Raw genomic sequence first — 57671 nt, 5'->3', positions numbered from 1 at the left:
AGGAGCGCTACAAGCGCCGCAATGAAATTGAGCGATATTTCCTGCGGCTAAAGCGTTTTCGCAGAATATTTACCCGATACGATAAGTTGGACATCCTTTTCTGCGGCTTTATTTATGTCGTCATGATTTGTGATGCTGTTTTGTGAGAACAGACTCTAGTAATCGTCCTTTTCTTAGGATTGGGCTATGGACTATTGGTAACAAAAGCAATCAGCAGATTATCCGCTTCCATTCGGGATATTTCGGGACGCTGCTATCTGCCCGCCAAAGAAAAAGGCGCATTTCGAGATTTGATAAAAAGTCTGAACGAATTGGACGGGGAAGTAAGGGCGAGTGATCGTCTGCGTGAAAAAACAGAAAACCTACGCCGGGAATGGATTTCTAATATTACCCATGACTTAAAAACTCCTTTGTCCCCGATAAAAGGATATGCGGAGATTTTATGTGATGATACAGAAAAGACAATCCCCCAATGTAAGCGGTATGCAGAAATAATGCTAAAAAACGCGGCATATATGGAAAATCTGATTGACGACTTAAAATTAACATGGCAATTAGAAAATGATATGCTTCCAATCAACAGGCAGGAACAGAACATTGTCCGCTTTTTACGAGAATTATCCATTGACATTCTGAACCGCCCCAAATACGAGGAACGCACGATTGCATTTCAGTGTAGCGAAAATATAACAGACGAAACGGCTATATTTTCGTTTGATAAAAAGCTTTTCACACGGACATTTCAAAATCTGATTATCAATGCTTTTGTGCATGGCGGCAAAGATACGGAAGTAACCGTGCAAATTTCCGTTTCTGATTGTTGGCTGAATATAAACCTATCAGACAACGGAATAGGTATGAGTGCGGAAGAAACAGACCAATTATTTGATCGCTATTATAGAGGAACAAATACAGAGAGCAAGTCCGAAGGAACAGGCTTGGGGCTGGCGATTGCAAAAAGCATTATAGAACTTCATGGAGGTACAATTTCTGTTACCAGCAGTCCCGGAGCCGGAACCGCTTTTCTTATCCGCTTTCCCGGCATTTAAGGTTAATTAAGATAGAATGAAAATGAGATTAAGGTTGACCATCTACTATGTGAAATGTAGTGACGGTCAACCTTTTTTGATTACAGGTAAGGAGGTGGAACATGAACATAAAAAAGGTATTTCCATTTTTGGCAGCTATATTGGTTACAGCTTTTTTGTGCTTTGCCGTTTTCGCCCTGCTGCTGCGCCCGCAGGCTTTGGAGATTGGCACGGTGGACTTAAACACAGTGGCAGATGGTGAGTATATAGGCGTATGTCAAAACAAAATTTTAATAGCCGTTGTTAAAGTCCGTGTACAAAACCATGAAATAATGGATATTGAAGTATTAGAACATAAGGCTTCTTACATGGGACAAGCTGAAAGGATTGCCGGAGAAGTATGTGCCGGACAGACATTGGAAGTTGACGCAATATCCGGCGCAACATTTACCAGCGATACCGTTTTGAAAGCAATCGAAAATGCGTTGAAATAGCGCATAGAAAGCAGGTGTAAATTTGAAAATCATTCTAAAGTATATCTTAACAAACATACAGGAACGCAAGGTAAGAACCGCCGTTATGCTCCTGTCAATACTTCTGTCCGCTATGCTGTTGTTTGTATCCTTTTCTATTGGGGTGTCTTATGAAAGCGCACAGCGTAAAATGGCGCGTGGTATGGCGGGGAGTGCCACTGTTTCCGTGCAGAATGTGACGGGCGGCATTTATGCAGGGGATATTCCCACCCTGCCTGTCATACAGACAAAAGCCGGGATATTAGAGGGAACTTCCCTTTACCATGAAAACGGATATTACGAAACCGTTGATCTGCTTGCCGCTGATATAGACGCATTAAATCAGATCAACAAGCCGCGTCTGCGAAATGGCGGTGAAATAACGAACTTTGTGGGCTATCAGATTATTCTGCCAGACAGGTTTACATCAAAGTATGGAATAGAAAAAGGCGATACTATCACCTTACAGATAGGCGGTTCGCCCATAGATTTTGAAGTGCTGGAAATCGCCGCTTATGATACGGTTTTCCTGCGCCATACAAGGGGAGCGACCGCCCTTTTACCTTTGGAAACCTTAAAAGAGATTTTGGGGCAAGACAACGGTTACAGTGAAATTCTGATCGAAGCCGCCGGGCATACCACTACAAACGATTTAATCTCTGAATTGCGAAATGCCCTTGATACAGAAAAATACCGGGTATCAGAGATTGTCAATGAAATGCAGATCGCTGCCGACGCAAGACAGAAATCTATGCCGTTTTTCCTTATCAGCTTTTTTTCACTGACTATGAGCATTTTCATCATTTATAGCAGCTATAAAGTCATTACCTTAGACCGTTTGCCGGTCATAGGCACATTCCGCAGTATCGGCGCAACGAAAAAAGCCGTAACCCGTATTCTGCTTTTGGAAAGCCTATTTTACGGTTGTATAGGTGGGCTAATCGGTATTCCTGTTGGTATCTTCGTATTAAAAGCTATTTTACAGGGAATGGGAAAGACACTTTCACAGGGAATAGAAATTCCTGTTATTATTTCTCTCCCCGGCGCTTTCCTTTCTTTTACCGTTGCAGTCACCGTATCGTTACTTTCTGCATGGCTGCCAGTCCGCAGGGCAAGCCGTCTGCCGATAAAAGATGTTGTTTTAGGCACAGTGGAGGAACGTCATATCCCGCACCCGCTGATGGTTGGAATTGGAACCATTCTATTTGCCATATCAGTATTTTTGCCGCACCTTGCATCGGGAAATATGCTCTATCTTGCAGGCGGCTTTTCTCTGCTGGGACTTATTGCGGCGACAATCCTTGTAATACCGATTTTTACCAATATTTTAAGCGGAGTTTTTGAACGCTTTTATGGAGCGATAGCCGGAAACGAGGGCAGGATAGCCGCCCGTAACATGAAAGATAATAAAAACACTACACAAAACGTAACTCCCGCTTTTGTTGGACGGAAAGAAAATGCGTGACTATAAAAATGAGCTTGCTGAAATTTTAGAGGTTGTCGGCTTATCTGACAGGAGAAAACACACGCCCCGCGAGTTGTCCGGCGGGCAGCAACAGCGTGTTGCAATCGCCCGCGCATTGATCGGCAAGCCCCAAATTTTGTTTGCTGACGAGCCAACGGGAAACCTTGACAGCCGTACCGGGGCAGACATTATGAATTTGTTGCAGGAGATCAACCAGGAAAGCAGACAGACAATTATCATGGTTACTCATTCGCCGGAAGCTGCAAAAAGCAGCAGCCGGATTATTACAGTGAGTGACGGAAAAATATCATAAGTTCTTGCTGAATATTCGCAGAAATTTACTTTATACTTATCAGCAACCATTTGACAAAGTAAAGTTATCTCTCAAGCGTCTTTCTCTTATTTGATATTTTTATTTGCGTTTTTATGTTGATCTTGCATCTGCTCTACCATACAATCGAGAGTTTTTAACAGAAACGCACGTTCCTCTTCAGTACAGGCCGCAAATTTGCAAAGTAATTGCTTTGTCTGCTGTTCTATCTTCGGCATTTCGGGGTAAAACAAGACATCTGCCGAAAGGCCAAGTCGGTAGATTACATCGGCAAGGACTTCGATAGACGCATTGACCCGTCCCTTTTCTATGTTTTGGATATGCCGGAGTCCTCTGCCGGTCTGCTGGGCAAGCTGCTGCTGCGTCAGGTGTTCTTCATTCCGTCTGCCGCTGACTATGGCCCCTATGTGCTGTAAAATATTTTTACGCATTTTTAATCACCTCTACTACATTCTATCGTGCGTAAGCGTTTCTATAAATTCCCTAATAGAACGTGCTAATAGGTGCTTATCATGCGCTTTGCAAATCAGATAGATTTGTCCTCATGTGAAGCCAAAAAAACGGCTTTTCACATTAGGGCTTTCTTCTCTTGCCATCTGTGTCTGTCCGTAGAAAGGGACAGGTCATGGATGGCTTTATTTTTAGATATACGGCAGGAATACCGTCAAAAAAAGCTCAGCACAGTCTGCGCCCCCTCAGCACTTTTCAGACGTATTATTAAACGTATCTAATTGTGCTAATCAGACATTGAATATAAGTGTGTAAAAAAACGTCACTGTGTATGTGATGCCATGCCGTACTCCGGCAACGTCCGTATATTTCTCCGATTTCCTGTTGTGTGTAATGCCCGAAAAAGTAAAGGTAAATGATTTCTCTTTTTTCTCCGGCAGAGAGGACAGGGCTTCGGCAAGCTCCCCATTAGTAAGGATAACCCTCTGACCGCATATCATAACAGGGTATTGCTTGTAGGGGTCTATGAAATAGTTATCTGACGTATAAAACGGATAAAACTTTTCTTCTGTGAGGTATTCAAAGGATATTTCCCTTTGCCGCCGCTTATCCCTGCCACGCCATGCGTTGATAGCGGCATAGTGTATGACAACTCTGGAAAAGGCATTAAATGTGCATTCGATATGCTCCTTGTATTCTTCTGTACAAATCATAGGCAATTTCCCCTTTCTCCCACATAGGGTATTGCATGGTTTATAGTTATGTCTGTCGCACCTTGTTGTCTAAACTATTCAAACTTGCAGTCATACAATAATGCTGCAATCAGCACAACAAAACATGAACCAGCATTGTGGACTAATGCCCCGGTAGTAGGGGTTAGCATACCCAAAACAGAAAGCGTAATAGCCAAAAAGTTAATGCACATAGACAGCGTAATGCTGACCTTAATGGTTTTTACTGTGGCATTGGATAAGCGTTTCTATTGTGAAAACAATAATCAAATCAATCACAATGTAAGATACGGAACATTTTTAAAAATTTGTACGGGGGACATTATGGATAGACGACAGCAAAAAACAAGAACAGCTATTTTTAAGGCTTTTGGCACTTTGTTAGGACATAAAAATTATAACAACATTACAGTTCAGGAAATTATTGACGAAGCAAATATAGGGCGCAGCACCTTTTACGCCCATTTTGAAACCAAAGATGATTTGTTAAAAGAACTTTGCAAGGAATTATTCGGTCATATTATCGACAGTGCTATTGATTGCAGTCATACACATGGTTTATACTCTGATAACAGTGTGCCAAACTCTGTATTCTGTCATCTTTTACAGCATTTAGAGGAAAATAACAATAATGTTCTTGGTTTGCTTTCCTGTGAAAGCAGCGAAATCTTTTTGCGCTATTTTAAGGACAGCTTAAATGAATTAGTGCAGACACAATTTGTTAATCAACGCCGGGAAAAGAACATATTGCTACCCAACGATTTTTTAATCAATCATATTTCCAGCAGTTTTGTTGAAATGATTCTGTGGTGGATAAAAGGTCATAGAAAACAGTCACCAACTGAATTAGATCAATATTTCCGTGCGGTTATTGAACCTATTTTGTAAGTAATAAAGATAAAAGGAATGAGAGGGATTCCGTCGTCGTCGGCATTGTGGGAATTTGTATAACTGGCTATCTTATGGAATTGTGGGTAACTCTGTTTGCAGGACGTGGGAAAGCTGCACTTTAGCTTTTCCATGTGCTGTGAATAGAGTTATCCATGATTCCATAGCCTGTTATGCACATTTCCATAATGCTTGTTCTTTGGTTTCTTTGGTTCGGAATAGTGTGGTGCTGGCGGTCTATCTCTTGTTTTCGGTTGCTTGCTTCTTTACCATACATGAGCATTTATTCCAGGAATATATAATGAATTTTATAGATAATCTGCAAAAATAGCGTTTTGAATGCGAATAACAACTGGACATATTCTTTTAGATATGCTATACTTAAATAAAGACTTGCGTACTAGTTCTATCGGAGGACATGGCAGAAGGAATGGATAAACTTGATTTATTGTATGATCATTATAAAGAGTCTAATACATTGAGGTTGGAAGCCCAAGGCAGACGAAATAAGAACTTTATAATTCTCTGTTGTTTAGAGGCAGTATTGTTTTGGATACTTATCAGGCCGGAAATAGCTTTTTCCTCACTACTTACTGGTATTTCTGCAGCTTTGGGAACGCTATTCGAGTTAGGAAATGAAACCATCCAGACGCTTGTTTGGACTTTGGTTGTTTATATGCTTATAAGATACTGCCAGGACACACTATATGTCGAACGACAGTATAAGTATCTTGGCAAAATCGAAAAAAGTATTTCTAACGAATTGGATGTAAGTGTATTTGATAGAGAAAGCGATAACTATCTTTACGAATTTCCTATGGTCCTTAATTTTATCGAATTATTTTATAAAATGCTTATGCCTGCCATTTTCTTTGTGATTAATATAGTTCGAATAGTGCAAGAGTGGTATGCGTTTGACCATATCACTCTGGTTCTACTTTGTGATACAGTAATGTTTTTTACCGCGAGTATTATCATTTGGTTTTACTTCTTTGAAATTCATAGCAAGATTACCACTTGGTGTAAAAAGCATATCCCTTTGGTGGATAAGATTGCTATTGGGTTACGAAAAGTACTTAAGGAGGTTTGAACTATGGCAAAGAAGAAAGTGTGTGTGTCATTTGATTATGAGCATGATAAGGAATATTATCGTTTACTTAAGGCATGGGACGCTAATCCAAATTTTGACTTCATATTTTCAGATTGTACTCCGAAGGAGATACAGTCTGATGCCATTTCCGTTGTAAAGCAAGTATTGAGTACCAAATTTGGAGAAGCCAATTACATGATTGCTATTATTGGCGCACACTCAAATGACAGGCATCCTGATTCTGCCCAAATTGGCTACAAAAATTGGCAAGCCTATGAGATTGCAAAGAATAACGAGAAAGGGAATGGTTTAGTCGTTGTAAAGATTGACAAATCGTATGATGCACCTGATGAAGCATATGGAATTGGTGCAGAGTGGGTCAATTCCTTTAATCAGAACGATATTGTTACTGCATTGAGGAAAGTTACAAAATAGCAAAAAGTCTCCCGGATTTCGCAAGAGAAATACGGGAGACTTTTCACATCATAGCATGATTTTAAAATCACCTCAAAAATGCCGGAATGATATATTTTCTTGAATCAGGAGGGAAATTTGGCGAAGATTCGTCAGCGCTAGACAACCACTTCTTATTCCATTTTTTAAGGTGTTCATCAATAGCAGCCTGGGAAAGCCGGGCATAAATTTCGGTAGTATCAAGATGTTCATGACCCAAAATGTTTTTTATAACATTCAGTGAAACCCCAGATTCCAGCATATGACATGCTGTTGTATGCCTCATGACATCGAAACAAAGTTGGGTTTTCTTTTCTGGCAAGGGCTATATATTTTTTGAATACTTCTTCTATGCCGGAAACCGACATATTTGGATGGCACTGACTTGAAAACACACAGCAAGCTGAACGTGTTTCAATACCGCGTTTTTTAATGTAAGCATCCAGCATTCTGGATGGGGCACTGGACAGTTTGACCCTTCTGCGTTTTCGCCCCTTACCTAACAGGTTTAATATCACGTCGCCAGCATCATTGTGCAGTACGTCCTCTACAGTCAGATCACACATTTCCTGAGCCCTTGCGCCGCTGGCATACATAACAGAAAAAAGCACTCTATCTCTATACCCCAAAGGAGTCTCAGGATTCGGTAAGTTCATTAGAATTTTGACTTCTTCGCGACTCATAACGGTTTGCTCTTTTGTATTTCCCTTTTTCAGTGGCAACGTATATAATGCCTCTCTAAAGGTTACCGCAGCAGAAAAATCGCGGTTTTGGGCATATCTTGCAAAGGACAATAAGGCAGCCTTCCTCTGATTCCTAGTAGAAACCGAGCATTTGCGTTCTGATTCCAACCATTGTAGAAAGCTGGAAACCGTGTCTGCATCTAGTTTTTTCAAAGGTTATTTTATCAGCAGGCATCCCTTTCTTCTCATATAGGAAAATGATAAAAAGAGTAAAGGTGGTCTTATATGAATTAACTGTATTGTTTGACAATCCTCTCGATATTGGAATATATACTGAAATAAAGGAATCCAGCAACTCAATAAATTTGGACTTCGCCATCTACAAATACCTCCGGGAAAAGACTGCCGGAATACTCCGAAAATTTTGCGACCTCATCTGGAAATAGCTCGTTGGAAAGTTTCAGATATTTTTCTGTAGCATTCAAATCTTCGTGCCATAGATATACTGAAAGGTATGGAATCGAGTTATCCGTTGATTCTCCTGACTTTATCGTCTGCTTGAAAGAATATACGGTAAATGTGTGGCGAAAGCAATGTATGCATGGACCCCTTTGAAATTTCTTAGTTGACATTGGTACCCCTATTCGCAACAAAATATCTTTCAATAACTTATTAGGTATGTTGATATTATTCTGTCATTTTCATCTCTCCCAGGAAACACAAGGGCCTCACTTTTATTGTTTACGCCTATTGCAATACAGTACCGAATGAACACCGGCGCTAGATTAAAATGTAAAGGGACTAGACGATCCTTTTCATTTTTGGCATTTCGAATGGTTATGATTCCATTCTCCAAATCAACATCCTTCATTTGCAAACTTAGTACTTCACCTATCCGCATTCCACATCCAAATAAGAGGCGCAAAATCATCGGAAACTCATATTGCATATAGGGATAGTTGGATTTGGGTACAAGTGAGTCTGCACAGAGAAAAATTGACTCCAATTCTGCTTCAGAAAATATGTAGGGTATGTAGTCGTCTTCTGATTTCATTGTTTTAGGCACATAAGCAGGAATGCCAATCAAATTTAGATAAGCGAAAAAGCCCTTTCATTTGAACACAATCTGCATTTTGCTACCTGTTTTCATCTGCATTGATTTCAGCCAAGAATTTATTGCTTTTCCATCCAAAGAATTCCTTGAAATTTGGTTCTTTGCCAGAAAGCGATCCAAATGCAGAAACGCATTCCGACAATTCTTCACATACTCGGGTGTTCTGGTTTCTTCTATATAGTTAAGGTACTGGGACATTTCCACTTTTAGTCTGCTTTGAAACTCAAGCTTGCGTCTATTATAACTTATCGATACTGAGTGATATTGTATTGGTAATCGGGCTAAATAAATATGTTGTTCCGAAAAATTGCAAATACCTTTATGAAAAAGAAAATCCAAAAATCTTCTCACCAGGCTTAATTTTGTTATTATGGTACGACGCTTACATCTCTTGACAAGGGCACACAGCCCATAGTCAAGTGCGATGGATCGTTGAAAGTCAGATTTTCCACTCAATAGCGACACATTCACCTGTGGCGCGGATTTGAGAGATAAGGCCGTCAGCCACCTGCCGCCTGTCGTCAAAGTCAATCTCTTCCCAGCGGTTCAGGTACACCGACAACCGCTCAATCTGTTCCGGCGACATGGTTTCCGCAGACAGGGCCGCGATTTCCTTTGACAGCGTTTGCCGCTGTGCGTCCAATTCCTCAATCTTGGTGTTGGCGTAGGAGATTAAAACTGCGCTGGCCCCGGTCAGGGTGTTCAGCAGCTTTTCAATTTCATCCTCCACACGGGCCAGCTCCACATTTAAGGCGGTGAGCTTGGGATTTACCTTTTCCCGCTTGCCCGTTAGGGTTTGGAATTGCGCCAGCTTCTTCACCATTTCGCCGTAAATAAACCGCTCAAATTCCCTCGTGCGGAGCGTTCCACAGCCCGGACAGCTCTTGTTGTCCGCCCGCTTGGAGCATCGCAGGTATTGAACGCCTGACGGGTTCCCCACGCTCATTAGGGCGTACCCACAGCGGCCACACTTCACTTTCCCGGCCAGCCAGGTATTTTTCGCCTTACGCCCATTTTGGAACGTGGTATTCGCCATCAGCTTTTTCCGGCAATGGAGCCACACATCCGCCGATACCAGCCCCTCGCTGGGGGCCACCACAAGGATCTGGTCTTTCAGGTGCTTGTTTTTTCGTTCCTGCACGTCCCGGCCCTGGTAGAGATAACAGCCGTTTGTCCCCGCGAAGTCCGCCGCCTCGTTGATCACCACCGTCCCCTGGCTTTTGAAAAACTCGTACATATCCAGGTCGGCCTGGGCGTAAATGGGGTTGCGGAGCATTTGGGAGATAAAGCCACGGGTCAACTCCTTGTCATAAATCAGGATGCCCTCGTCCGCGAAGTGCCGGGCGATGTCCCCGAAAGAGGTGGAGGGCTGGGCGTACATTTCAAACATCAGCCGGGCGATGTCCGCCGTTTCCGGGTCGGGCTTCATCATTTTCGTGCGGATGCCCTGAATGGTGGTGGGTTCAAGCTGAAAGCCGGACGGGGCCGCGCCGCTCATGTGAAAACCGCGCTGGCACCGGGAATAGTAAGCGTCCGTCACCCGCTTCTGAATGGTTTCCCGTTCCAGCTGTGCGAACACGATACAGATGTTCAGCATGGCCCGGCCCATTGGCGTGGAGGTATCAAACTTTTCTGTGGAGGACACAAACTCCACGTTGTACGCCTGAAAGGTTTCCATCATGGTGGCGAAGTCCAGAATGGAGCGGCTGATCCTGTCCAGCTTGTAGACCACCACCCGCTTAATCAGGCCCCGCTTGATGTCGGCTATCAGCTCCTGGAATTTGGGGCGGTCGGTGTTCTTGCCGGAATAGCCTTTATCGGTGTACTGGCGGAAGTTACCCCCTCTCAACTCATATTTGCAAAACTCAATTTGACTTTCAATGCTGATACTGTCCTTGCGGTCTACCGACTGCCGTCCGTAAATTGCATCTTCCCGAATGTTCATTTGGTACTCCTTTCCGTTTCAGGAGCTACCAAACCTTACACCTATATTATACCTCTGGTAGCCCTATTCCACAAGGATGCCTCGCATTACACCACCTGCGCCCGGCCCGGCGCGTACTTGATAAAGACCTCGAAAAGACAGCTCTCAATTTCCCGCTTGCGCTTGTCCTGCGCTTTGGGGGACAGGATGGGGGTCAGGTTTTCCAGCGTGATCGTCCTGCCCTGAAAAGAAGCCGTCTTGACCTCTTTGTGATAAGAAATTCTCGTTTCTGCCATCGGTGCCTCCTTTACAAATCAGTGAACAAGTGCATACAGTTTCCCGCTGTCCTGTGGGGAAACGTCAAAAGACGGTAGAAAAACCGCCGCCCTTTGACCTCCCCCCACCTCTGGCCAGGATGACCAGAAGCAGAGGGGGACTGTATTCCATTTCAATCTGCAAAGGCCAGGGGCCGCCCTGCCGGGCTAATTTGGGCTGTCGCAAGACAGAACGCCCCGGCTGGGGCGGCCCCCTTGATTGCATTGATACTGCGCCGTATTTGCCACGCATCCCCGGCGCGGGGAGTATTCCAGACCGCCGATGGCTCCGGCTGCATAGCCCCGCAATACCGATTGCCGCATACCGCAGGGACTCCCCCTCAAGTCTGTGGGAGGGCGTGAACAAGTTTCATTATCCCCCGCGCTGTCCTCGCGCCCGGCTTGCCACAGCCGGATCAAAGGCTTACGTTGATCGCTCGGCCAGCTTATCCACTCACCTCCTATAAGCTGTCCATCCTGGCGGCGCGCCTTTTGCCGCTATCACGCGGGTTTTGTATCTGGAATACTGTATATTCAGTTGTCAGCGGGGAGGAAAACCCTCCTCTCAACTATCAGGCGGAAAAGAGGGGGAAAGTCCTCTCCTCTAAATGGGATTTTCTAAAATATTTTTCAGGTTCAGCAAACCACGGTCAATGGAGCCGCTGATCCGGCTGATCCCCACGCCCTCGGCCCGCGCAAGGTCGGCCCTGCTGATACCGAGTATGTAGTGGGCGTAGACCCGCCGGGCCTGGACGGGCGGGAGCTGGCCGATGGCCGCATAGAGGGCGGCCCGGTTTTCCCTGTCCTCCAGCACCTGCTCCGGGGTCAGCGGCGAAAAGGTCACGTCCGCTTCAAAGCCGGGGGTGCTGTCCAGGGAACACTCATCATGTTCCCGCTTGCGACGCTTGTAGCTGTCGCACAGGCGGCCTCCGATGGAGAGGGTCACGGCGATCTCGTCAGAAACCTCCAGCATGACGCGCTCGGTCAGGTGGGGGTAGTAGTTATTCAGAATGATGGTTTTCATATTGCCTCCATTTCGATGTTGGGCGGTTGACGGGTCGGCAGATCGAAATGGAGGGGACGGCGGGGAGCGGCAACCGGGGGAGCCGCTCCGCAAAGCCTCTGGCCACGATGACCAGAAGCGACAGGAAACGACAACGCCCGCACAGCGTTGTACTGTGCGGGCGCGTGAAGTGACATAGTTTCTTGGCCTTTTTCGCCTTGCAGTAAATCAGAAGCCGGATGCCAGCCGCCCCCGCGATGCCTACCAGCCAGTCAAAGGAGTTCAGCCCTGGCGCGAAGTCGGCAAAGGCTGGGCCGAGGGCCGCCGTCATCCCCACCAGCTTGTGCGCCAAATCCGTCCCAGCCGCCAGACGGTAGGCCGTCCCCGCTTTCAGACAGGCCCACAGAACGAATAGATAGGGGATATTGGGTAAAATGTACTTGCGGATATTATCTTTCCTCACGCTCCGCCTCCTTTGTCCGCTCCTTTTGCCGGGGCTGATCGCGTACCAGCTCCTGGGCGCGTTTGAGCTGTTCCCGGAGGGGGATGTGCCGATCCCGGCCCCGGTTCATCATCCGGCGGGAGTATTCCGAAAAACAGCCCGTGATGGCGTCCGCCTGTTTCGCCTTGAACAACAGCAGGTATTTTCCCTTTTCCACCCGCTTGATGGCGTAGTCCACACCCCAGCGCCGGGCCACCCGGTCAAAGTCTTTCATCCGCCCCGGCAGGTCGATGGAGCTGGCCTCCCCGCCGTGGCGCAGTAACTGCTTTACCGTCTGCTTGCCCTGGGGCGCTTGGGCCTTGCGGATTTTCCTGGCCGCCTCCCCCAGCGCGTAGGCCAGACCCCGCGCCGTCAGCTTGCTGGCCCGGACGGAGATTGCGATGGTGCTACGGGAAATTTCTTCATCTATCATTCAAACGCCCCCTTTCCTGCGCCTCTGGCCAGGATGACCAGAAGCTACCTGTCCTCCCGGCTGACGGATAGCCGCTGTTTCCCCTCGTTCAGCGCGGAGCGGTCAATCACCTCCTGATAGGCCGCCATCTGCTCCCGGATATTGAGCTGGGGATAGGCAAACACCCGATGCTCCGGGGGTATGTCCTCTATGCCGTGGTAATGCTCCACAAAGGAGCCGTGGTTGCTCATGACATAGCCGCCGGGGGCAAAGTGGCCGCCCTCGTTGATCCGCACGTCCCGCCCGTATGCCTCGTAGTCGATGTAGTCAATCAAATGCTCCGGCACTTGGATAGCTTCAAATTCCTGAATATACAGACGGCCCAGGGCTTCCTCGCTGTCAACATCGGGGTAAAAATCGTAGTTGTCCAGATTTTGCGTCAGGTTGATTAAATCCTTGACGCTCCCCGTGTACTCCCCGCTGTCCATCACGGCCTCCAGCTTTGCCAGCGCGTCACCGTCCTTGCCGGACAGCAGGTGAGCCAGATGGTTCAGCTCGTCAATGCTCTCGTACTCGCCCAGGTGGTCATACAGGCCCAGGATGTCGCTTTCAAAGTCGGTAATGAAGATTTCCTCATACCGAACGCCATCCACCCCGATGCGCTTCAACAGGGCTTGCACGTCCTCGGTGGTGGTGGGGAAGTTCAGGGGCGCACCTACCAGACGGCCCTCGTTGTATTTCCCCAGGTTGGTTACATGGGCTTCAAGGATTTTGCCCTCCATATCAGCGCCGCCTGTGGCCCTGACCCTTGACGGTGAGGATGCCCTCTAACGTAGTGGCGGTGATCCCCAGCCGCTGGGCGGTGGCGATGTCGTTTTTCATTTCCTCGGTGACGGGGCCGCCGCACACCACCAGGACGCGGGAGCGCCGGAGCAGGTCGCGGCCCATGTCGATGCCGCTCTTATGCTCCTCCGGCACAGCGTCATTGAGGAACAGGGGCAGATACAGCGTGGGGCAGATGGGGGAAAAGCCAGCGTCATACACGGCCCGGCAATACTTGGCCGCCTGTTCCGTGATTTCGCAGGGATCGCCGCGCCATGCGGCGGTTACATAGGCGAGGGGTCGCTTCATATCAAAAATGCCTCCTTTTTATGTTCAGTCGGTGGGGGACGGTCAACCCTATCCCCCCGCCCTTTCCCATTCATGGGAAAGGGGGCGGCTCTGGAGGATATACCCCCGCCGCGCCGCAGGGGATAGCACAGCCGGGGCCGCCCGTCAAGGGCAAGCCGCCGCAAGCGGCGGGGCGTTCCGCCCCCTTGACAGCCGTCCCCGCCTGTGCTTTTACGACGGCGGCGACGGGGGATATACCCACCAGAGCCTGGTTTTCCCCTGCGGGGGGACGAGGGACGCGGGGACGAAAAAGCCTCTGGTCAGGATGGCCAGAGGTTACTTTTCCATATCCACTTTTTTCTCGCCCTTGCCCAACTCCGGGGGCTGTTTCTCTTTCCACCCGTCCAGCAGGGCCATGATCTGGTCTTTCATCTGACGGGGCGTGGCCTCCTTGCCGAAATACTTCTCCAGTTCAGCGCCGGAAATAATCACAGAAATATCCTCCTTTTTCTTTTCTTCGCTCAAAATCGCGTCTATGGCGTCCGGGTTCAGCTTGTTGTCCTTGTCCAGCTCCCGGAGCCGCTTGGCCTGCCCCTGGGACGGGGAGGACTGCTGGCCCTCAATGGAAACGGCAATATACTTCTGGTGCTTGGGCCGGATGCGGGAGATTTCCACGGCGGGGGTGAACGACAGCTTGCCAGCGTCCATGACCTCTTGCAGTTCGGGAACAAGGTCGTTCAGCCAGAGATACCGCTGGACGATTTTCACGCTCATGCCGTTGCGCTGGCCCACGCTTTGCAGGGAGAGCTTGCCCGCCTCGTCATCGTCACCCTGCGCCCCCTGGTACTTGATGGCCTCATACTGCTGTTGCAGGGCCGCCGCCTTTTCGCTGGGCAGGAGCTTTTCACGGTGGCGCAGGTTGTCATCCGTCATAGCGAGGACGGCCTGATCGTCCGTCAGTTCACGGATAATACAGGGCATATTCCCAAACCCGGCCAGCTCACTGGCCCGCTGGCGGCGGTGGCCCGCGATGATTTCATAGCCCCCGCCCTCCCGGGGACGCACCAGCGCGGGCTGGTTCACACCGCCGGAGCGGACGGACTCCACCAGCCCCTGCATTTCCGCATCGTCCCGCACACCAAAGGGATGATCCTTGAACGGGTGAAGGTCGGAGAGGTTCAGATAGACAACTTCCTCTTTCACGGCGCGGGTCGCGTCACGGGGCTGAGCGGGTTCAGGCGGAGGGGCCGGGGCCTCTTCCTTGGCGGGGGTCGGGGGAGCGCCCTTGCTGGGGGCGGCCCGCTTGCCCTTGCCGGGGGCTTTGGCGGTCTTGCCGGGCGCGGCCTTGGTAGCGCGGCCCTTGCCCGTTTTCTTTTCCCCAGCCTCCGGCGCGGCCCGGTCTGCCTTGGGAGGGCGGCCACGGCGGGCCTTCTTCTGCTCCGCTTCAATTTCCTCCAGGGGCCGCTCCCATTCCTGTTTGGTGTACTCGGTAACGGAGCCAGCAGCGCCCTGCTCCGGGGGAACCTCCCCAGGGATGGGGGACTCCGGCCCGGTCTTGCCAGACTCCGCCCGCACGTCCGACAGGTCGATCACCTTGCCGGAGGGGGCAGGGCCGCCGTCCATGCCGGGGATCACCGCCTGTTCCGTCTGCTCCGGCGCGGGAGGGCCGCCCGGCGCTTCCGGCGTGGCGTTGGTCTTGGTTTCGTCTGCCATGCTTGCAAATACCTCCTTGTCTCGATTTTGGCCGCATACCCTGGCGGCCAGTGTTCAGGGATTTTCCGCCGCATACAAAAACACCGCCTATTGTCCCGTTAGGCGGTGTTTTGTGTAAGGTTGGTAGCACTTTTTTGCTTCTTTTCCCTGTATGCCCTTGTCAAGTGACGTTTTCCTTTTTGCTGAGAAATCCATCTCCATATGTGCTCCTCTGCGAATTCTCCGTTTTTTACATCACGTTCTGCAAGAAATGTATCAAACGACCGTAAATGAGAACGACGGCTCTGTTCAGCCTTATTATGAGGATAGGTATCTAGAAATTCCTCCATCTCCTTGTTGAATACGCTTTGAAAAGATTTCATTTTCTAAATCCTTTCTCAACAAATTCCGCAAAATCCCCTTTAGGAGGTGCAGGGTTTAACGCATATCTGCGAAGGGTTTCAACATCTAATCGGGCATAGTGCTTTATGACATTAGGATCCATATGCCCAAGAATTTTCCGTACGGCCTCATAGGGATGTCCATCGTTTACCATTGAACTGGCCAAGGAAGCACGCAATGCACAAGGCCCATTTAATTTCGACTCCAGATTTTCTGATTGCAAATTTAATAATCGTGCTTATTTCTGCTCGGCTCAAGGGACGGTAGGGCGCAAATGCCGTTAGAAAAATGCAGTCAGAATTGTTCTCGGCTTTTCGCACTTGCGCAATGTAGTCTTCCAGTGCCAACTCCACAATCTCAAGCAATGGTAAGGAAAGAAACTCTGTAGTTTTCACTTGATTTATCATGATTCGCTTAGCTTGAAAGTCAATATTTTGAAAACGCAAATTTACTACATCTGAGGGCCTCAAGCCATAACGGCTTATGAGAACAAATGTTGCATAGTCTCGCTTTCCGTTTGAACGAGAACGGTCAATTGATTTTCGACGATTTCAATTTCTTCTGGACTATATACTGATGGGATTGGCCTTGGAAGAGTAATATGTGGAACCAGGATTGAGTAATCATGGGGCAACTTACCATGAGAATAGAGGTAAAATGGAAAAAGCTTTATTTACTTCTGTATTGAGACCACACCTATTGACATAACAGCTTTTTGAATAATATCTACAGTAAGATTGCTAAAAGAATTACAGCCAAAACTCACTAACCGTTTTATAAACACATCACAAGTCCGTCGTTTTTTTGTTATGGTTGTCTCCGCGTTACCTTTTGACTGGCATAAAATCAAGTAATCGTTCATTGCTATCTGAAATTCCTCTGGTAATGTGGAGATTGTTGTTTGTGGGGTTTGGTGATATACTTCGCTGCAATAACGATACAAATAGTGGATTGCTTTTGCCTTATCTTGAACCGTTCGCTTTGAGAGGTGTGGTTTTAGGCTATTTATGAAGTTGTAGCAACATTAGAGGTATACTCTAGAAGCCCTTGCTCATCCATATAGCGGTGAAGATGTCTTAGTGTCCATGTGTACTACTGTAGGGAGAATTTGGAATAATTCTCGCACTGTAGTCGCTCCAGACAGCCTTCAATTAATGCATCAAAATTTGGCATCTCCTTATCGGTAATAACTTCATCCATTATCTGCCTCCTTTTCTCTACTCAACGTAATCTAGGAATTGAAAAGATTATACTTCACTTTCTGCAAAAGAAACAGACTTTTTCTTGGGAGAAATTCCACGTATAATAAAGAATTGAATATTTCGTACATACTTAGTTATTCCAGTGTATTTATTGACCCATCCCCTCTTAATATGGAACGCTCCAGCATAATCTCAAATAACAGACTGGCTAGAATAAGCATAATACGATTTTAAGTCTATGGCAAGGTACTGACGCACCATCATCCCCCCTCTTGATCGAACGTATTTTCTGACACGATTCATTCTAGCAGAACGCACGTTCTTTTTCAAGGGGTAATTTCTGGAAATTTGCAGACCGATGCGAAGCGTACTCCTTCCCAAGTGGGACCAGTTGATTGCGGCAGAACTGTACCGGCTTTGAATAGTGGCGGTGCATCGTATAAATCTGTACTTGATATTTCTCGTATTCGTGGTAGAACAATAACACATTTTTAGTCTGTATGGTATTCAAATTTGCCCAAACACATGAAGGGTAGTTTCAATAGCGATTAACTTCGACGCCCTGATGACTTGGCGGGAATTCAAGGTTTTGGGAAGGGAAGAACAGCACGATTATCTGCAGTACCTGGTTGATGCCTACGGAGCCAACGCGGTGTCTTTTGCGAAAATGTTCCAGAATAACGCAAACACTGTGCGCCGGTATATTGCGGACAATGATATCGGCATCACGCTGAACCGCGGGAACCGGGTGGATCATGCCCGCTGGAACCAGTTCCTAGGCATACAAGAAACCGGGGAAGGCTCTGCCGCGGAGTCCGTATCCCCGGAAGTTTCCTCCGGAATGCGGGTTTCATCTGCCACCATACGGTTTTGCGGGACGATCGATGTGGACACGATTGCCGCAGAACTCAGGCGGCTCTTTGATGGAACTGCCCAGGGAGAAGTTGAAATTTTCTGCACAATAAGCGGCGAATAGACGAAATCCGTCCCCGGAACAAAAGAAGTGAGCGGTGCGGTGCGCTCACTTCTTTCGCTTTTAATCTCGCTCAAAATATTCCAGCAACCTCCACCCGGTCCGGCAGATAATCCTCGCCGCTGACCTTGCAGTAGTGTCCATGGGGACGGCTCTTGTGCTTCTTCCGCATTGTTATGCCTCTTTCGTATTGCCTTTTCTTCTACACCAGTTCTTCACAGCTTTCAACAGTTTTTTCAACAGTCAGGTTTTAGTCATGCAGAAAAAAGAAAAAGGCTGGCCCACGAACTTACATTGCCGATCCTTCCTTGTTAAAAACTTACCTCTAAGATATCCCAGGCTTTCTCTTTTTTTCTTTCTGTCTTACAGTAACCTGGTAGGTTAACATTCCCCTGTCACCATGACGCCCTCCCGGTGTCACCAAAGGCCGAGACTGCTCCCTTGTGAGTATCTTTTCTTTCAAAATCACCATCCCGGCTCGGCGTTCGTCAGGGTGTAGAGGTTGGACGAATCCGTGCCATTGGGCCGCTGGCGGCCTGTGACATAGAGGAAACCTCCTTGGATAGCGGGTAGTGCCGAAGCACTGGCAGACAGTGATACGGTCGCCCTCTTGCAGGGCGGTGTTGGATATGGTCACGCTGGCGTTTGTATATTCATTGTCTACGCTGAACAGCACCCGGGTCACCTCCACCTCCACCGGCGCGCCGTCCTCCCCCACGGGCTCAAGGGGGGTGAACTCAACCACATGAAATGTGCTGTCATAACCATAACTCGAAAACTTAGGCTCGTTGAAAACGTAGTAAGGGCGAAACTCCGGCTTCACCACATATTCTGCCCCGGGAAAATCCAGATTCTCCGGGAAGATATACTCTCCATAGTCGGTGGTGGTCACAAAGTCGGTGCCCATGCAGGGGTTCGGAATGGGCTCGCTTTCGGTATTTACCGGCAGCTGCTCAATATAGCCAAAAGTGGAGTAGGTTGCCGCCAGAATCTCTATCTGCTCCTTATTCTCCGCAGTAAGCATGGCCCCGGTTACCACCATGGCGGTACTGGCCGCCATCAGCAGGAAGAATAACAGGGCCTTCCCCGGCTGTCTTATAAGCTGTTTCATACTATAGCCAAACATTTTAGCCCCCCTATTCTACCGCCGTCAGCAGTGTAAAAGCGTCAAAGCGCAGTATCAGCATAAGGGCCGCCGCATTCCCCACACAGGCGCAGAGCATGAACTCCAGGCATATCATAACGGCCCCCTCAAGGGACATCCCCGGCAGGAGCGTCATGGCCGGGAACACCAGCGCACAGCCTATAATTTCCGCTATAAATGCCGCCAAAAAGCACCCCATAGCACAGAGGAACCTTGGCCTCCCCAGAGAGACGGATATTGCCATAACCCGGCGGGAGCCCCGCATGATAAGGAAGATAGCAAGGACTATCATACCTATCACCAAGGCAAAAAAGGGTATCTGAAAGCGTCTGAAAAGCACCACGGTCTGGCCCAGGGGCTCGGCGGCGGTGATGTATTGCTCGTCCTGCACCGTTATCGCCGCGCCGGTAAAGTCCATATAGGCCTCGGGGTTGGGCTCCAGAAAGCCCAGGTCCTTTATGCTCTCCTTAAAAACGCTTAGCTGCCTGGGGTCCTTGAGGAAACCCGACATATCGTTATAGTTCACGTCAATGCCCCGGGACTCCATCACCCCTGTCACCCACCGGGCCGGGAAGAAGAACTCGGTTGGGTTCTCTCGAGAGTCATAGGTCCCCACCACCTTAACGGTCTGTTCCCCCAAGGGGCTGTATATGATGTTCTGATGCACATCATAGGTCAGTGAGTATAGGGGCAGGGATATCTCGTCCCCCACCTCTATGCCGTTGCGCCGTGCCACCTCCAACATTATCACGCAGACCGCCTCATCGGTCTCAAATACAGTCTTGTCATAGCCGCCAATAAATGCAACTTCACTTTCGGTCGCAGTGACATAACTAAAGCTGCTTACGGCAAAAAAACCGCAGTCGCCCCCGCCGTATGGGACCAGGCCCTCCTTGCCCCTGTTCTCCTCTTTGGCGAAGGGGCTGTTGGCCGGAGCCTCCTCGCTGAGTTCACCCACAACACGGATACCGGTTCCGGCATCTCTTAAGTATGGGCTTGAAAAGAATTTTTCTTTGCGGTTCTCGTTGATGTTCAGCCCCCAATTTCTATCTCCGCCTGGGTTCGTCACCCAAACCGCCACGGGTATATCCGTCGCCAGCCGCTCAATGGCCTCTTCGTTGGCAGTGATATTGGCCATATAAAAAGGCCATGCACCCGACAATCATAGCTGAGGCAAGCACAAGTATCAGGCAGCGGCCCTTATTTCGCAAAAGCTGCCATAAGGTCTCCTGTATTGTCAGCATATTTAGACCTCCCTCTCTATTCTGCCGTCCCGCATACGGTAGATAACGTCGGCTTCCCGGGCTATTTCCCTGTCGTGGGTGATGACGATAATGCAGCGGTTGGCCTCCCCTGCAAGGTATTTTAGCAGGGCGATGATGTTCCTGCCGTTTTCACTGTCCAGGTTGCCGGTGGGCTCGTCTGCCAAGAGCACCTTTGCTTCGCTGGCAAGGGCCCGGGCTATAGCTACACGCTGTTGCTGGCCGCCGGAGAGCATGGCCGGGCTCTTCCTGGGGTCCACATCCTCTAGGCCCACGGCAGCCAAGAGCTCCTGGGCTCGGGGTATGGCTTCCCGCATGGGCACTCGAACCTCCCGCATGGGGTAGGCTACATTCTCAAGGACTGTAAGGTGGGGGAACAGATTAAAGGCCTGCTGGATGACGGAGACGTTCTCCCGCCTATGGCGCTCGCTGCCAATCTCCCGGACAGCTTTGCCCTCGGAGACCACCCGGCCCTCGTCGGGATCCCCTAGCCACGCCAGCATGGACAGCAGCGTTGTCTTGCCGCTGCCGAACTGGCCCACAATGGCATAGAACTTACCAAGCTCGAACTCACAGCTTACATCATCAGGGCACGGACCTTCTGGTACTTGCTCTAATAAGTAAAGGACAGATTTTCGGCACTTAAAATGCTCATTGTAGACCCTCCTGCTCAAAATGGAATGATACTTTTTAATTGCACTGTTTTTCAGGCGGCAAAATCGAGTTTTTTCTTTACCTCCCGCTTTTCCAGTATACCACACCTTTGTCAGATCGTCAATAAATAGAATAAATTTTTTCCACTATTTCTCCCTTGACTTTTTCGCAAATATAGAATATAGTATTACTATATCTTCCCAAAGGAGGGTTTCTCATGTCAAAGCAGCCGAATTCGCCGGTAACTGCGTCAGAGATGGCGTTTCTGCAAATTTTATGGAGTGCCTCCAGGCCGCTGAACAAGCAGGAGATACTTGAAAAAGCCAACGCCGAAGAGCCACTGTTCGCAAAAAACTCCTTCCACTTGCTGGCAAACGAGCTGATCGCCAAAGGCTACCTGATCCCCATAGACAACGGCGGCATAGGGCGAAAAAACGCCCGGCGGTATGCCCCGACGGTTTCCTGTAATGAATTTCTGGCCATGCAAATTTTCTCCGCTAAAACCTATAAGCCCTCAGACATACCGGAAATACTTACCGCACTTTTGAATCTATCTTCTTCCGTTGATTTAGAACCTATTTTGGCAAAAATGGAAGTGATGATATCAAAGCAAAGACTAGGTTTTGAAAAGGAAGACTCAGCTCTATAGAGAGATAAAGGACATATATTATTCAGCAGAATAATAGCAGGACAAAAGTTTGTTTTGTTTATATGCTACGTATATAAAGTGCAACAATATTTTTTATTCAATCTGTATTTAGCAAAAAGGCAATTAAAAATGTCTGGCATACATATTCGATTTTAAAAGAATTAGTTATAATTCTTATTTTTCAGCACCCAGCTTTCAATATCATGCTTTGATTTCTGGTCATGTTGTATCATTCTTCCATTCTCCAGCTTGTATATCCGATCCATCCCATTCAGATTTTCATAACGATGAGTAATCATGATAACTGACTTTCCTACCATCTGGTTTACAATCATATCGTGTAAATAGGCCTCCGATTCCACATCAAATCCCGAAGCTGCTTCATCTAAAATAACTATTGGAGCATCCTTTAGTAGAGCCCTAGCTACGGCTAACTTTTGTTTCTCCCCTCCTGAGAGGCGTGCGCCGTTGTGCCCTATTTGAGCGTTTAATCCCTCCGGTATACGCTGTATATATCCGGCTACGCCACTGGCCTGCATAGCGTCCCTTACCTTTTCGGGTGGTGCCTGCCCGGTCAGGTCAATATTCCCCGCTATATTATCTAGAAATAAATAAGGCTCCTGGCTCACCACTGAGAAAAGCAGCCTGTACTCTGTCAATGGAAACTGAGAAACCGATAATCCGTCTGCGGTAAGTTCACCTTTATCCGGTATATAAAACCGTAACAATAGGTTCAAGATGGTGGACTTCCCACTGCCGTTTGCCCCAATAATTGCGACTTTTTCTCCTGGCTCCACATGGAAATTAACACCTTGCAGAATAGGCTTATTTTTTTGGTAAGCAAATGTAACGTTCTTAAATTCCAGACGAGGTGGGCATCCTGTTATGTGAGCTGTCCCTTCGTCTGTTTCTAAATCCATATCCAGGAACTTGAACAGCCGCTTAGCCGACGGCATAATACGGGCAAAAAGCATTTTTAGATTCAACAATGCAGAAACCGGCCCTGTCACATACCATGAATAGGACACGAACGCGAACACAGCTCCGATGGTCAACTCGCTGCGGCATATAAGTATACCACCTATAAGATAAAGCATGATTGTAACGCTCCATTCTAGTAACGCTTCCCATAGGCTGTTCCATGCATCAATCATCGAATTGTCTTTTTGCAATTTTAACAGAACTCTTTGTTTCAGCCTAAAATCTTCTTCCCGCTTTGCAAATAAATTCCACAGCTTAACTTCTTCAATGCCCTCTAGATTGTCTCCGAACCAGCGGGAAAAGTCCCGATTGCTTTCAATCACCTCATTCATCATTTTTTCCTGTCTGGATGAAAATCCCCGAACCAGAAACGCCTTTAACGGTACCATAGCCAGCACAATAAAGGTCAATTTCCAGCTGATAATAAGAAGCCCTGCAAGCCCACTTATTATACGGAATATATAGAAGAAACTCATCACCGTATAGCGGTCTGTAACGGAAGCTACCTGGGAAACATCCATCTGTATGCTGTTAAGGACCTCAGCGTTGTTCTTATCTTCAAAATAAGACTTTTTCAGTCTTAATAGTTTCTTAAATGCTTGTTGAAAAATTGTATAGTAAGATTTGATATGAATTGTTACAAAAAGTCGAGTTTGAGCCATTTCTACAATTTGTCCTAGTATCACCAATATTGCCAATATCAGCACTGACCCAACTAATACCGAAAAATTATTGCCCAGCATTCCCTCATCAGTAATTTTCTGAATCACAAGAGGCTGTAAGAAACCAATAATTGTTGAAAAAGTAAGATAGAGCCCCGCAATAGCGAGCTTCCATTTGAATGGGGCTAAATAGGACAGGGTACGGTTTAGTATAGAGCGGTTTTTCATTTTCAATAGGCCTCCTCGGGAAACTTCTGCAAAATCATATCACAAAGTTCGGACTGATGCTTATTCCACCATTTAGGAATACACCAATCAACCATTTCTTCGCTAAATAGCTTTTCTTTTGCAAAAAGTAAAAAGAGGTTTTCGGATGTGGTACTTTGATAGTAATCAATACTCTCGGCAATATGAGAGGAATTCAGACGATACCTCCCCTGCAGAAAATCACTGACTGCAAAAAAATCGCTTATAACACCACATGTATACCCTCTAGCCTCAAAGTGTTTTTGCAGTGCAATGATTTTATTTATCTGCTCATTGTCAGTATTGTCTACCGGCAAAAAGACAGTTGGACATTTATCATCTTCCGCTTTTCTCATTGCATACGGCACTTGAAAACCTCCCTTGTCGATAGTTCCTCTCTTAGCTAGCCATTCAAGTGCTATTTCTTTTGTTAAGGGTTTTCCGATTTTTAATTCTGCGGCAACAAGTTCTGCACATACTCTTGGTGCAACCGCGCTATTTGACTCTTGAGTCCTTATTCCGTATTTTTCTTCTATAAGTTTCATTACCGAAGTTTCTGGGAGTCTTGCATCTATGTCAACGCCATCTGAAGGTGCAGATGATATCTTATATACACTCTTTATCTTATCTCTGGCATACCTTACCCCCAAAACTTCCGGCATAGAAGCCGGATAGGTTATAGTGAAATCATTTGCTGTAGCTGCAACATATAGTGATTGGTTGTTAATATTATTTGCCAATTCGATGCCCAAACTCCTTTGGAATACGCCGATACTTATAGATACAATATCTACATGATGTTCCATGCAATACTTTATTGCCTGTAGCATCTTAGAGTATGATCGAAGTTCTCTGTCCGTCGAGACCGATAAATGGATTAGGTGCACACAGTCCAGCAATTTGTATTCTTGTAATGCTTCAACCAATAGCGACATACAAATTGTACCGTGGCTAATCTTTGGGAAAGCCGGGTCTGTTTTTTCGCCGCCAATATATTCAATACTTACTGTCTCATTTACAATTTTGCTCAACAAATTCCCATCCAACCACTCATCAATTACACATACTTTCATTGCTCACTCCCTTCCGCCCAGCAGAATTATAGGCTCTATCTTCAGGTTTCTGTTTACTATAAAAACTGTCAGCAACAAGACAGTCAAAACGATGCACAATGGAACAAGAAAATAAGACAACATCTGAAAATATATGTCCACTTCCTCAAACCCTATATCCGTCACAGAGCTCTCACTTTCTGCCCATAGGCTATATTCACGGCTGAAGGATACCGTTTCGATATTGTCCTCTGAGTGTCCGCCCTCCTGTACGGGTACGGCCTCAATATTCATCATGCCCCAGCTTATCCAGCCCCCTAAGAGCACCGCCGGAACGGCCAATGCCATAAGCCCGGATAGTATCGAGGCTCTGCACTGATTTTTTGTCATTCCTAAACTGCGTTCGATGGCAGTCCGCTTCTTTTCCTTTACCACAAAGAAGTACAATAGGAGGAGTATCACCACCAGCCCTGCCAGGATACTTGCCCCCAGAAGAAGGGCTGTACTTAGCCGCGCATTGTATAGGCTTGCCATGACCTCCTCATAGCCATTGTCGTTATACACGATTTTTAGTTTCGAGGCCTCCGGGACGGCCTTATGCAGGGCTGTGTTGAACTCGCTGATCTTGCCGTTAGGTATCTGAAAAGATGTACTCCAACTATTCATGGGGGCATAATATACGATATTGTTTTCATCTGAAACGGTGACCGACTTACTTGGGATTATGACAGCTTCCCCATATAATTCTCCCGCTCCGGGGGTCAGCTGCCGGTATATGCCTACGACCTCATACTCCTTTTGCCAGAACGGCCCATAAGCTTCACCTTCCGCGTTTAATGGGCTAAAGTCATAGGCGAACGGGAACTCAAATGTATAAAAGCGGTCTGGCTGGAATCCATAAAAAGCCATATACATTGGAAGGTTTATTGTATCCCCCACTTTTATCCCGTTCAATGCAATCTTATCGGAGATCATACATACATTGCTGCCCTTCTTAAACTCCTCAGCCGTAATTTCACGCCCACGATCCATGTAGGCGTTTTTCGAGTGGAATGTGGGAAGGAGCTGCACTCCGTTAGTGGGTATCACCGGGAGCCAATTACGGTCCCACAATTTGAGTTGCTCTATCCATTCCGTCCATATCATCCCAAGGCCTCCCGGTCCCCAGAAATCTTCTGTAACCTCGTCAAAACGGCGGCATTGGGAAGGCATCACTGTGCTTTCGATCTTTTGCCCCAGTTCCCCCTCGCGTTGAGTCGTGAACGGCGCCCCGCTCACCGAGTATACAGGGATACCGCTCTCCTGGCTGACGCTGTCGTCATATTGGAAATTGGCAATATAGGTTTTCCCTTTTTCATAGGAGGTTGGGGTTTTGATGTAGTCTTGCAGGAAGTACGCCACGTCCCCGGCCTCCAGGTCCTTTTCCTGGGAGCCAAAGCCGATCCAATTTGCTTTGGTATGGTCATACTTATCGTAATAAGACTTTACTATCTGCATTTTAACCGGCTCGGTATACCCGCCGCTTTCCACTGGGGTAAACTCCGCAATATGAACGCTTGCCGACTCAATGTGGGAATGGAGCCCTGAATTGTTGACGCCAGGCACCCTCGCAAGATAATAGGGCCTCGTCTCAGGAGGATTTACATACTCCGCGCCCTCGAAATCAAGCATATCCGCATGTAAAAACGCGTCGCCGGGCCGGAGCTCCTGCTCCACCGTGGCGATGGTAGAAAACTGGCCCTCCACAGTGTCGATGCGCTGGTTGGTTTGCAGCATACTCACCGTAGAAAAGGACAACAGCACAGTCACTATAATTATAAGTAAAAAGAAGATCAACGCCTTCCCCGGCTTTCGGATAATCTGCTTTATGCTGGTCATCATCTATCCCTCCAAAAGGATGTACACAAAGCAGGTCCATGTTGAATGGACCTGCTATTCCATGCAGTGAGCAAGTTATTTGTTTTATGGACATATAATTGCTTTGTCCATATACGGAGATTAGTGCATTTAGCTCAGACCGTTCTGCTTCCGATACGGTCCATCGTAGCCGCGGTTGTAAGCAGCCTGTGCCCCATCTCTGTTGCCAATCATGTTGGATGAACCCGTGCAACCGCACCCCCTGCAAGAACATCCCGTGCAGGTAACGATAAATGCGCTAACGGATTGCGCACCATTGGTCTGGTCTTTCCTAATTCGTTTCATTGTTTGAAATCCTCCAATTTCTTATTTCTGTTCTTAAGTACAGTTTGTATCTGCTCACTGTAAAGGAATCAAGTTAAACTATCGTAGACATTTTTTGTATATCAGATCGCTGATACTTTGAATAGTACGAAATCCGCCTTTTCGCAGTTCTTCAATAGTGAAGACAACTTCGAATGCCTCCTCTACGCACATCATATACTCAATCATATGCGTATAATCTAGTCCTATTTTCTGTGAAGTCAACAACACGTCATAATCGTCTTCAGCGACTACTTCCCGAAGCATTATTCTTTTGTTAAGAATTTTTACCAACGTACTAATCACGAGTTCTGATGTCATAATCATATCACTCCATAAGGTAACTCCAGATATTCATTTAATAATTTCTGATACAACTCTTGCATATCATTTTCATTGTACAGATGGAGAAATGGAATATCATTTATTGCTCTCATATCCTTTACTCGGGAAATGACTTTATTTTCCGGAATACGCAATGAAGATAGATGGATATCTCCGGCATTGTCTATTATTCGGTTGCTAACATTAACGCAAATAATTGGATACCCGAACTTCGCAATAACTCCCTCATTGAATGTCTCCCAATATGTTCCACCGCTCACTTCTGCATGTGTACAATAAATGCACCCATCTCCTGGAATGGCCTGAGAAAGGATATACGCTGTTCCACCACAATCAAACAAGCTTTCATCGTCATACTTCATCAATGGGTGAGGCAATTTTATCAGGATAATATCAGGATGCTTTGCTTGGTACAACTCATAAGTCAAAATATTGAGTCTGAAAATTTGATTTCCTACTTCAGTATTTCCCCCAAACTTCATGCACTCATATCCCAAAAAGGTATTATATACATCCTCGCTGATTGCTAACACGTTTTTTCCTTCGATTGAGAGTTTTTCTGCTAGCATAAGAAAAATTTCGTATCCATCGCAATCCGGCACCTCTTCGCTTACATATATCACTGGTACATCAAATTTGTGAAGCCTTGTAAGATCATAGATTTTATCGTCACAAACAGCGAATGTATAGTAAGCAATCGATGTTTGTGATTTCTCACACGCCATATTCACTGCTTCCTTTTCATCATTAGTCAATTCAAGAAAACAATGGATTTCTTTCCTGCTATTTGCAGCCATAAAAAGGGCGTGTAGAGCGTATTTGCGTAAGGACTGATACCTGCTTGGAACATATGAAACAAAAACCACGTCTGTTGAGCCAACCGCTACATCTAAATCATCAGTAATTGTCTGTCCCATCGGATTCATGTTTTTCAGCGCCCCCACATCTTCGCCTTCAAAAGCAATCCCTTTCGGTGCCACAAGGTCTGATATTTGGTAACCTTTTCTCAATCCCGGAAGCATAGGAAGTTCCCGTCTTGTAAATGGAACCACACATATCTTTTTCACAGTCTTACTCCCCCCCTACTAAGCCGATTCATTTTCCGCATATGACGTTTATCCTCAAAAAGCACTATCTTATCCATGATGCTTCCATAGGCAGAAGACCTTGTTTCTTGGCACGACTTTCTCCTACGTTCAAGCGAAAGAGATTTATTCTCACTGGATCTTTTTACGCATATATTACACAACGAAAATGCCCAACATGATTTACAATCGTCTGCCCCGATACTACCGACATTCAGGACTTTTGAAACCTTCTCAATATCAAATCCCGTATCAACTGTTCCGATAACCGCTCCCTCATTTTCGTCCACTTTCTCACACGGATAGAAATTTCCAAAACAGTCAATAAAGAGCTTCAACTTTCCCGGGATACACGGTCCGGAAGGTGCGGTTGATGGCGTTAACACAATTCTTGCAAATGAATCTAGTTCTTTATCCACTGCTTTTATTGTTTCTACCATGAGTTTGTTATATTTATCTTCTGAGACTTCGGCACTTCCCCTGATTCGATCCACAAATGCTACGAACATTTCATAGTTGAATTCCTCAGAGTACTGGGGGGATGGCATCTTTATCGTCGAATCCTCCTCCACCATAGTGAAAACTAAGTCTAGATTTTTGAGTGCTGGTTCATCAAATAATGGCAGGATGTCCCGATAGCCTTGCTCCTGATCGATAACCATACTTACTAGCGCACCTTTCAGTGCTTCTGGGTCTTTCTCATATATTCTGTTGATGTTCCGCATTACCATATCGTATGAACCGGAACCGTTAGCAAATATCCGGTTCTTATCCTGGACTTCCTTGGGACCATCAAGGCTAAACGTCAATTTGAAATGATGGTCTAAAAGGAAGTCAATAATTTCATCTGTAAGAAGAGTTGCATTGGTAGTGATATTAAACGATATATCTACCCCTGCAAAAATTTCCTCAGCATACTTTACAGACTCAATAATCAGGGGAAAAGCAAGGAGCGGCTCACCTCCATAGAAGCCTATAATTGCCCTATCCTTGTCCCGCGAATGTTCCCGATAAAACAATATTGCTTTTTTTGCTGTCTCAAGCGACATGGTATTGGAGGAATGCGATCTTTGTTCATGATTGCTATTTTCCGAATAAATACAGTACTTACACCTTAGGTTACACCCCTGCGTAACTTGTAGGGTGATTTTCTCCAGCCCTCTGTCCAGTAGTTCCGGCAAACTCTCTGTAGCCGGGTGGATAACCTCTTGCACATGATTTGAGGAAAGATATCCACATTCACGTAATTCCTTGTACTGAGCCATCACATTCTCTGGCACATCGAGTAAGTTTCCATCTTCTGACGAAAGAGCCTTTTTGATACACTCGAAGAGATCATCATTGACTGCCACGATCTCGTTGCGATTCACTTCGTAAAAATACTTGCCCATGGGAGTTTCCAACGGCAAAACAAAAGGTTTTTGATTCATTTGCTTCCTCCAAAATCATCGAACCATCTTCCTTTTGAAAGATAGCATCGGTTTGAATGGCAATACTAACCATGGTGCTAAATCAGCGAGACAATACTTTTCGTTCGCCCATGTCCCTTGTCATTTCTACAAAACTACAATGTAATAACATTTTTCCCTCATGCGCCCAATTCTCCTGATTTTGTCAGAAGTGTAAGGGTGTCAAAGCGGAAAAGCTGAACCAGAGCCAAAATAGTACCAATCCCTGCGCATATCAAATAAGCGGCAAGTATTTGCAGGGAGTCCCATGGCGTCAGGCTAAATTGGGAAACCAGCACCACCTGGGCGGCAGCCCCTCCCGCAAGCTGGGTCGCTAAGATGCCGACAAGGTGGACTCCGCCGATTCTCCTCCTTGACTCCCCCAAAGAGCTGGCTATCGCCATATCCCTCCTGCTTCCCCTAAGTGTCAAAAACACCGCCAGCACCACCATCAGGGTGACGAGCATATAAAAGAGGGGCTGAAACCTATTGTAGATCCTCAGGTTCTCCTGTAACTCCTCGGCTGCTTTGATAAAGAGCTCGTCCTCCATGGAGACCCCGTCACAGGACCAGAAAACGTCGGCACCCATACTGTCCACAGGGTAAAACCCCATTGACGGCAGCGCTTCCTTAAAAGCGTTCAGGTCCATGGGGTCCTGAAGCTCCACCGAAAGGGAGCTGTAGTAGAACTCCTCATCCGCCTGCTCCACGGCTTCCTTCAGCCATTCCACCGGTACCAGCATATTGGGCGACCTTTCCCCATTGACCTCGGTGTACGGATAGTGCGCAATAACTTTTACCCTCAGCTTGCCTATATCAGAATATTTCTGCCCATAAGCGGAGCATACGCCCAGGCAGAAGGGTAGCTCCAATTCATCCCCCAACTCAAGGCCGTTTGCCTTGGCAAAGCCCCCTTCTACTGCGCATAGGGGCTCTGTGCCGCTAAAGGACGTCTCGTCAAAGCCCTCCAAAAAGCGCATTTCCTCCTTTGAAACAGCCGCAAAAGCGTCGGGGCGACTCACCCCCATTACCGTCACGTCCCCGCCATACGATGTGTCCAGAGGGGCGTGCAGCGCGGCAGCGGCCTCAGCTGTGCTCAGCACATTGCGAACATTGGCCGATACTAGTGCGTCATAATGTTCGCTTGTAATGGAAAGCCCACTGTTTTTGCTTCCATCCCGGCTCACCACCCTGGCCGTTACAGGTATGCTCTCCGCCAAGTTATCCAGCGCCCCTTGGCTGGCATGGGCGTTCCCCTTATACGCGCCCATGCTGCAAACTAACATCAACGCAACTAACATCAATATAGCTGAGCGACCCGGTGAGCGGGTAAGGAGATACTTAATCTCGGTCAATAGAAACATTTTTGCAATGTCTCCTCTTTACAACTTAGTGAATGTCCATCCAGTATGGATCAACCCAGTACCCCTGAGTTTCATTCCAACGGCGGCACTGGAGCCGTCCTTGGTAAGTTCTAACCTTTACCACGATAACATCAGCTAATGGCATTATTCCATTCATATAAAATCTCATTCCTTTCGTATTTCTATACCAGAGTCAATAAAGAATTGTAAAAAAGGCTCACTTATTGGTTGAGTATCACCATTCTCCAAGACTAGAGAATAGGTCCCATCATGGTGCTGGAGTATGTAAATTTCTTCGGAATACCATTCCACTACGGTATCATCCGTATAGATGTCCTCCACCGGCGGGTCAAATGCTGGCTGTAACACAAACGAATATGAAAGCACCAGCAGAACCATCGAACAACTCAAAAGGATTGCCTGGTACTTCCACTTTACCTGATTTGCGGCCTTCATAATCAGTTCAAAGCGCTCCTTCGTGTTATCTCCCTTCGTCCTGGAAATCAAGCCGGTGGCGGTCAAAGGCGAAGGTGAATTGCCTGGGGCAGGATTTCCTTTCAACACTCTGAGAATAGTCAGCAAATACTCCAACCGTTCCTTTTTCGTAAAGCTCTGAGTGGCATAAACATCACATTTGATTTCCAAAATTTGGGAAACATCCTTCTTCAATATGTATACAGCAGGATTCCACCAGAACACACAGCAGAACAGCATCGTTAGAAGTTTGACTACTCCATCACGATTGCAGAAATGCGTGTACTCGTGCATCATGATGTAATACAGTTCTTCCTTTGCAAACTTTTCGTCAGGCAGATATATCCATTTATGGAATAATCCAAGCCCCATGGGGATATCTATACTCCCGCATACGCATACGTTTACAGGAAGCTTCCTTGAGGAAACCGCCATTGCTTTTGAAAGCGCTTGTTCCGCGTCTTTGTTTTCATTCCTATGGCATAGGGCAAGTTCCTTTTTAACAGCATGGTCCCGCCAGATAAAGCGGGTGAAAAGGACACCGGCGACAACGGCCCAAATGCAGCATAAAAAAGCAGTAAGCTCAATATCCTCCTTTCCAACCGGCATTTGAAATTGACGTACTCGGTCATAAACTCGGCTGAACGCCCCTCTCAGTCCAACGGGGATTGTAAATGGCAGCTCTATCACAACAACCATGCGGAAAAGGCACAATCCATACAAGGTCAAGAGGGTATGGACTTCAAAAGACTTGAGGAAAAAAGGGCGGTTTCGCAGAACATGAATCCCCAGGATAAAAACAGTGCTGAACATCACTGACATCAAGAACGAGAAAAGAGATATGCTCATTCTGCATCATCATCCCTTGCACGGTATTCTTCAATCATACCTTCAAGTTCCAGAATAAGGTCGTCCATTTCCTGTTTATTCCCCTTTTCGACCATAGCAAAAGCTTCAACCTGGAACATCTTGGTTACCGTTACGCCGTTACGCATCGCCAGCTGGGAAAAATATTCTTCCCTGGTCAGGACTGTCCGAAATCTCCGGCCATAATTCTTGCCGGTGCGCTCCAAGTTATAAAACTCTATCGCGCCCTTTTCTTCCAGTGCCCGCATAATGTCCCTGGTATAGCTTTTCGTCCAGGCATTATCCTTCCACAATGCCTGAATCTCAGAAGCACTGAGCGGCTTGCCCTGTTCCCAAAGGAACTGCATCAACTTTTCCTCACTTTTGGTGAGGGGTATATACGCCACATATCCACCTTCCTTCCAGCTAACTATTTTTTCTACACAAAGAAAAAATCTCTTTGTTGTGTTTTTAGTATACTTTATCAAATTAGGATTGTCAATACTATTCATTCAAAAAAATGGGCATTTTCACGAATTTTTATTGGGTTATCATTGTCCCAGTAGGCGTTATTGTTGAAAGGTTACTGTTTAAGGTGAACTTTTACCGTTTTGATAAATTGTACTACGCATCCATTGTCGAGGATGAAGCTGGCGAAGAAACCTATGACACTCCCGTCCAGCTGGCGAAAGCAATCTCGCAGAACTCTCCGTGGAGCTGGCAGAGGCAACGCTTTATGCCGATGATGGCGCTGCGGAAATTGTGAAGGAGTTTAAGTCCGGCACTCTCTCCCTCGGCATCGACGATATCGGTTCGACTGCTGCTTCCGTTCTTACGGGAGCTACCATCGACGATAATAAAGTGCTGATTTCCGGCGGAGAGGACGTCGGCATTCCTGTTGCTATCGGCTTCAGAGCAAAGAAGTCCAACGGCAAATACAAGTATTACTGGCTGTACCGTGTGAAGTTCGGTATCCCTGCTACCAACCTTGCTACCAAGTGTGACAGCATTACCTTCTCCACTCCTACCATCGAAGGTACGGTCCTTACCAGAAACAAGGCAGATGCCAGCGGCAAGCATCCTTGGAAAGCGGAGGTCACTGAAGGCGACACCGGCGCTTCTGCGGACATCATCAGCAACTGGTATTCTACCGTTTATGAACCTGTCATTACGACTACAGAGGAGGGCTAATCGATGGATAAGGAACGCAGTGCAATGATTACTGTCGGCGGTGAGGAATATGAGCTTATCCTCACCACCAAAGCTACCAAGAAAATCGCAGGCCGCTACGGTGGCCTTGAGAACTTGGGTGAAAAGCTCATGAAGAGTGAGAACTTTGAAATGGCCATCGGCGAAATCGTATGGCTCATTACTTTGCTGGCAAACCAGTCCATTCTCATTCACAACTTGAAGAACAAGGAAAATCAGCGTGATTTGCTGACAGAGGATATTGTCGAGCTTCTGACTTCTCCTCTGGATCTGGCTGACTATAAGGCGGCTATCACCGAGGCTCTGTATAAGGGAACCAAGCGCAACGTGGTCAGTGATGACAATTCAAAAAACGCAGTGGTCGAGTAAGTGACGCAGAGTTATTTACTCGACTTTTATATTACGGCATCGCCCACCTGCATCTGTCACAGGATGAGGTGGGGTTGATGCCGTTTAGCTTATTACTGGACCTTTGGGAATGCCATAAGCAGTACCACGGTATGGCAAAACCGAAGCGTGAAATGTATATCGACGACATTATCCCGGACGAAATCTAATACACTCACCTCAAATTTGCGACGCAAATGTCGTAACTTTATTAGGAACTTTCTGCAGCGCTATTGATAATTTGAGAAATTCGTGATATACTATACAAGAAAGTAGCGACGCAATCGTCGCAAGTACGAGGTGACTATAATGCTTAAACGAGATTCTTATTTAAATCGTATGATTCATCATATGTGGAACGGCGAAGTCAAAGTAATCACTGGAATCCGCCGCTGCGGAAAGTCGGTATTGCTGTTTGACCTGTTCTATGAGTACCTTCTCTCACAGGAAGTTCAGGAAGACCATATCATAAAAATCGAACTGGACCAGAGACGTTACTATAAGTTCAGAAATCCAATCACGCTTTGTGAATATGTCGAAGACCTTGTTTCTGGAAAGAAAGACGAAAAGTTTTATCTTTTCATTGATGAGGTCCAGCTTACCACAAAAGTGATTGATAAAGAAAATGGCGACATCGAGGTTTCCATCTATGATATGCTGAATGAACTTAAGGCATATAAGAATTTGGATGTATATGTGACCGGCAGTAACTCGAAAGGATTGTCTAAGGACATCGCAACAGAGTTCCGTGGCCGTGCTACCCAAATTCATGTATTCCCACTGTCCTTTGAGGAGTTCTATTCTCATGTAGGCGGTGACGAGCGAAATGCTCTGGATACCTATATGCTTTACGGAGGCATGCCACGCCTGCTGGCATTAACAGATGAGAAGGACAAAAAGGATTACCTTTCCTCCCTCTACAGCGAATTGTATGTCAAGGATATTGTAGAGCGCAACGGTATCGAACGTGAGGATATTCTGAATGATATTCTGGATTTCCTCGCTTCACAGATCAGCTCCCTGACCAATCCTACGAATATTGCCAATGCGCTAACCAGCATGAAGAACGAAAAGGTCAATTCAACTCTGGTTTCCAACTACGTGCAGCACATCATCGATTCGTTCCTCATTTCGATGGCAAAGCGCTATGATGTGAAAGGAAAGACCTATTTCAAATATCCGAACAAATACTACTACACGGATATCGGCCTTCGTAATGCTCGACTGAACTACCGTCAGTACGATCCCGGCCACATTATGGAGAACATCATCTACAATGAGCTTCTGCGCAGAGGATATTCCGTTGATGTTGGTGTTGTTACTGACCGTACCGGCGGTGCAAATGTGCAAAAAGAAATCGACTTCATTGTAAACGATGCAGATAAAAAAATCTATATCCAGTCAGCTTTCCAGATGGATACGGATAAAAAGGAATCCTCTGAACTTGCATCATTGATACTAACAAAGGACTTTTTCAAAAAAATCATTGTTCGCATGGATATTCCTCACAATTTCTATGATGACAACGGAATTTTCCATTGCAATCTGATAGACCTACTGCTTGGTCGTGTAGAACTGTTCTAACCAACAAACCAAGCTGACACTGCAAATACCATTCAGGAGTAGCCCTTCGGGGTTGCTCCTATTTTTATACCGTTTGGCACCGTCCACTGTATTCTTGCGTCGTTTGCGTCGCAACTTTCTGGTGGAATGGTGCTTTTTTCATGCCATTAAGGAGGTGATATCGCATGGCAGATAGCTTCGGATTAAAAATCGGTCTGGAAGGAGAAAAGGAATTCAAGAAAGCGCTGTCCGAAATCAACCAGTCCTTTAAGGTCCTCGGTTCGGAAATGAAAGTGGTGTCCTCGCAGTTTGATAAAAACGATAATTCCGTGCAGGCGCTTACGGCCAGAAACCAAGTGCTGAATAAGGAAATTGAGGCACAGAAACAGAAAATCGAAACGCTCCGTGCAGCGCTTACCAATGCCGCTGAGTCCTTCGGCGAAAATGACCGCCGCACTCAGAACTGGCAGATTCAGCTGAACAATGCAACTGCGGCCCTCAACGACATGGAACGTGAACTGGACCGCAACAATACGGCTTTGGATGAAGCCGAACGTGAAATGGACGATGCCGCCGACAGCGCCGATGATCTGGAAGAAGAAATCGACGAGGCCGGTGATGCCGCAGATAAATCCTCCGGCAAATTTGAAAAGTTCGGCAGCGTCTTAAAAGGCATCGGTGCCGCAATGGGTGCCGTTACTGTGGCGGCTGGTGCGGCGGCAGTGTCCCTCGGCAAAGAGGTCATTGCCGCTTATGCCGATTACGAACAGCTGGTGGGCGGCGTTGACACCCTCTTTAAGGAATCCTCGCAAGAACTCCAGACCTACGCTGCCAATGCCTATAAAACAGCCGGTATGTCAGCGAATGACTACATGGAGACGGTCACTTCGTTCTCCGCTTCGCTGATTCAGTCCCTTGGTGGTGACACTGAAGCTGCTGTGGAATACGCAGACATGGCTATCACGGATATGTCTGATAATGCCAATAAAATGGGTACGGACATCTCCCTGATTCAAAACGCCTATCAGGGATTCGCCAAGCAGAATTACACCATGCTGGACAACCTGAAACTTGGCTACGGCGGCACCAAAACTGAGATGGAACAACTGCTTGCTGATGCGCAGGCCATTTCCGGTATTGAGTACGATATTTCTTCCTATGCCGATGTGGTTTAAGCTATCCATGCTATCCAAAACAGTATTGGCGTGGCCGGTGCTACTGCCGCAGAAGCAGAAAACACCATCTCCGGCTCCATCAACTCCCTGCAGACAGCGCTACAAAACCTGCTTGTCGGCTTTGGTAATGCGGATGCCGATATGGAAATGCTCTGCCAGAACATGGTGGACGCTCTCCAGAATGTTATCCGAAATGTAACTCCGGTCATTGAAAATATGGTCAAGGTTCTGCCGACGGTGACGGATGCGCTCTTGACTGTTTTTGCAGACCTGCTTCCGTCTCTTCTGGACACCGTGACCCAGCTGTTCACACAGCTTTGAACACAATCCTGACGCTCCTTCCGCAGCTCATTCCCGCAGCGGTGGAAGCCATTATGACCATTGTTCAGGCGCTGATTGATAGTCTCCCACTTCTGGTGGATGCCGCCGTTCAGCTGGTGGTGGCTTTGGTGGAAGGCATCGGAACCGCACTGCCACAGTTAATCCCGGCTGCAGTTCAGGCCATCGTTACCATCGTGCAGGGCCTGATTGCAAATCTGCCGCTGATACTGGATGCGGCGCTGCAGCTGATTATGGGTCTTGCAGAAGGCTTGCTTACAGCAATCCCTATGCTGATTGAGGCACTCCCTTCCATCATTCTGGCTATCGTAGATTTCATTATCGGTGCCATTCCGCAGATTATCGAGGCAGGCATTCAGCTTCTAACCTCTTTAGTATCTGCGCTGCCGGATATCATTACGGCAATCGTGGCGGCGATACCACAAATCATCGAAGGTATTATTACGGCGATACTGGATAGTATTCCACAGCTGATTCAGGCTGGCATTGACCTTCTTGTGGCGCTCATTCAGGCCCTACCGGAGATCATCACCACTATCGTTGCTGCTATCCCAGAAATTATAGGCTCCATCGTAAATGCCTTGATTGGTAGCATTCCGCAGATTGTGCAGGCCGGTGTTCAGCTACTGATTTCGCTGATTAAAAACCTGCCGACCATCATCGCTGAAATCGTAAAAGCTGTGCCTCAGATCATTTCCGGTCTTGTGAATGCACTGAGCAAAGGTGTATCGCAAATGGCGCAGGTCGGCGGTAACCTTGTCCGTGGCCTGTGGCAGGGCATCCAGTCCCTTGCTTCTTGGCTCTGGAATAAGGTGTCCAGCTGGATTTCTACTATCTGGGACTGTATCTGCGACTTCTTCGGCATTGCCTCTCCGTCCAAGGAAATGGGCTGTGTCGGTGAAATGCTGGTGGAAGGTCTCGCCGGTGCCATTAACAGTAACGGCAAAGACGCGGTCGTAGCTGCAGAAGGCATGGCCGAGGACATCAATTCCGTGATGAACGGACTGGCCAAGGATATGGAAACCTCTATCCCGACTGACTTTACTTTGGATGCTGGCGCTGCCAATGCGCTGACAGAAAGCAGTGCAGATGGCCGTTCCTCTGTTATGGATGGAATGTATGGCTCCCTTGTAACTGTGCAGCAAATGGTAGTCCGCATCGAAAAATATGAAAATCAAAGCAAGGCTGACCTCTTGGCAGGCTTCACCGGCTTTGCGTAACTTTTATGAAACCGTCCCCGGCAAAGCTGGTGTGGCGGACTTTGGATGCGACAGCGGTGAGCGTATTATCATGCTCACTTGCTACATCTATCCCCAGAAGGATTTTGCTGCACTGGTCTCTGTGCTGAATGCTATGGCACAGTGGCTCGACCCATCCAAGGGTCTGAAGCAGCTGGTTCTTGATGAAGTGCCAGACCGATATTTTATGGCAAGATTGTCGGAAGCTGTGGACTGTGAAAGACTGCTGCGTTCTGCCGGTACATTTACGCTGAAATTCATCTGTCCTGACCCACATGCCTATGCGCTGGAGGATGAGACTTTTGTGATTTCCGAGGAAGGCGAACATGAAATATCCCGCAGCATTGGCACCACAATTTCCGAACCGGTATATTCCATTCAGGGCGTGATTTCTTCCGATACCGACAGCTACATTTCCATCATAATAAATGGCGAGGAGCTTCGTATCACCGGCGCACTGGCCGAGGGAGAAACGCTGATCGTGGATTCCAACCTTGTCACAGCAAAGGTGGTCGACTCCGTTGGCGACACGCTGCGCAACGGCCTGCCGCTCTTATATGAACTGAACTTCCCGGTACTGGAAACCAGTACAAATACGGTGGTGGTCGCTACTTCCAATGCCACCTTCACCGAACTTAATATAGAAGCCAACAGCAGATGGAGGTGATACAGTGGCTGTTAAAAGTATCCTTACATCCCAGACAGATTTTACAGGTGAATTTCCTTATATTGAGGGTATGAGTGGCTTGTGGCGTTTCAACGAATCTGCGCCAGATGCCGATAACAAGCTGTTGGATTCCTCCGGTAACGACAGGAAAATGCTGATTGTCAACTGGAGTGGCACTACGGCCAGTCTCAAAAGCAGCCAAAAAGGTCGCCAGTTCCGTATGAACATCAATAATCCCACATCCGATAAAACTCACCTGCGGGTGACCAACGATGGTAGCATCTTTGCAAATCTTGGAGAGCGCATCGTCGTGGGTGGCTGGATGAACCCGACGACCTACTCCGTCGGTAACACCTTCTGTCCGATTTTTAATACTCGATATGGTCCCGGTCAGCCAATCTTCTATTTGTCTCTGTATTCCGGCAAACCGAGAATTATGCTTTATAATTCTTCCGGCTCTCTAATCCTTGACCAGACAACTACACCATCGTTCAAACTGGTCAACGGCGGCTGGTACTTCATCGCCGGTGTGATTGAACCGAACAACAAGCAGTTCACTTATGTTGTTGGTGACCGTGACAGCAGCGAAGTATGGAAATCTGATGTATTGACCTTTACCGGTGAACTCAATCGCAGTTGTGTTGCTGACCTTATCATGGGTATGCATGCCGGTTCCTACTACTATGCCGGTGGTTTTGATGACTGGTTCTTGGATTGTGATTCTGATATGACCGCAGATGACCTTGTGGACTATTTCCGTGGTTCCCTCTGTGCCAACGGCGGTGATTTCACAGGAACCGTAGACGCACTTACAGAACCGGGTGCTGCTACGCTTCTGGCCACAGATGGTGTCTACCCGGAAAGCGGACAACTGACTACCATTCCCGCCATCTGCGCTCTTGCTGGCAGCGGCAGAGTTTCTGTTACCAGCGAATACACTGCCGGTGTCAATGCGGTGTCCCTTGTGGAAACCTCCACCTCTGCGGATATGGTGGATTGGTCCACTTGGCAGTCCATAGGCTCCAGCGGCGAACTGCAATCACCCAATCAGAAATATATCCGCTACCGTATTACTTTGACTACCACTGATACCAGCAAAACGCCAAGGGTGACGGACATCCAGCTCCACGATATTCCCAAGGCTCCTTACGACAGGCTTGGCTTTGCAAGACCGGTTCTGTTGGATGAAAATAATGCATGGGAGGCCGTGTTGGAGAATGCTTTTGATATTATCGTTACCAGCGAGGTCAACGGCGCTGATACGCTGGAATTCAAACTCCCATTTCAGGATGCCAAGCGCAGCTATCTGGATAACGAAAAGCAGGTACAGATTGTAAATGATGTATATCGCATCCGTACTGTAACCGATGATAAGACAACCGATGGCCGAGTGGTCACTACTGTCTATGCGGAAGCGGCCTTTTATGATCTGGCCTTTTCCGAAGTAAAAGAAACCGTCAGCTTCAATGCTGATACTGCGGAAGCACCGATGACTCATGTGCTCTCCGGCACTGATTGGGCCGTTGGTACCGTCAATGTCACCAGCAAGCGTACGTGGGAATGCAGTGAGAAAAATGCGCTGGTGATTCTGCGTCAGACACAGGTTATCCACGGTGGTGACCTGATTTTCGACTGCGCCAACCGACTGGTGCATCTTCTAACTTTCAGCGGTAATGACAACGGTGTGCTGTTCTGCTATCGAAAGAACATGAAATCCATCCAGCGCGTGGTGGACACCCGAAGCCTCGTCACAAGGCTTTATGCTTACGGTAAGGACGGTATGACCTTCGCCCCCATCAATGGTGGCAAGGAGTATGTGCAGGATACCACCTACACGAGCGAAATCCGCATCTCCACACTGGACTGCTCCAACTTCACCAATCCTTATCAGATGTTGGAGTACACCGAAAACAAGCTGGCCGAATATGCCTATCCTCGTATCTCATATGTACTTTCCGCAATGGACCTGTCTGTGCTGACGGGCTATGAGCATGAATCATGGGCGCTGGGCGATATCGTTACTGTTGATGATAAAGACCTCAACCTGTCAGTCAAGACCCGTGTTGTCCGCAGGCAATATAACCTGCAGGAGCCTTGGAACACGGTGCTGGAACTTTCCACAACGCTTCGTGAGCTTGGTGATTCTTCTGCACAATGGGATAAGGCCGCTGATGTGCTGGCCTCCACCGATGTTATCGACAGGCAGGAAGTAAAAGACCTCGTTCCGTTCAATCATCTGCGCAATTCCAGAGCCGACAGCGGCTTCTCCTATTGGGTGAACTCCGGTTTTGAAGTGGATGCAGAAAACGGCGTGTCCGGCACTGCTTCCTTTAAGGCCGAAGGCGAATCCGGCATGACCAAAAGCCTGATGCAGACGGTCTATCCGGCAAACCGCAGTAGCTACACCTTTTCTGCACAGATTGCCTCTGAAAATCTGGAAAAAGGCACTGCCGGTCAGGTCGGTATCGAGGTGGTCTTTGAATATGAGGACGGTACCACAGAAACGAGGTTGGCAGGCAGTCCTCAAAAAGCTGCTGGAGCACGGCTTGGATGTTACTTTGGCCCGGCCGGAAGAATCCGGCAAGAGGTATGAAGTCATACTGTCACGCACAGCGGCAGAGTATATTCCCATCGGCTTGGAGGTGGAGGCCGATGGGCGGCGCGCTAAAATTGAATCCGTTGATTTTGACAAAAACATTGTGCGGCTAAAACTTTTGGACACAAATTACTCCCATCTATTAGAGCCGGTCGCCTATGTCCGGGAACTGGTTGAGGAAGCCAATGACCGTAATATAGAGCGAGATATGGCCGCAATGCTTACTGAGTTCACTGTAGAAAACGGACCTGAGCCTGTACAGCCCCAGCCAGAGCAGGCCCCTACGGTTCGCGAACTGTATGACCACTACAAATCCGTCCTCCTGCCAAAGCTGATGGAGGATGAAGCGTACCGTAATGCCTGCCAAAACTCGGACCGTCAAAATGCTGTAGACGAGGGGCGTAACGCGGTAGAACGCGCCGCAAAAGACCTGGGCATTACCCAAGGGGATATGCAGTTTTATCAGCTTTATTTTGGCGATACGGCGTTCCACAACAGGCTAAAAGATGAACTGGTGGAGGAAAGCTATCTCCTTATGTCGGAAAAAGTTTTGCCCGCTCAAGAAGGGGCGCGGTATGCTCCAAAGGACGTTCCCTACATTTTCTGCGAGTGGAGCGAAAGCGATGTATTCCAGGACAAAACGGCGTATTCGCTGGCTGAATTTGACCGGCTCATGAAAGAGAGGGACAGCGCCTACATTGAGAAGCGGGAGGAGGGTGTCGAAAAGTACGGCTCGTGGCAGGAGATGTACGATTCGGATGACCCGGAATATGTACCATACTTGGGCTATGAGAAGGTAAAATTTACTCTTGTCATGCCGGATGGCCGTACCTTTTCAGAGCGCCAGGATATTGGCGATGGGGATGGCGGCGTGGTGGATTTTCTTGGCAAGTACGACGAATATCAAGATATTCTTCCTCAGCTTCAGGAAACCTTGGGGCAGTACCGCGACCCACTTGCCCCCGCATACAAGGTGGGAGATACGGTTTATCTGGACAACACGGCGTTTACCATTACTAATGTTGGTCTGTTCGACGTTCAACTCCGGGACCCCACGCTTACCTATTCGGTTCTCCGCTCCGAAAAAAATCTAACTTTGAAAAGCTGCTTCGCCGGGATGAAAGAAATCTGCCCATTACGGACTACTTCCCAATTACGGAAATCGGCCCTGCCGATAACGGCGACGACCTTCGGGATGTTCTCACCAGCAAGGGTGGACTGTTGGATGTGCAGGCAAAAAATGAGGTTGCAGGCTGGCTGCAAGATGGCCTCGGTAACACGGAAAGCGCCCGCCACCTGGGTGAAAAATATGAAAGCACCATTGAAACCATGACGCTGGAAACCGGGGAGCAGGTGGATTACAGCATATTCGCTGACAGATTGACGCTGGACATTCAGGACAATTCCCGCGCTGTGATGATGTATGATTTGCGGACGGCTGCCGGTGTACTCCGTGCTATGTATCAGCAGGAATTGGGCGGTTTCCGTCATGACCTGCCTTTGCAGGAACCGCCTACCGCAGAGGTTTCTCCTGTGGCGGTTCAACCGGAAATGGATGCTCCACAGAATACCGCTCCTGCCAGCCCCAACATTTCTACAAAAACAGTTGCTGTTTACCCTGCCGAGAAAAACAATCTCCCCTTTGATGTAGTTATAGAAACACTGAATATTGAGAAGCCCGAAAACTTCCACATTACCGACGATAATTTAAGCGCTGGCGGTGCAAAAGCCAAGTACCAGATGAACATGGCGGCACTCAAAACCTTGCACAATATTGAGGCTGAAAGCCGCACAGCCACGCCGGAGGAACAGGCTATTCTCTCCAAATACGTGGGCTGGGGCGCTCTTGCAGATGCCTTTGACGAGAGCAAGCCCTCCTGGGCCGCTGAGTACAAGGAACTTTTGGAAACCCTCACTCCCGAGGAATATGAATCGGCGCGGGCTTCCACTTTGAATTCGCATTATACCTCCCCCACCGTTATCAAGGCCATCTATCAGGCGCTGGAAAACATGGGCTTTCACGGCAGCAACATATTGGAGCCCTCAATGGGCGTCGGTAATTTCTTCGGTCTGCTGCCGGAAAGTATGGCGAGTTCCAAGCTCTTTGACATGGAGTTGGACGGCCTCACCGGGCGCATCGCACAACAATTATATCACAACGCCCACATTGAAATCAAGGGCTATGAGAGCACCAACTTCCAGAACAATTCCTTCGATATTGCCATTGGCAATGTGCCTTTCGGCCAATACAAAGTATTCGACCCAGCTTACAACAAGCTGGTTTTTTCCATTCATAATTATTTCTTCGCCAAAACCATCGACAAGGTGCGGCCAGGCGGGATCATTGCTTTCGTGACCTCCCGGTACACCATGGATTCAAAAGCTACCCAGGCCAGAGAGCACATGGCTCAGAGAGCCGAACTGCTGGGGGCCATCCGTCTGCCCAACAATGCTTTCCTCGCCAATGCCGGGACCGGGGTGGTGACGGACATCCTATTCCTGCAAAAGCGGGAGCGGCCCATCGTGGACCTGCCGGATTGGGTCTATACTGAAAAGAACAAAAACGGCTTTACCATCAACAGCTACTTTGTGGACCACCCTGACATGATCTTAGGCGAGCAGTCCTCTGAAAGTACACAGTATGGGGGCCAGGATTTTACTGTGAACCCTCTCCCCGGCGCGGACTTAGGGGGACTGCTCAATGAGGCTATCATGCACATTGACGGTCAGTACCTGGAGGCTGAGACCGTGGTGATGGAGGACGAAAAGAAGCGGGAGACTATCCCCGCCGACCCGGATGTTAAGAACTTTACCTATACTATTATAAAAGGGGACGTGTACTATCGCCAGGATTCTGTCATGGTGAAAATGGAGCTGGGCGCGACCGCTAAGGCCCGCACCATGGCCCTTATCGACCTTAGAAATTGCACCCAGCAGCTTATCAACGAGCAGTTGGACGGTTATGCACCGGATGAAAGTATACGGCATACCCAAGAGGAATTGAACCGGCTCTACGATAATTTTACTGCAAAATTTGGCCTTATCAACGACAAGATGAACGAGCGGGCCTTCTCTCAGGATTCATCCTACTATCTGCTGTGCGCTCTGGAAATTCTGGACGATGAGGGAAAATTCGTCCGCAAATCGGATATGTTCACAAAGCGCACCATCTACCCCCACCAGGAGATCACCCATGTGGACACTGCGACCGAGGCCCTTGCCGTGTCCCTGGGCGAACGTGCGCGGGTGGATATTCCGTTCATGGCGGAACTTACCAGCAAGACAGAAGATGAAGTTATCGGCGACTTGCAGGGGCAAATCTACCGCGTCCCTCTGAAAGAACCGTCTGTGTACCAGACCACCGACGAGTATCTCTCCGGCAATGTCCGTGAAAAGCTGAAGGTTGCAGAGGCGGCGGCAACCACTGAGCCCACTTACAATATCAATGTCAACGCTCTTGCTGCTGTGCAGCCCAAAGACCTGGACGCTTCCGAAATCGCCGTCCGGCTGGGCACGGACTGGATCGACCAGGAATACATCGAGCAGTTCATGTACGAAACCCTCAATACTCCCGCCTATGCCCGTGGTTTTGTTCATGTGCAGTATTCACCGCAGATCAACGTGTGGAACATCAGCAGTAAGGGGTGTATCAGGGAAAATGACGTGCCGGCATTTACCACTTATGGCACAAAACGAGCCAGTGCCTATAAGCTGCTGGAAGATGCGCTGAATCTGCAAAACACGCAGATTTACGATACTATCCAGGATGTTGATGGCAACGATAAGCGTGTCCTAAACGCAAAGGAAACTACTCTGGCACAACAGAAACAATCCATGATAAAACTTGCATTTCAGGACTGGATATGGCGCGACCCTGACCGCCGTCAGAAGCTGGTGCGCAAATATAACGATGAGATGAACTGCATCCGGCCCCGGCAGTACGATGGGAGCCATCTTGTTTTGGCAGGCATGAACCCGGAAATTCAACTTGAGGAACACCAGAAAAATGCTATTGCACGGGCAGTATACGGCGGTAATACCCTGTTTGCACACTGTGTGGGAGCAGGGAAAACCTTTGAAATTACCGCCTCTGCTATGGAGATGAAACGGCTGGGGCTTTGCTCCAAGTCCATGATCGTGGTGCCGAACCACCTGACCCAGCAGTGGGCCAGCGAGTTTTTGCGGCTCTATCCCAATGCCAATATCCTTGTTACCACCAAGCGTGACTTTGAAAAAGATCGGCGCAAAAAATTCTGCTCCCGCATTGCCACCGGAGACTACGATGCAGTTATCATCGGGTACTCGCAGTTTGAGAAAATACCGGTCAGCAAGGAGCGGCAGATGGACCTTTTGCACCAGCAGATCACCGATATCATGACAAGTATTTCTCTCGCAAAAGCAGAGGATGGACAGCATTTCACCATAAAAAGTATGGAACGGACAAAGAAAAGTTTAGAGGGGCGGTTGAAAAAATTACAGGCCGATCACCGCAAGGATACCGTGATAAACTTTGAGGAATTAGGCATTGACCGGCTGTTTGTGGACGAGGCGGATAATTTCAAAAATTTGTTTCTCGCAACTAAAATGCGAAATGTGGCTGGTCTTTCCACCAGCGAGGCACAGAAGTCCATGGACCTGTTTAACAAAACCCAATACTTGGATGAAATAACCGAATATAAAGGTGTGATTTTTGCCACAGGAACGCCCATCAGCAACTCCATAACAGAGATGTTTACCATGCAGAGATATCTTCAAAACAACGCCTTAAAAGCTATGGGAATGGGGAGTTTCGACAACTGGGCCAGCCGGTTTGGAGAAACTACAACCACTATGGAATTGGCCCCAGAGGGAACCGGCTACCGGCCCCGAACCCGGTTCGCTAAGTTCTTTAACCCGCCAGAGCTGATGAACATCTTTCATGAAGTGGCCGATATCAAGACGGAGGATATGCTGAACCTGCCCACGCCCGATGTGGAGTTTCACAACATCGTTGCAAAGCCCACTGAGTTTCAGAAAGCCTATGTGCAGGAGCTATCGAAGCGGGCCACTGCCGTGCGTATTGGTGACGTGGAGCCTGCCGAAGACAATCTTCTGAAGATTACAAACGATGGCCGGAAATTAGGGCTTGACCTGCGCTTGATCTCCCCTTTTGCGGAGGACGATCTGGCCTCAAAGCTCAATCTCTGCGTGGAAAACATTATGAAATTCTGGCAGGAGGGTAAGGAAGAAAAGCTCACCCAACTGGTGTTTTCTGACCTTTCCACACCCAAAAAGGACGGTAGCTTCAATGTGTACGATGATATAAAGCAAAAGCTCATGGAGCGCGGCGTCCCGGAAAATGAGGTTGCTTTTTTCCATGACGCTGATACAGAAGCTAAGAAGAAGGAACTGTTTGGAAAAGTGCGCAGCGGCAAGGTTCGGGTGCTGATTGGCAGTACACAAAAACTCGGGGCTGGGAGCAATGTGCAGGACAGACTTATCGCGTTGCACCATTTGGATTGCCCGTGGCGGCCCCGAGATGTAGGACGGATTTTGCGGACATTCAAAATAGAAAAGAATGTGGAGGTAACAGACAATGGCAAAGACGATTTTTGAGGAATTGGGCGGCAAATACGAAAGGCAAGGTGACTATTTAATCCCATGTATAGCTTTACCCGCCGAAGAAAAACAGCCGATAGGCACATGGGGACAGCGGCATCTGGACTATCTGAAGCAGTACCGCAAAGTTACATATACCAATCTTCTCACAAGCGGCAGGCTCAACGCTTATCTTGCCGACATTGACAGGCAGGCGCAGGAACGCTTTGAACGGCTCATAGAGGGCATGAAACAGGCACAGGGCATAACGGAACGCCTAAAGGAAGAAAACGCCTTAGAATGGACGGGACGGCTCAATAACATAAGGGCGTATGCGAGGGAGGTTATAGAGAGGGAAATCATATACATATAAGTGAAACGCATAGCAAGCCAAAATTGGAGGTAAGGTTAAATAATCCTACCCTCTTTATCTTTTGTCTTAAAATTGTTGGGGATAAAGGCGATATAGCAGAGAAAAGTATTACCTACTATTTTTCGGACGGTAATTTTGTGTCAATAAAATTTGTAAACTTTTATCTAGATGGGTTGACAAACATTGGATTTAGCTATAATATAAATTCAATTATATAAACGAGATTATGGGAATTAGAGGTGATAATATGGCAAGGAAAACGCAAATTTCAAAGGAGGTCATTTTGGAGGCAGCATTGAAAATGCTTATTCGTGATGGGTACGCAGCTATCAATATCAAGACATTATCAAAAGAAATTGGTTGTTCTACACAGCCCTTAGTATGGCACTTTGAAAATATGGACGGACTTCGTAAGGCTTTGGCTAGTTATGCTTTGAAATATGCCAATGAAAAAATGCGGTCTCGCACTCAAAACGGGGTGGAAGCCTTTGCGGGTATTGGAATGGCATACATAAATCTTGCATTTGATGAGCCAAATCTTTTCAAATATCTTTATATGAGTGGAGAGTGCGGACTTCAAACAGGTAGATTTGACGTTTTGGTTAACGCTGATGAAAATGCGGCTATTGTTGAACAAGTTGCAGATTATTTGAAAATATCAAAAGAAAATGTCTGCTATTTCTTTCAAAATACAATGATTTATACGCATGGGCTTGCTTCATTTATCGCTTCTGGAATTATAACATCTTCAAAAGAAGAAGTAGCAGCGATGGTGAAGCAAACCGCCAGTGCTTTTTTATCACAGGCAAAAAGATGAACAAGGGAGAAATATATTACCCCCGAACAAGAATATAGGAAATCTGATTATGTTGAAAGAAAGCGGAGACCTTATCAGGAGAATGTTGTAATGTTCGCATGAAGGAAGTAGTTTTATGGCGGATATCGTATATGGTCCGAGGTAAGTCGCCAGAATGGACCGAAAGTTTCAGCGCGTGATTGAGATATTCGTCCGGATTGCTCTCGGGAGCATAGGGCGGCAGAAAGAACAGCTCGATTTTATCCCGATGCTTGTCCAGCCAGGCTGCGGCTTTCTTCCCGTGGTGCACCTTTAAGTTGTCCAAAATCAGGAAAACCTTTTGGTTGGAGGTCCGAATCAACCGGTCCATAAATTGGATCAGGCGCTGCTGGTTCATGGAATCCTCGTACATCATAAAGCGAACGTCCCCCTGCCTGCTCAGGGCGGAAAGCATATTCAGCCTCTCTCTTTTCGTTTCCACCGACAGAACAGGAGGCTGTCCTTTGGGTGCAAACCCGCGCTCACAGTTCGAGCAGTTGTCGATTCCAGTCTCGTCTCCCCAGTAAATCACGGCATTTTCTGCCTTGGCCCGCTGGTCGATGGCCGGATATTCTTCCTCCCGCCACCTTTAGATACGGGAAGGATTCTGTTTCCGGGCACGCTTGACCGGACGCTGGCACGTCAAGCCCCAGCGCCGCATATAATCCGACACACTGCCGTCCGAGATCTTTTTCCGATACCTTTTCCAGACGTATGCACACACTTTCTTCAGCGTCCACAGACTCCCAGGAATGCCGAATTCCTCTGGGCGGCGGGTAACAATCGTTTCCCGTATTTCCGCCTGCTCCTCCGGTGTCAGAAGCAGATGCGTCCCCTTCTGGAATCCGTGTTTCTTCGGTTCCAGCGCTTTGTCTCCCTCTCGCTTATATGCCGTCCATATTTCGCTGGCGCGACTCTGCCGTACTCCGGTTAATTCCTCTATTTCTTTCCCGGTTTTCCCCATCTTTTTGAGGCGTACGACCTGCCGGCGTATCTGCTTGAGTTCTCCACTTTTCAGTTTTCGTAAATCTATGTATTCCATACTCTCTATTTTACCACTTTCTACTGCTTTTTTCTAGGTCGTTTTTCAGGAATAATATGAAAAGAGATAGATTTAATTTTCATCAAATTGAAACCAAAAGAATTTTTGTTTATTTAGCAATCGTTTTTTGTGTGTATTATGGCTTGTGGCTGATTGCGATTCTTTTACCTGATAGTGCGGGTAATGCTATTTATTCTTTTTTGGGCTTTCCCGTTATTTTTATGGGAACTCCAGCTTTATCAGTATTTTTCACAAGGAAAATCACATGCGATAAGTCTGCCATAGCATATAACATCAAAGTGTGGAAAAGCAAAAAAAATGCTTTGGTTGCTATGTTTGTGCCTACTGTTTTAGTTTTTGTGGGAGCTGTTTTATTTTATTTAATATTCCCCAATGATTTAGATTACAGCGGAAATTACATAATCCAAACTTTTGGCAGTTTTGGTGTGCCATCGGAAATTAACTTTACAGTACCTTCCTTGTTAATCATAGGAATGGTAGTTTGTACTATTTCAGCATTTTGTGTTCCGTCTTGGTTTATTGCATTAGGTGAGGATATAGGGTGGCAGGGATATTTATTGCCGCTTCTTTGCAAAAAAATGACTATCAGACAGGCAGTGCTATTAATCGGAGCGTTATGGGGAATAGCTCATGCACCGCTTATATATTCTGGAATGAATTATGGTTTGGATTATGCAGGCGCACCGTACAGCGGTATTGCTATGATGATATTATTCTGCATGACAATTGGTATATATATGTCTTTTGTAACGTTAAAAACTAACAACTGCATGTATGCAGCCATAATTCATGGAGCAGTAAATATTATTGGTGAAACGCCGATTTTTATATCATTGTCTACACAAAGCGTTTTGCTTGGGCCAAACCCATCTGGAGTTATTGGTATGAGTGTGCTATTGATAGGTGCAATTCTACTCTTATTTAAGTTGCCCAATCATAAGATGAATAGTTGAGGTGATTTTATGTGTAAGACAGAATGGATACGCTGTCCTATCTGTGGAAATAAGACAAGACTACAGATAAGGACAGATACGGAACTAAAAAATTTTCCGCTTTACTGTCCGAAGTGTAAGCAGGAAACACTAATTGAAGCAAGGAATTTACAAATAACAGTTATCACAGAGCCAGACGCACAGACGCAGAGCCGATGAATTTGTGAAATAAAATCACAATTCATTGGCTCTATTTTATTCCATAAGGTTTTAAGGCAAACGCCCACCAAATAAAAAAAACGAGGTTCGGTGGGCGATATTGCTATGCCCGAAAAGACTTAACAGACACTCTCCAGACCTGTTTTTAAAGTTTGGAGGGCGTTTTAATGTTCTTTTTTCGGGCAGTAACCTATCTGCTCATGCAACGCAGATTTGATTTATACATAGCATATCGGGGAATGGCAGGAAGCCAGTTAAAAAAATCCCTGTCCATGCAACGCTACTTCTCACCATGAAACCAGAAGTAGAATCTCTGCTTAATAGAATTAGTATCACTTATAACCGTAGAGGTCACAGAGCCTTTGCGGTTTTTCTTTTGTCGTTTTTTATCAGATTATGCCGCAGGGCTGTTTCTGCTGTTGGCTGTCGCTCCCCGCCTCTCTCCATCTGGATTTCAGCATTTCAAAAATTCAGATGGGAGGTACTTACGGTGAAGTATGCACCAAGAAAAGTATATATCAAAGAAAACAATGTCTATGTGGAGTTGTCCTATCGGGATTTCTGCCGCCGCAGGGAATCCGACCAGAGATACATGGACAAGCTGTTTATCCCAGTGCAGGGCTGTCTGCTTGAAGTCGTTCGGGAACAGTATGCAGATTTCTATCGAGATAAAGAACGGTGGCGTTATCTGCAAAAGCTGGACACGAACCACAAGCTGCTGTCATTGGAGGGATTTACGGACAGTGAGGGAAATGTGATTGACTTCGTTGTTGATGAAGTGGTGGACGTTGCGGAAACCGTTGTCCGTGCGGTGATGGTGGACAGGCTGAAAGCCGCCTTGCTTTTGTTGTCGGACAGTGAACAGACGTTGATAAAAGCAATCTTCTTTGAGGAACTTTCCGAGAGGGAAGTCGGGTTACGGTTAGGCGTTACACAGAGCGTTGTGAATAAGCGCAAATCCAAAATCCTTGCGAAGCTGAGAAAGATAATGGAAAACAAAATTTAAGGCGTTCAGCCCCCTTGTTTTTCCTTTGGGAAAATGAGGGGGCTTTTGTCTGCCCTCTCAATCAATTCAGATTGGAGGAAATAAGGATGGCATACAACCTTGGACGGGAGGACAGGAAATGGCGCATCTGGAAAGAAGCCGAGGAAAAGGTTCTGCGTGAGTGCGGCGTTGATGAAGAAACCATTGAGCAAATCCGCACAGACGACAGGGCAGATTTTAATTCCAACAGGCGGTTTTACCGATGGGCGAGCGACTTCGGCGAATACCTTGAGGGCATGGCGGACAGGGAGAAGCAGGCAGAGGTAAAGTCTGTTGCTGATTTACTGGACGAGATTGAGAACGAAAACCTGTACCTTGCCTTAATCACGGTGGACAGGCGCACCTTACAAATCGTCCTGCTGAAAATGCAGGGCTATTCCACAAAGGAGATTGCCCCGCTTGTGCATTTAACGGCAGGGGCTATTTATGCAAGGCTCAACCATCTGCGGAAGAAGCTGCGGAAAATTTTATAAGCGTCTAATACATCCTGCTTTCCTATGGGCTATCGGGTGGGGAGAGAAAAACTCTCTCCTACTTTTTAGCAGGAGGAAAGGAAATGGCATACGGGGCAAAGACTTACACGCTTCGGGAGGAATCCACGGAAAGCGGCAAAAGGTATTTTATCAGCTTTAAGGACGAGCAGGGCGAACACCAAGAACTAGAAGTGTCAGAACAGCTATTCATTGAATTTCGTCAGATGGAGCGCAGGAACAGAAACCTTCAGCAATGGAATCAGCGGCACAGGGAGTTTAACGAGGTGTGGGACGAAACGCTTTACAGACGTGCGTTAAGAGTGCCTAAAACGCTTGATGAAAGAATGATTGAAAAAGAACGGAATGAAGTGTTTTACAAAGCGGTTGCCCGACTGCCAGAGATACAAAGGCGGCGTTTCCTGCTCTATTACGAGTATGATTTCAACTTCTACCAAATCGCAGAGATGGAGCATTGCACCGCTTCCGCTGTCCAGAAGTCCGTTTCGGTTGCAAGGGAGAAAGTCAAGGCGGAAATGAGGAAGTATCTCCAACCGTGACCGCCACCATCCGAAAAAGAAATCCGTTTTGCGTGGGATTGGCGGCATTACATACTCTCACTTCTTTTCGTGGGAGTAAATTTATTTTAAGGAGGTCAACGCCTATGCGTAACAAAACCAAAGACACCGCCCGAAAGGAGGAATCCCATGCAGAAGCTTCAGACAGTGGGCGCAGACACGCTCATCTATGAGCCGCTTGAAAAGCCGTCTTTTGTGGTGGACGGTCTGATACCCACGGGCTTAACCCTGTTCTGCGGCGCACAGAAAATCGGCAAGAGCTGGCTAATGTTAAAGCTCTGCCTATGCGTGTCGCAGGGAATCCCCTTATGGGATATGCCGACACGGGAGGGTGACGTGCTTTACCTCTGCCTTGAGGACACGTTCTGCCGCATTCAAGACAGGCTGTTTCGTTTGACGGATGAAGCGAGCGGGCGGCTTCACTTTGCCGTGGCAAGCGATAAGCTGTCAGACGGTCTTGCCCCCATGAGCTTCCTCCCCGCCCCGGACTACTTCAAAATTGGAAGCCGCTATGTGCGGGTACTGGCTATGACCGAGTACGCAAGTTGGATTCACGATGATACGGTCGAGGAGCTGATAAATCTTGATACGGAGATGATTCTCTCCGTCAACTTCATGCCCGTACACACCGAGGAAGCCGTGAAATACTACACCAAGAAGCTGGATTCCTTGGAAGCAAACTCCATGCGCTTTCAACAGAAGCAGCTCCAGCGGATGCAGGTTGCGTCCCCGGAGCCGTACAACTTCCGTAAGGACCGGGACGCTATCACGGACAGCCTTAACGACATCATACAGAAGGACTTGGGGATGGTGGTGGCGACCGTCACCATAGCGCATATGGCGGATTCCCTGGAACAGTTAGATTCCGACACCGAGCTTATCCGCAACGTCACCAGGGGCAAGAACTGCGAGTTCAATATCTGCACCGAGCAGCAGCTTGACGCTCTCAACACCGCCCTGCCCTATGGCCTGGACCGTATCTCCATGGACAGGAGCCTGACCACCGAGACCCTGGCGGCTTTCGTGCCATTTTCGGCCCAGGAGATTTGTGACCCCACCGGGGTACTGTATGGGCAGAACGCTGTCACAAGGAATCTGGTAGTCGTAGACCGGCTGGCAAAGTCCTCCGGCAACGGCTTTGTGCTGGGAATGACGGGCGGCGGCAAGTCCTTTTTCTGCAAAAATGAGCTGGTTTCTCTCCGGCTGAAATATCCCCCGGACAAGGCCGATTTTCTGCTTCTGGACCCGGAGCAGGAGTACGGAAAGGTCGTTACGGAGCTGGGCGGCGAGGTCTACCATGTGGGGCAGGATAGTATCAACCCCTTTGACCTGGAAATTGACTTGGGCGAGCGGAACCCTCTGGCCTACAAGACCGAGTTTATCACCACCTTCTGTGAGAAGGTCAGCGAGGGGGGTGGGCTGGACGCGCAGACAAAATCTCTCATTGATCGGGCAGTCCGTGCCGTGTATAAGGACTACATCAAGTCCAAGGGCCGGTATCTGCCGCCGCTGCTGGGTGATTTCCGGGCGGCGCTCCAGAAAATGAGCAATCCCCGGGCCGAGGAACTGGCCCTCTCCCTGGAGCGGTTTGTGGACGGCGCGCTCAATACCTTCTCCAAGCCCACCAACATCGACACCGGCAACAGCCTGATTTGTTACTCTCTTAGCGGCCTGCGGGACCAGATGAAACCCATAGGGACGCTCATCACCCTGGACCACCTGCTGGGCCGGGTCATGCGGAACTACAAGGCCGGGAAAATTACTTTCGTCTATGCGGACGAGTTCGCCCTCCTGTTCCAGGACGAGGACACCGGCAAATTCTTCTCCAACCTCTGGCGGCGTATCCGCAAATATAACGGCTACTGCACCGGCGCGACCCAGAACTGTGAGGAAGTGCTGGACAGCGAATCCGGGCGGGCGATGCTCTCCAACACGGATTTTGTGGTCATGCTGAACCAGTCCCCCTCCAACGCCCAGCGGCTTTCCGAGCTTTACAAGATCACCGAGAACCAACGGACCTACTTCACCAACACCCAGCCAGGGCACGGCCTCATGAAGATCGGCGGGGCCATGATTCCCTTTATCAGCACCGTACCTACAGACACCAAGCTGTACCGGATGCTCTCCACCAACCCGAGAGAGGGAAAGTGGAGTTAAAAAGAATTTAGAAAACGAACCTTAATAAGGTTGCAATTTGTGTTAAAGTGTGTTATACTATGGTCAGAACAGAAAGGAGATGGCCGATATGCAAGCAGGAAACACACTGCAATACAAAAAATACACCTGTCTTGTGTCCTATTTCAATATCAAGGACTGTTTGACCGGGCGGGTCCTGGGAATGAGCCAGATTCCTTCCTTTACTTCTAAGACCATAGAGGGAATTAAAGGGGAATTTCATCGGGCGGTAGATGATTATATTGCCGCCTGTGAGAGTGAGGGGAAGAAACCCGCCCAGGCTTTCACCGGGAATTACACCGTTCGAACTTCTCCAGCCATTCACGAGGCGTTGGCGCTGTATGCGGCCCAGCAAGAAGTCAAATTTTCTCAAATCATGCAGCAAGCCATAGGCGAGTTTATAACAAATCATAACATTGAAATACCAAACAGGGAGGAAAACTGACATGAAAAAACTGATGGCAACTTTATTAACTCTGGTTCTTATGGTATCTACCGTGACTGTCAGCGCTTCTGCAGCGGCAGAGAAATTCACGGATGTAAAGCCGGGAAATTGGTACTACACGGCGGTGGACTACGCTGTAGGCGAAGGACTGTTCAGCGGAACCTCCGCCACCACCTTTGCCCCGACGGGTCCATGACCCGGGGAATGTTCGTGACCGTGCTGGGAAACAAGGCAAAAATTGACCCGGCGCAATATACGGAAAGCAGCTTCTCGGACGTTAAGGTCGGGAAGTGGTACGCTCCCTATGTGGAGTGGGCCTCGGGGAACGGTATTGTCAACGGCATAGGCGGCGGGAAGTTTGCCCCTGAGAGGAATGTGACCCGGGAGCAGATGGCAGTTATCCTCTACAACTACGCCAAATTCACGGAATGCGATTTGACAGTCCAGGCCGGTCTCTTGGAGCAGTTCCCGGACGGAGACAGGGTGTCAAAGTACGCCAGGTACGCCAATGGAGTGGGCTTTGACCCATGGGGCTATTAACGGTAACGGCAACAGGCTGGACCCGCAGGGGAAAGCTACCAGGGCCCAGGTGGCGCAGATATTCTATAACAGCCGGGAGCTGCTGGATAACTCCGGCAGTGAGGACCCCCAGCCGCCTGCCCCCTCTCCCAGCCCTTCCACCTCGCCGTCTCCCTCTCCCTCGCCGGCACCCGACCCTGACAAGCCGAGAATTGAGATAACGGATGAGGTTAGGGCCAAGCTCAAACCCAATCAGGACCCGGAGAAGATTCTGGATTATGTGCTCAACGGAAAGCATGATGACCCGACCTTCTCATATGATGGGACTATCGCTAAGTGGGACCCAACATTGAAAAACTCTGATGATTTTGGTGTGGAATCGATAGGTAGTTGGGAGAACATAGAAGATGAATCCAGGAGCAGTTCTGCCATCGGCAATGGTTGCGTGAAAATCCTAACCTGTACCGCCAGCGACCGTTTCTATATCACCGCGAACGATGAGGATGGATGCTTTGTCCTCTACTACCACCCGGCAGAAGTAGAGGACAGCGCCAAAATGCGGGAAATCAAGGCTCTTTTGAATCTGCCAAGCCATATCAAGTATGACCGTTCACTTTGCTATGAGGGCGCAGGCTGGGCCGGTCCCATACGCTGGGAGCTTTACGGGGCGCAGGGGATAGCCGAAGATATTGAGTATGTGCTGACAGAAATGCACCAAGCAATCCAATACTATATCACTGAGCCCACGCCGGGGAAGTCCTATAATTAAAGACATGAAACGCCCACGCTTAGTAATTACCCGCTAAACACACCTTTGGAGGATTTATAAAATGGAGAACCAATTATTTGACGAAACAAATGGCCTATGGTATGAGTTGAAAGACGGTTACTATTACCCTTGCCTGACAGTATCAGAGGAAGAAAAGCAGCCCATAGGCTTATGGGGTCGACAGCATAAGCAGTACCTAAAAGAGCAGCACAGGCCGATAATTTACAACTCCCTCCAATTGAACGGTAAGCTAAACGCCTACCTTGCCCACATCGACCAGCAAGCGCAGGAGCGATACGAACTTCTTGTTAAGCAGATGAAACAGGCTCGCGGTATTACCGAGGGGTTGAAAGCTGCTGACCCAATGTCATGGGTCGGCAGGATGAACACTATCCAATCTTGCGTGAAAGATATCATAAATACTGAAACTGTTTTTGCATAAGCGAAAAATATAACTTGGTTACAAAGAAGAACCGCGCGGCATACCGTGAGGTTCTTTTCATATATGCTGTATGAAGATTTACTTGAAATTATCAGAAATACTCGGTTCTCTGCCCCTCAACGCGCTCCAGCTAACCCAGCCAGGTCATACTTTCTATCCACTCCTGATACTGTGAATAGTCCAAAGCTGTGCCGGAGCCATTGACTGTCCGAACTATATCCGTTTCGCCGGGGACGGTTGAGTTCATCGACTGGATTCGATATGCTACCTTCTCACTTAACGTCAGCTTGCCGCCTAAAAGAGTATATAGCTTGATTTCCCCTGTGTTGCTGGTGTAGGGATGGGAATACCCGGAGTTCCAACTG

General features: G+C 47.7%; 55 protein-coding genes and 7 pseudogenes (2 of these 62 running past the window's edge). 33 read left to right on the top strand and 29 right to left on the bottom strand.

Going from position 1 to position 57671, the window contains the following annotated elements; all coding sequences use genetic code 11:
* The 5 genes and pseudogenes from ADH66_RS07220 to ADH66_RS07200 all read left to right on the top strand — a co-directional run.
* Positions 1-146, top strand: a protein-coding gene (locus ADH66_RS07220) for an IS5 family transposase (RefSeq protein ID WP_088364387.1) (it extends 612 nt beyond the left edge of the window). Within the gene, positions 1-146 belong to an annotated coding region that runs on past the window's edge; the region does not span the whole gene.
* A gap of 48 nt (positions 147-194) precedes the next feature.
* Complete coding sequence (locus ADH66_RS07215) at positions 195-1049, top strand: sensor histidine kinase (protein WP_236757212.1); 855 nt, start codon at positions 195-197, stop codon at positions 1047-1049.
* 101 nt (positions 1050-1150) lie between these two features.
* Positions 1151-1522 carry an FMN-binding protein gene (locus tag ADH66_RS07210; protein WP_016221926.1) on the top strand — a complete coding sequence of 124 codons (372 nt, stop codon included), beginning with the start codon at positions 1151-1153 and terminating at the stop codon, positions 1520-1522.
* Positions 1523-1607: 85 nt separating this feature from the next.
* Positions 1608-2654 (top strand): annotated as a pseudogene (locus ADH66_RS21470) (ABC transporter permease); the annotation flags it as partial.
* 279 nt (positions 2655-2933) lie between these two features.
* Positions 2934-3318, top strand: a pseudogene (locus tag ADH66_RS07200) (ABC transporter ATP-binding protein); the annotation flags it as partial.
* Positions 3319-3404: 86 nt separating this feature from the next.
* On the opposite strand, the gene ADH66_RS07195 reads toward ADH66_RS07200, so the two are convergent.
* Positions 3405-3767: a helix-turn-helix domain-containing protein gene (locus tag ADH66_RS07195; RefSeq protein ID WP_066533981.1), complete on the bottom strand. Its 363-nt coding sequence runs from the start codon at positions 3765-3767 to the stop codon at positions 3405-3407.
* Between the two features lie 286 nt (positions 3768-4053).
* On the bottom strand, positions 4054-4203 hold the full coding sequence (locus tag ADH66_RS21970) for a hypothetical protein (RefSeq protein ID WP_456236491.1): 150 nt from the start codon (positions 4201-4203) through the stop codon (positions 4054-4056).
* 518 nt (positions 4204-4721) lie between these two features.
* Here ADH66_RS21970 and ADH66_RS07180 point away from each other — a divergent pair.
* The 3 genes from ADH66_RS07180 to ADH66_RS07170 all read left to right on the top strand — a co-directional run bounded on the left by ADH66_RS07180 (position 4722) and on the right by ADH66_RS07170 (position 6930).
* Complete coding sequence (locus tag ADH66_RS07180) at positions 4722-5405, top strand: TetR/AcrR family transcriptional regulator (RefSeq protein ID WP_330397710.1); 684 nt, start codon at positions 4722-4724, stop codon at positions 5403-5405.
* 430 nt (positions 5406-5835) lie between these two features.
* Entirely contained in the window at positions 5836-6495 is a 660-nt protein-coding gene (locus tag ADH66_RS07175; RefSeq protein ID WP_088364392.1) for a hypothetical protein, read from the top strand.
* Positions 6496-6498: 3 nt separating this feature from the next.
* A complete protein-coding gene (locus ADH66_RS07170; RefSeq protein ID WP_066533986.1) occupies positions 6499-6930 on the top strand; it encodes a TIR domain-containing protein in 432 nt (143 codons plus the stop codon).
* A gap of 67 nt (positions 6931-6997) precedes the next feature.
* Here ADH66_RS07170 and ADH66_RS07160 read toward each other — a convergent pair.
* The 13 genes and pseudogenes from ADH66_RS07160 to ADH66_RS21665 all read right to left on the bottom strand — a co-directional run bounded on the left by ADH66_RS07160 (position 6998) and on the right by ADH66_RS21665 (position 16619).
* Positions 6998-7604 (bottom strand): annotated as a pseudogene (locus ADH66_RS07160) (tyrosine-type recombinase/integrase).
* Between the two features lie 688 nt (positions 7605-8292).
* Positions 8293-8562 carry a tyrosine-type recombinase/integrase gene (locus ADH66_RS21670; RefSeq protein ID WP_407922923.1) on the bottom strand — a complete coding sequence of 90 codons (270 nt, stop codon included), beginning with the start codon at positions 8560-8562 and terminating at the stop codon, positions 8293-8295.
* Between the two features lie 622 nt (positions 8563-9184).
* On the bottom strand, positions 9185-10690 hold the full coding sequence (locus ADH66_RS07145; protein ID WP_066533987.1) for a recombinase family protein: 1506 nt from the start codon (positions 10688-10690) through the stop codon (positions 9185-9187).
* Between the two features lie 86 nt (positions 10691-10776).
* Complete coding sequence (locus ADH66_RS07140; protein ID WP_066533990.1) at positions 10777-10965, bottom strand: hypothetical protein; 189 nt, start codon at positions 10963-10965, stop codon at positions 10777-10779.
* Between the two features lie 622 nt (positions 10966-11587).
* Positions 11588-12007 (bottom strand): RNA polymerase sigma factor, encoded by a 420-nt coding sequence (locus ADH66_RS07135; RefSeq protein WP_066533993.1) that lies wholly within the window; start codon positions 12005-12007, stop codon positions 11588-11590.
* 178 nt (positions 12008-12185) lie between these two features.
* Positions 12186-12449, bottom strand: a pseudogene (locus ADH66_RS07130) (VirD4-like conjugal transfer protein, CD1115 family); the annotation flags it as partial.
* Positions 12436-12900, bottom strand: coding sequence for a PcfB family protein (locus ADH66_RS07125; RefSeq protein WP_084384183.1), 465 nt, complete (start codon positions 12898-12900; stop codon positions 12436-12438). The gene ADH66_RS07125 and the pseudogene ADH66_RS07130, both read right to left, overlap by 14 nt.
* Positions 12901-12944: 44 nt before the next feature.
* Positions 12945-13661, bottom strand: coding sequence for an antirestriction protein ArdA (locus ADH66_RS07120; protein ID WP_066533996.1), 717 nt, complete (start codon positions 13659-13661; stop codon positions 12945-12947).
* Position 13662: 1 nt separating this feature from the next.
* Positions 13663-14010 (bottom strand): DUF7768 domain-containing protein, encoded by a 348-nt coding sequence (locus tag ADH66_RS07115; protein ID WP_033118599.1) that lies wholly within the window; start codon positions 14008-14010, stop codon positions 13663-13665.
* A gap of 315 nt (positions 14011-14325) precedes the next feature.
* Entirely contained in the window at positions 14326-15702 is a 1377-nt protein-coding gene (locus ADH66_RS07110) for a ParB/RepB/Spo0J family partition protein (protein WP_066533997.1), read from the bottom strand.
* Positions 15703-15800: 98 nt separating this feature from the next.
* Positions 15801-16031: a hypothetical protein gene (locus tag ADH66_RS20600; protein ID WP_207653048.1), complete on the bottom strand. Its 231-nt coding sequence runs from the start codon at positions 16029-16031 to the stop codon at positions 15801-15803.
* A 29-nt stretch (positions 16032-16060) separates the two neighbouring features.
* A complete protein-coding gene (locus ADH66_RS20595; protein WP_330397735.1) occupies positions 16061-16261 on the bottom strand; it encodes a site-specific integrase in 201 nt (66 codons plus the stop codon).
* Positions 16212-16619, bottom strand: coding sequence for a tyrosine-type recombinase/integrase (locus ADH66_RS21665; protein WP_084384185.1), 408 nt, complete (start codon positions 16617-16619; stop codon positions 16212-16214). The genes ADH66_RS20595 and ADH66_RS21665 overlap by 50 nt, the downstream gene beginning before the upstream one ends.
* 1231 nt (positions 16620-17850) lie before the next feature.
* Here ADH66_RS21665 and ADH66_RS07090 point away from each other — a divergent pair.
* The gene (locus tag ADH66_RS07090; RefSeq protein ID WP_066534003.1) at positions 17851-18261 is read left to right on the top strand and encodes a hypothetical protein; all 411 of its coding nucleotides are present in this window, start codon (positions 17851-17853) and stop codon (positions 18259-18261) included.
* 322 nt (positions 18262-18583) lie between these two features.
* Here the strand turns inward: ADH66_RS07090 and ADH66_RS07085 are convergent, their stop codons facing one another.
* From ADH66_RS07085 to ADH66_RS07075, 3 genes are all read right to left on the bottom strand, one after another.
* The gene (locus tag ADH66_RS07085) at positions 18584-19384 is read right to left on the bottom strand and encodes a hypothetical protein (RefSeq protein ID WP_066534005.1); all 801 of its coding nucleotides are present in this window, start codon (positions 19382-19384) and stop codon (positions 18584-18586) included.
* A 10-nt stretch (positions 19385-19394) separates the two neighbouring features.
* Positions 19395-20540, bottom strand: coding sequence for a hypothetical protein (locus tag ADH66_RS07080; protein ID WP_066534007.1), 1146 nt, complete (start codon positions 20538-20540; stop codon positions 19395-19397).
* Between the two features lie 108 nt (positions 20541-20648).
* Positions 20649-21338, bottom strand: coding sequence for an ABC transporter ATP-binding protein (locus ADH66_RS07075; RefSeq protein ID WP_236757211.1), 690 nt, complete (start codon positions 21336-21338; stop codon positions 20649-20651).
* 197 nt (positions 21339-21535) lie between these two features.
* Between ADH66_RS07075 and ADH66_RS07070 the strand changes: the two genes are divergently transcribed.
* Positions 21536-21967 carry a hypothetical protein gene (locus ADH66_RS07070; protein ID WP_066534009.1) on the top strand — a complete coding sequence of 144 codons (432 nt, stop codon included), beginning with the start codon at positions 21536-21538 and terminating at the stop codon, positions 21965-21967.
* Between the two features lie 161 nt (positions 21968-22128).
* On the opposite strand, the gene ADH66_RS07065 is transcribed toward ADH66_RS07070, so the two are convergent.
* From ADH66_RS07065 to ADH66_RS07025, 8 genes are all read right to left on the bottom strand, one after another.
* The gene (locus tag ADH66_RS07065; RefSeq protein ID WP_066534010.1) at positions 22129-23838 is read right to left on the bottom strand and encodes an ABC transporter ATP-binding protein; all 1710 of its coding nucleotides are present in this window, start codon (positions 23836-23838) and stop codon (positions 22129-22131) included.
* A gap of 2 nt (positions 23839-23840) precedes the next feature.
* Complete coding sequence (locus ADH66_RS07060; protein WP_066534011.1) at positions 23841-24929, bottom strand: S8 family serine peptidase; 1089 nt, start codon at positions 24927-24929, stop codon at positions 23841-23843.
* Positions 24930-24932: 3 nt separating this feature from the next.
* Positions 24933-26789 (bottom strand): ABC transporter permease, encoded by a 1857-nt coding sequence (locus ADH66_RS07055; protein WP_084384186.1) that lies wholly within the window; start codon positions 26787-26789, stop codon positions 24933-24935.
* A gap of 662 nt (positions 26790-27451) precedes the next feature.
* Positions 27452-28540, bottom strand: a complete 1089-nt coding sequence (locus tag ADH66_RS07045; protein WP_084384187.1) for a hypothetical protein — start codon at positions 28538-28540, stop codon at positions 27452-27454.
* On the bottom strand, positions 28537-29988 hold the full coding sequence (locus ADH66_RS07040; RefSeq protein ID WP_066534016.1) for a radical SAM protein: 1452 nt from the start codon (positions 29986-29988) through the stop codon (positions 28537-28539). Before ADH66_RS07040 ends, ADH66_RS07045 begins: the two co-directional genes overlap by 4 nt.
* Positions 29989-30146: 158 nt before the next feature.
* Positions 30147-31277: an ABC transporter permease family protein gene (locus ADH66_RS07035; RefSeq protein WP_088364390.1), complete on the bottom strand. Its 1131-nt coding sequence runs from the start codon at positions 31275-31277 to the stop codon at positions 30147-30149.
* A 258-nt stretch (positions 31278-31535) separates the two neighbouring features.
* A complete protein-coding gene (locus ADH66_RS07030; RefSeq protein ID WP_207653047.1) occupies positions 31536-32453 on the bottom strand; it encodes a M56 family metallopeptidase in 918 nt (305 codons plus the stop codon).
* 236 nt (positions 32454-32689) lie between these two features.
* The gene (locus ADH66_RS07025; protein WP_084384188.1) at positions 32690-33202 is read right to left on the bottom strand and encodes a BlaI/MecI/CopY family transcriptional regulator; all 513 of its coding nucleotides are present in this window, start codon (positions 33200-33202) and stop codon (positions 32690-32692) included.
* A gap of 83 nt (positions 33203-33285) precedes the next feature.
* Between ADH66_RS07025 and ADH66_RS07020 the strand changes: the two are divergent.
* The 12 genes and pseudogenes from ADH66_RS07020 (at position 33286) to ADH66_RS06975 (ending at position 48631) form a co-directional block, all read left to right on the top strand.
* Positions 33286-33881 (top strand): annotated as a pseudogene (locus tag ADH66_RS07020) (major tail protein).
* A 3-nt stretch (positions 33882-33884) separates the two neighbouring features.
* Complete coding sequence (locus ADH66_RS07015) at positions 33885-34268, top strand: hypothetical protein (protein WP_066534025.1); 384 nt, start codon at positions 33885-33887, stop codon at positions 34266-34268.
* Between the two features lie 327 nt (positions 34269-34595).
* Positions 34596-35870, top strand: a complete 1275-nt coding sequence (locus tag ADH66_RS07010; RefSeq protein WP_066534028.1) for an ATP-binding protein — start codon at positions 34596-34598, stop codon at positions 35868-35870.
* A gap of 164 nt (positions 35871-36034) precedes the next feature.
* Positions 36035-37024 (top strand): hypothetical protein, encoded by a 990-nt coding sequence (locus ADH66_RS21965; protein WP_236757210.1) that lies wholly within the window; start codon positions 36035-36037, stop codon positions 37022-37024.
* A gap of 30 nt (positions 37025-37054) precedes the next feature.
* Positions 37055-37345 (top strand): hypothetical protein, encoded by a 291-nt coding sequence (locus ADH66_RS21960; RefSeq protein ID WP_236757209.1) that lies wholly within the window; start codon positions 37055-37057, stop codon positions 37343-37345.
* Positions 37342-38583, top strand: coding sequence for a phage tail protein (locus tag ADH66_RS21955; RefSeq protein WP_236757208.1), 1242 nt, complete (start codon positions 37342-37344; stop codon positions 38581-38583). The genes ADH66_RS21960 and ADH66_RS21955 overlap by 4 nt, the downstream gene beginning before the upstream one ends.
* On the top strand, positions 38531-39268 hold the full coding sequence (locus ADH66_RS07000; RefSeq protein WP_066534030.1) for a distal tail protein Dit: 738 nt from the start codon (positions 38531-38533) through the stop codon (positions 39266-39268). The genes ADH66_RS21955 and ADH66_RS07000 overlap by 53 nt, the downstream gene beginning before the upstream one ends.
* A 4-nt stretch (positions 39269-39272) precedes the next feature.
* Positions 39273-41861 (top strand): phage tail spike protein, encoded by a 2589-nt coding sequence (locus ADH66_RS06995; protein WP_084384189.1) that lies wholly within the window; start codon positions 39273-39275, stop codon positions 41859-41861.
* On the top strand, positions 41752-43197 hold the full coding sequence (locus tag ADH66_RS06990; protein ID WP_157130568.1) for an LPD25 domain-containing protein: 1446 nt from the start codon (positions 41752-41754) through the stop codon (positions 43195-43197). The genes ADH66_RS06995 and ADH66_RS06990 overlap by 110 nt, the downstream gene beginning before the upstream one ends.
* Positions 43101-47459 (top strand): annotated as a pseudogene (locus tag ADH66_RS06985) (SNF2-related protein); the annotation flags it as partial. The gene ADH66_RS06990 and the pseudogene ADH66_RS06985, both read left to right, overlap by 97 nt.
* Complete coding sequence (locus tag ADH66_RS06980; RefSeq protein WP_066534039.1) at positions 47440-47814, top strand: TnpV protein; 375 nt, start codon at positions 47440-47442, stop codon at positions 47812-47814. The pseudogene ADH66_RS06985 and the gene ADH66_RS06980, both read left to right, overlap by 20 nt.
* 247 nt (positions 47815-48061) lie before the next feature.
* Positions 48062-48631 carry a TetR/AcrR family transcriptional regulator gene (locus ADH66_RS06975; RefSeq protein WP_066534041.1) on the top strand — a complete coding sequence of 190 codons (570 nt, stop codon included), beginning with the start codon at positions 48062-48064 and terminating at the stop codon, positions 48629-48631.
* Positions 48632-48647: 16 nt separating this feature from the next.
* Here ADH66_RS06975 and ADH66_RS06970 read toward each other — a convergent pair.
* Positions 48648-49217: pseudogene (locus ADH66_RS06970) on the bottom strand (IS630 family transposase); the annotation flags it as partial.
* A 21-nt stretch (positions 49218-49238) separates the two neighbouring features.
* Positions 49239-49691, bottom strand: a complete 453-nt coding sequence (locus tag ADH66_RS06965; RefSeq protein WP_084384191.1) for a winged helix-turn-helix domain-containing protein — start codon at positions 49689-49691, stop codon at positions 49239-49241.
* 56 nt (positions 49692-49747) lie between these two features.
* Here ADH66_RS06965 and ADH66_RS06960 point away from each other — a divergent pair, with 56 nt between their 5' ends.
* From ADH66_RS06960 to ADH66_RS06905, 11 genes are all read left to right on the top strand, one after another.
* Positions 49748-50665: a CPBP family intramembrane glutamic endopeptidase gene (locus tag ADH66_RS06960; RefSeq protein WP_066534042.1), complete on the top strand. Its 918-nt coding sequence runs from the start codon at positions 49748-49750 to the stop codon at positions 50663-50665.
* Between the two features lie 9 nt (positions 50666-50674).
* Positions 50675-50863 carry a cysteine-rich KTR domain-containing protein gene (locus ADH66_RS06955; protein WP_084384192.1) on the top strand — a complete coding sequence of 63 codons (189 nt, stop codon included), beginning with the start codon at positions 50675-50677 and terminating at the stop codon, positions 50861-50863.
* 490 nt (positions 50864-51353) lie between these two features.
* A complete protein-coding gene (locus ADH66_RS06945; RefSeq protein WP_066534043.1) occupies positions 51354-51869 on the top strand; it encodes a sigma-70 family RNA polymerase sigma factor in 516 nt (171 codons plus the stop codon).
* Positions 51870-51955: 86 nt separating this feature from the next.
* Complete coding sequence (locus tag ADH66_RS06940; RefSeq protein ID WP_066534046.1) at positions 51956-52381, top strand: RNA polymerase sigma factor; 426 nt, start codon at positions 51956-51958, stop codon at positions 52379-52381.
* Positions 52382-52464: 83 nt separating this feature from the next.
* Positions 52465-52938 carry an RNA polymerase sigma factor gene (locus ADH66_RS06935; protein WP_066534049.1) on the top strand — a complete coding sequence of 158 codons (474 nt, stop codon included), beginning with the start codon at positions 52465-52467 and terminating at the stop codon, positions 52936-52938.
* A gap of 147 nt (positions 52939-53085) precedes the next feature.
* Positions 53086-55113 (top strand): VirB4-like conjugal transfer ATPase, CD1110 family, encoded by a 2028-nt coding sequence (locus ADH66_RS20520; RefSeq protein WP_066534051.1) that lies wholly within the window; start codon positions 53086-53088, stop codon positions 55111-55113.
* Between the two features lie 88 nt (positions 55114-55201).
* Positions 55202-55576, top strand: a complete 375-nt coding sequence (locus tag ADH66_RS06925; RefSeq protein WP_066534053.1) for a type II toxin-antitoxin system HicB family antitoxin — start codon at positions 55202-55204, stop codon at positions 55574-55576.
* A 13-nt stretch (positions 55577-55589) separates the two neighbouring features.
* Positions 55590-55772 carry an S-layer homology domain-containing protein gene (locus ADH66_RS06920; RefSeq protein ID WP_207653046.1) on the top strand — a complete coding sequence of 61 codons (183 nt, stop codon included), beginning with the start codon at positions 55590-55592 and terminating at the stop codon, positions 55770-55772.
* 14 nt (positions 55773-55786) lie between these two features.
* Entirely contained in the window at positions 55787-56116 is a 330-nt protein-coding gene (locus ADH66_RS06915) for an S-layer homology domain-containing protein (RefSeq protein WP_157767192.1), read from the top strand.
* Positions 56085-56864 carry an S-layer homology domain-containing protein gene (locus tag ADH66_RS06910; RefSeq protein WP_088364388.1) on the top strand — a complete coding sequence of 260 codons (780 nt, stop codon included), beginning with the start codon at positions 56085-56087 and terminating at the stop codon, positions 56862-56864. The genes ADH66_RS06915 and ADH66_RS06910 overlap by 32 nt, the downstream gene beginning before the upstream one ends.
* Positions 56865-56925: 61 nt before the next feature.
* Positions 56926-57306 carry a TnpV protein gene (locus ADH66_RS06905; protein WP_066534058.1) on the top strand — a complete coding sequence of 127 codons (381 nt, stop codon included), beginning with the start codon at positions 56926-56928 and terminating at the stop codon, positions 57304-57306.
* A gap of 130 nt (positions 57307-57436) precedes the next feature.
* On the opposite strand, the gene ADH66_RS19950 is transcribed toward ADH66_RS06905, so the two are convergent.
* Positions 57437-57671: the final stretch of an S-layer homology domain-containing protein gene (locus ADH66_RS19950; protein WP_066534060.1), read on the bottom strand. The gene runs 3083 nt beyond the window's last position; 235 of the gene's 3318 nt are visible here — the last part of the coding sequence; its start codon lies off the right edge, out of view; its stop codon occupies positions 57437-57439.

This window comes from Acutalibacter muris, from assembly GCF_002201475.1.
In the GTDB taxonomy this organism is placed as follows: Bacteria; Bacillota; Clostridia; order Oscillospirales; family Acutalibacteraceae; genus Acutalibacter; species Acutalibacter muris.
The sequence above is the reverse complement of the archived record's forward strand: the minus strand, read 5'-3'. Positions and strand labels throughout refer to the sequence as shown.

Excerpts from the sequence above, each read along its gene's own strand:
- ADH66_RS07055 (WP_084384186.1), bottom strand. The coding sequence starts at position 26,789 with ATGATGACCAGCATAAAGCAGATTATCCGAAAGCCGGGGAAGGCGTTG.
- ADH66_RS07140 (WP_066533990.1), bottom strand. The coding sequence starts at position 10,965 with ATGGCAGAAACGAGAATTTCTTATCACAAAGAGGTCAAGACGGCTTCT.
- ADH66_RS07120 (WP_066533996.1), bottom strand. The coding sequence starts at position 13,661 with ATGGAGGGCAAAATCCTTGAAGCCCATGTAACCAACCTGGGGAAATAC.
- ADH66_RS06980 (WP_066534039.1), top strand. The coding sequence starts at position 47,440 with ATGGCAAAGACGATTTTTGAGGAATTGGGCGGCAAATACGAAAGGCAA.
- ADH66_RS21670 (WP_407922923.1), bottom strand. The coding sequence starts at position 8,562 with ATGATTTTGCGCCTCTTATTTGGATGTGGAATGCGGATAGGTGAAGTA.
- ADH66_RS07080 (WP_066534007.1), bottom strand. The coding sequence starts at position 20,540 with ATGGCCAATATCACTGCCAACGAAGAGGCCATTGAGCGGCTGGCGACG.
- ADH66_RS20600 (WP_207653048.1), bottom strand. The coding sequence starts at position 16,031 with ATGGAGGAATTTCTAGATACCTATCCTCATAATAAGGCTGAACAGAGC.
- ADH66_RS07210 (WP_016221926.1), top strand. The coding sequence starts at position 1,151 with ATGAACATAAAAAAGGTATTTCCATTTTTGGCAGCTATATTGGTTACA.
- ADH66_RS06935 (WP_066534049.1), top strand. The coding sequence starts at position 52,465 with ATGGCATACGGGGCAAAGACTTACACGCTTCGGGAGGAATCCACGGAA.
- ADH66_RS07145 (WP_066533987.1), bottom strand. The coding sequence starts at position 10,690 with ATGAACATTCGGGAAGATGCAATTTACGGACGGCAGTCGGTAGACCGC.
- ADH66_RS06965 (WP_084384191.1), bottom strand. The coding sequence starts at position 49,691 with ATGGAATACATAGATTTACGAAAACTGAAAAGTGGAGAACTCAAGCAG.
- ADH66_RS07035 (WP_088364390.1), bottom strand. The coding sequence starts at position 31,277 with ATGGGCGCGTATAAGGGGAACGCCCATGCCAGCCAAGGGGCGCTGGAT.
- ADH66_RS07115 (WP_033118599.1), bottom strand. The coding sequence starts at position 14,010 with ATGAAGCGACCCCTCGCCTATGTAACCGCCGCATGGCGCGGCGATCCC.
- ADH66_RS07175 (WP_088364392.1), top strand. The coding sequence starts at position 5,836 with ATGGATAAACTTGATTTATTGTATGATCATTATAAAGAGTCTAATACA.
- ADH66_RS07135 (WP_066533993.1), bottom strand. The coding sequence starts at position 12,007 with ATGAAAACCATCATTCTGAATAACTACTACCCCCACCTGACCGAGCGC.
- ADH66_RS06990 (WP_157130568.1), top strand. The coding sequence starts at position 41,752 with ATGAGGACGGTACCACAGAAACGAGGTTGGCAGGCAGTCCTCAAAAAG.
- ADH66_RS07085 (WP_066534005.1), bottom strand. The coding sequence starts at position 19,384 with ATGTTTGGCTATAGTATGAAACAGCTTATAAGACAGCCGGGGAAGGCC.
- ADH66_RS07000 (WP_066534030.1), top strand. The coding sequence starts at position 38,531 with ATGAAAATCAAAGCAAGGCTGACCTCTTGGCAGGCTTCACCGGCTTTG.
- ADH66_RS07070 (WP_066534009.1), top strand. The coding sequence starts at position 21,536 with ATGTCAAAGCAGCCGAATTCGCCGGTAACTGCGTCAGAGATGGCGTTT.
- ADH66_RS06925 (WP_066534053.1), top strand. The coding sequence starts at position 55,202 with ATGCAAGCAGGAAACACACTGCAATACAAAAAATACACCTGTCTTGTG.
- ADH66_RS06905 (WP_066534058.1), top strand. The coding sequence starts at position 56,926 with ATGGAGAACCAATTATTTGACGAAACAAATGGCCTATGGTATGAGTTG.
- ADH66_RS07110 (WP_066533997.1), bottom strand. The coding sequence starts at position 15,702 with ATGGCAGACGAAACCAAGACCAACGCCACGCCGGAAGCGCCGGGCGGC.
- ADH66_RS07180 (WP_330397710.1), top strand. The coding sequence starts at position 4,722 with ATGCTGACCTTAATGGTTTTTACTGTGGCATTGGATAAGCGTTTCTAT.
- ADH66_RS06955 (WP_084384192.1), top strand. The coding sequence starts at position 50,675 with ATGTGTAAGACAGAATGGATACGCTGTCCTATCTGTGGAAATAAGACA.
- ADH66_RS07025 (WP_084384188.1), bottom strand. The coding sequence starts at position 33,202 with ATGAATAGTATTGACAATCCTAATTTGATAAAGTATACTAAAAACACA.
- ADH66_RS06910 (WP_088364388.1), top strand. The coding sequence starts at position 56,085 with ATGGAGTGGGCTTTGACCCATGGGGCTATTAACGGTAACGGCAACAGG.
- ADH66_RS06975 (WP_066534041.1), top strand. The coding sequence starts at position 48,062 with ATGGCAAGGAAAACGCAAATTTCAAAGGAGGTCATTTTGGAGGCAGCA.
- ADH66_RS07040 (WP_066534016.1), bottom strand. The coding sequence starts at position 29,988 with ATGAATCAAAAACCTTTTGTTTTGCCGTTGGAAACTCCCATGGGCAAG.
- ADH66_RS20520 (WP_066534051.1), top strand. The coding sequence starts at position 53,086 with ATGCAGAAGCTTCAGACAGTGGGCGCAGACACGCTCATCTATGAGCCG.
- ADH66_RS07170 (WP_066533986.1), top strand. The coding sequence starts at position 6,499 with ATGGCAAAGAAGAAAGTGTGTGTGTCATTTGATTATGAGCATGATAAG.
- ADH66_RS07125 (WP_084384183.1), bottom strand. The coding sequence starts at position 12,900 with ATGATAGATGAAGAAATTTCCCGTAGCACCATCGCAATCTCCGTCCGG.
- ADH66_RS07195 (WP_066533981.1), bottom strand. The coding sequence starts at position 3,767 with ATGCGTAAAAATATTTTACAGCACATAGGGGCCATAGTCAGCGGCAGA.
- ADH66_RS07030 (WP_207653047.1), bottom strand. The coding sequence starts at position 32,453 with ATGCCGGTTGGAAAGGAGGATATTGAGCTTACTGCTTTTTTATGCTGC.
- ADH66_RS21965 (WP_236757210.1), top strand. The coding sequence starts at position 36,035 with ATGGCAGATAGCTTCGGATTAAAAATCGGTCTGGAAGGAGAAAAGGAA.
- ADH66_RS07010 (WP_066534028.1), top strand. The coding sequence starts at position 34,596 with ATGCTTAAACGAGATTCTTATTTAAATCGTATGATTCATCATATGTGG.
- ADH66_RS06920 (WP_207653046.1), top strand. The coding sequence starts at position 55,590 with ATGGCAACTTTATTAACTCTGGTTCTTATGGTATCTACCGTGACTGTC.
- ADH66_RS07015 (WP_066534025.1), top strand. The coding sequence starts at position 33,885 with ATGGATAAGGAACGCAGTGCAATGATTACTGTCGGCGGTGAGGAATAT.
- ADH66_RS07090 (WP_066534003.1), top strand. The coding sequence starts at position 17,851 with ATGACTTGGCGGGAATTCAAGGTTTTGGGAAGGGAAGAACAGCACGAT.
- ADH66_RS06960 (WP_066534042.1), top strand. The coding sequence starts at position 49,748 with ATGAAAAGAGATAGATTTAATTTTCATCAAATTGAAACCAAAAGAATT.
- ADH66_RS07065 (WP_066534010.1), bottom strand. The coding sequence starts at position 23,838 with ATGAAAAACCGCTCTATACTAAACCGTACCCTGTCCTATTTAGCCCCA.
- ADH66_RS07060 (WP_066534011.1), bottom strand. The coding sequence starts at position 24,929 with ATGAAAGTATGTGTAATTGATGAGTGGTTGGATGGGAATTTGTTGAGC.
- ADH66_RS06940 (WP_066534046.1), top strand. The coding sequence starts at position 51,956 with ATGGCATACAACCTTGGACGGGAGGACAGGAAATGGCGCATCTGGAAA.